Raw genomic sequence first — 57,671 nt, 5'->3', positions numbered from 1 at the left:
GCGCAGGCGGTGCAGGCGCGTTACGAGGAAATCTTCGAGATGGTGCAGGCCGAACTGCGCCGCTCGGGCTTCGAGCAGCACGTCCGCGCCGGCATGGTGCTGACGGGTGGCGCGTCGAAGATGGAAGGCGTCGTCGAGCTTGCGGAAGAGATGCTGCAGATGCCCGTGCGCGTCGGCATTCCGCAGCACGTCACGGGCCTCGGCGAAGTGGTCGGCAATCCGGTGCATGCCACCGGCGTCGGCCTTCTGCTCATGGGCAGCCAGATCGAAAACCCGCGTCGACCGATGCTTCCGGCCGGACGCGCGGGCGGTTTTCTCAGTCGTTTGAAGAACTGGTATCGCGGCGAGTTCTGAGGGCAGAGCGCGTCGTCATTCGAAGCGGGCGAAGACACGAAAAAAAGTTGCAGGAATTTTCGTAGCGACAACACACAGCGTTCAATACATCAGCAACAATACACATCAAATAAAGCGCGCATCGGCACGAACGAATGCACGCACCAACGAGGACAACGGACATGGCGCATTTCGAACTGGTCGAGAAGATGGCTCCCAACGCCGTCATCAAGGTCGTAGGCGTGGGTGGCGGCGGTGGTAACGCCGTGGCTCACATGGTCAACAGCAGCGTGGATGGCGTGGAGTTCATCACCGCCAACACCGATTCGCAGGCGATCAAGAACTGCGGCGCGAAGCTGCAGCTGCAGCTCGGCGGCAACGTCACCAAGGGCCTGGGCGCAGGCGCGAATCCGGAAGTCGGCCGCCAAGCTGCGCTGGAAGATCGCGATCGCATCATGGATGCGCTGCAGGGCGCCGACATGGTGTTCATCACCGCCGGCATGGGCGGCGGTACCGGCACCGGCGCTGCGCCGGTCGTTGCGCAGCTCGCGAAGGAGATGGGCATCCTGACCGTCGCGGTCGTCACCAAGCCGTTCCCGTTCGAAGGCCGTCGCCGCATGCAGGTCGCGCTCAAGGGCATCGACGAGCTGTCGCAGCACTGCGATTCGCTGATCACGATCCCGAACGAGAAGCTAATCACCGTGCTCGGTCGCAACGCGACCATGATCCAAGCGTTCCGCGCTGCCAACGATGTGCTGCTCGGCGCCGTGCAGGGCATCGCCGACCTGATCGTTCGCCCGGGCCTTATCAACGTCGACTTCGCCGACGTGCGCACCGTCATGAGCGAGATGGGTCTCGCGATGATGGGCACCGGCGCCGCACGCGGCGACGATCGCGCGCAGGCCGCTGCCGAAGCCGCGATCCAGAATCCGCTGCTCGACGACGTCAACCTGTCGGGCGCGAACGGCATCCTCGTCAACATCACTGCCGGCCCGGACTTCACGATGGCCGAGTTCGACGAAGTCGGTCGCACCGTCGAAGCGTTCGCATCGGAAGACGCGACCGTCGTCATCGGCACCGTGCTCGATCCGGACATGCAGGACGAAGTGCGCGTCACCGTCGTCGCCACGGGCCTCAACCGCGCCGCCGCGCGGGCGAGCGACCGCGGCTTCGAAAGCCAGCGTCGTCCGCAGATGCAGGTCGTTGCCACCAAGCGTGACGGCACCACGGGCCTGCCGATCGACGAGGTCGCGAATGCGTACTCGCCGAACGTGCCGAACATGCCGAGCTTCAGCAGCAGCCTGCGCACCCGTGCCGATGCCGCACCCTCGGCACCGGCCGCATCGCAGCCGGCCGTCGCGGATTTCGGTGGCGACAGCTACCTCGACATCCCGGCGTTCCTGCGTCGCCAGGCCGACTGACGCATCGCGCGGCGTTGTCAGCCGCGCGTGTGAAACCGTTGCCGGCGCATCGCACCGGTGCGGAGTCGTAATCGTCATCGCCGGTGCTCGCGCATCGGCCGCAGTACGCGTCGCGCCCTCGCGACGTCACATGCTTCGACCGCCGTCCGTCGGTCGTTGATTGAGGTGGGATGCCCGCGAGGGCGTCCCACCGTTTTGCGTCGCGGCACCATACCGGCCGTCGGCACGCGCACTGACTCGCCCTCGGGATGACTTGGTCTTAACGTCCCGTGCCGCTATGTCACCGTCGGTGAAACAGCCCGTACCGGCTTTTCCGTTCAGGTTCAGCGGACCCCGTGTTAACTTTTCCGACCGGCACGTACCAGGCCCGACCGCACCCAATGCTCCGTCAGCGAACCCTCAAGAACACCATCCGCGCGACCGGCGTCGGTCTGCACAGCGGCGAAAAGGTGTTCATGACGCTGCGGCCGGCGCCCGTCGAAACCGGCATCGTGTTCCGTCGTACCGATCTCGATCCCGTGGTCGAGATTCCCGGACGCGCCGATCTCGTCACCGAAACCATTCTCTGCACGGGCCTGAGCTGCGGCGCGGGCAAGATCCAGACGGTCGAGCACCTGCTGTCCGCGCTCGCGGGTCTCGGCATCGACAACTGCTACATCGAGCTGTCCGCGGCCGAAGTGCCGATCATGGACGGCTCGGCCGGCCCGTTCGTATTCCTGCTGCAGTCGGCGGGCATCGCCGAGCAGGAGGCGCCCAAGCGCTTCATCCGCGTCACGCGCGAAGTCGAAGTGCGCGATGGCGACAAGTTCGCGCGGTTCTCGCCGCACGACGGTTTCCGCATCGGCTTCACCGTGCAGTTCGACCATCCGGCGATCCCGGCGTCGAACTCACGCGCGGTGGTCGACTTCTCGACCGACGCCTACATCCGTGAAGTCAGCCGTGCGCGCACGTTCGGCTTCATGCGCGACCTCGAGTACATGCGCGAGCGCAATCTCGGCCTCGGCGGCTCGATGGACAACGCCATCGTTCTCGACGAATTCCGCGTGCTCAACGACGACGGCCTGCGCTACGCCGACGAATTCGTGCGTCACAAGATCCTCGATGCGGTCGGCGACCTGTACCTCGCCGGCCACGCGATCATCGGCGCGTACGAGGGCTACAAGTCCGGCCATGCGCTCAACAACAAGCTGGTACGCGCGCTGCTTGCCGAGCAGGGCGCATGGGAAGAAGTGACCTTCACCGGCTCGGCGCCGACGCCTGTGGTGTTCGGCGCGCCCGGCATTCCGGCGCTCGGCCTCGCCTGAGCGAGCGGCCCCGGCCGTTCAAAATCAATCACTTGCATCGTGCGCTGCGGCATTTCCGCCACGCGACGGCCGGTTCGCGCCTGTCGCTGACGACCGTTCGTCGTCACACCGGTGAACTCGCGGTGACGAATAACCCGTCCTTAACGAATCCATCGCCTCGCTTACCGGGTCGTTAACACCCGAGCGAAAAGGCGCGGGTAGCATGCCGCCACCTCGTCGTCGGCATACCGCGCCGTACGGGAGGGGCATCACGCGTACGGGACTACTCGACGTCCCTCAGCGATGCCAGCGCCGCCTGCAGCGCCTGCTGCGTCGCGGCCGACATGGGACGAGGTGCCCTGACCGTCTGGCGGTCGGTGGACGTCCCCGGCGATGTCCTGATCACCACGTCGCTCGCAGCAAGCCCGATGGACCGGGCCGCATGAAGGAGTTCCGGGATCGCAAGCCGCAGCTTGGCCTGCCAGACCGGAGCATCGACGACAAACACGAGCCTGCCGCGATCGAAATTCGCGAGCCGCGCATGCGCGGCCAGCCCCTGCGGCAGGCATGGGCGTAATCGACCGTCCAGGTCGTCGAGCCACAGGGCTCGGCGCACGGGGTCGCCGCCCGGACCGTCCAGCACCGCATCGAGCGGTGCGCGGGCGGGGCCGGTGGCGGTCTTGCGCAACCTGGGCTTGGAATCTGACATCGGACCTATGAGCGTTTCCGCCATCCTAAATCCCCGCGATCTCATCAGCGATGCGCTCGCGTTCCTCGGCGAGCACGCGGCGCGACGTCCCGCCCTCGCACTCTCGATGTTCATGGTCGGCGGCCTTGCGCTGCTGGTCGCCGGCGGCGTTGCCGGCTCGGCGATCTCCCGCCACGAAATGCAGGCCTCGCAGGCGCATCTCGCGCCCGGCCAAGCGCAGCACGACCTCAACGCGCTCGCCGCACGCGTCGGCGAGCTGCAGGCACAGGCCAACCGCCTGAACGCGCTGGGCGAACGCCTGACCCGCATGGGCGGCCTGAAGGACGGCGAGTTCGACTTCGACCGCCCGGTCGGCGTCGGCGGCGCGGGCCCGGTTCGCGACATGCCTCGCGCCGAACTCGGCCAGAGCCTCGAACTGCTGTCGCGCCAGCTGCGCAGTTCCGGCGACCAGCTGACCGTGCTCGACAGCCTGCTGACCGACCGCAAGCTCACGCTGGCCGCAGTGCCGTCGCACGCACCGGTGCACGACAGCTACATCACCTCGGGCTTCGGCGAGCGTGCCGATCCCATCGTCGGTGGCGGCGAATTCCACAAGGGCATCGATTTCTCGGCCAATACCGGCGATGCGGTGCTCGCGGTCGCGGACGGCGTGGTCAGCTTCGTCGGCGAACGCTCGGGCTACGGCAACGTCGTCGAGATCGACCACGGCAATGGCTACGTCACGCGCTATGCCCACAACTCGCAGCTCGAGCGCCGCACCGGCGAACTCGTCCGTGCGGGCGACGAGATCGCCAAGGCCGGCTCAACCGGTCGCTCGACCGGCGCGCACGTCCATCTTGAAGTCTGGTGCGACGGTCGCGTGGTCGATCCGCGCCCGTTCCTGCAGCAGGACATGCGCCGCGGCTGACTGGCAGTCGGCCGGCTTGTAAACGCCGCCGACCGCCTCCAGCTACAATCCGCGATGCCGTAAAAGGGCGCCCAGCGCCCTTTTTTATTGGCGACGACCTATCAGCGCGTCGCCCAGCCCCTTTTCCAACCGGTCCGTCATGCTCAACAGCCTGCTCACCCGTGTCTTCGGCAGCCGCAACGAACGCCTCCTTCGCCAGTTGCAGCGCTCCGTCGACAAGATCAACGCCCTCGAACCGCAGATGCAGAAGCTCAGCGACGAGGAGCTGAAGGCGAAGACGCCGGAGTTCCAGGAGCGCATCCGCAACGGCGAATCGATCGAAAAGCTCCTGCCCGAAGCGTTCGCCGTCTGCCGCGAGGCGTCCGTGCGCGTCATGGGCATGCGCCACTTCGACGTACAGCTCATCGGCGGCATGGTGCTGCACCTGGGCAAGATCGCCGAGATGCGCACCGGCGAAGGCAAGACGCTGACCGCGACGCTGCCGGTGTACCTCAATGCACTGGAAGGAAAGGGCGTCCACGTCGTCACCGTGAACGACTACCTGGCCCGCCGCGACGCCGCGACCATGGGCAAGCTCTACGGCTGGCTCGGCCTGACCACGAGCGTCGTGTATCCGGGCATGCCGCATTCGGACAAGCACGCCGCGTACGCCGCCGACATCACCTACGCGACCAACAACGAGATCGGCTTCGACTACCTGCGCGACAACATGGCGCTGTCGAAGGACGATCGCGTGCAGCGCGGCCTCAATTTCGCGATCGTCGACGAGGTCGACTCGATCCTGATCGACGAGGCGCGCACGCCGCTCATCATTTCCGGCCCGGCCGACGAATCGCCGGAGCTGTATATCAAGGTCAACCGCCTCGTTCCGCAGCTCGTGAAGCAGGCGACGGAAGAAGGCGAGGGCGACTTCTGGGTCGACGAGAAGGGCAAGCAGGTGCACCTGTCCGAAGCCGGCCAGGAACACGCCGAGCAGCTGCTTCGCGGCGCCGGCATCCTCGGCGAGGACGAAGAGCTCTACGACCCGCGTCATCTGAGCGTCGTGCATCACCTCAACGCCGCGATGCGCGCGCATGCGATCTACCAGCGCGACGTCGATTACATCGTGCGCGATGGCGAAGTCGTCATCGTCGACGAATTCACCGGCCGCACGCTGCCCGGTCGTCGCTGGTCGGATGGCCTGCACCAGGCGGTGGAAGCGAAGGAAGGCGTGCCGGTGCAGCGCGAGAACCAGACGCTCGCATCGATCACTTTCCAGAACCTGTTCCGCATGTACGGCAAGCTCGCCGGCATGACCGGTACGGCGGACACCGAAGCCTACGAATTCCAGACCATCTACGGCCTTGAAGTCGTGGTGATCCCGACCAACCGCGACATGATCCGCAAGGATTATCCGGATGCGGTGTTCCTCAACCGCGCCGGCAAATACCGCGCGGTGGTCAACGAGATCAAGGCGGCGTACGAGAAGAAGCAGCCGGTGCTGGTCGGCACCACGTCGATCGAAGTGTCGGAGATGCTCAGCGACCAGCTGCGCGAACTCGGCATTCCGCATGAAGTGCTCAACGCCAAGCAGCACGAACGCGAAGCGCAGATCGTCGCGCAGGCGGGCCGTCCCGGCGCGATCACCATCGCCACGAACATGGCCGGCCGCGGTACCGACATCGTGCTCGGTGGTTCGCTTGAATCCGAACTCGCGCAGCTCGAAGCGAACGGCCAGGAGCTCGACGAAGTCACCAAGCAGCGCCTGAAGTCCGAATGGCTTGCGCGCCACGAGGCGGTCAAGGCGGCCGGCGGCCTGCACATCGTCGGCACCGAACGCCACGAGTCGCGCCGCATCGACAACCAGCTGCGCGGCCGTTCGGGTCGTCAGGGTGACCCGGGTTCGTCGCGCTTCTACCTGTCGCTCGAAGACAACCTGATGCGCATCTTCGCGGCCGACTGGGTGCAGCGCGTCATGGCGCGCATGGGCCTGAAGGAAGACGACATCATCGAGTCGCCGCTGGTCACAAAGCAGATCGCCAACGCGCAGCGAAAGGTCGAAGCGCACAACTTCGACATCCGCAAGAACCTGCTCGAGTTCGACGACGTCAACAACGACCAGCGCAAGGTCATCTACGGCCAGCGCGACGAACTGCTCGAAGCCGAGGACGTCGGCGAGAACATCGCGGCGATCCGTGGCGACGTGGTCGCCGAGATCGTCGAGCGTTTCGTGCCGCCGAACTCGATCGACGAGCAGTGGGACCTCAAGGGTCTTGAAGCGACGATCGCCGAAGACTTCGGCGTGCAACTCGATCTCGACGGCCTGGTGAAGTCGGAACCGGAACTCGATGCGCAAGGCGTGCTGCGCCATGTCGACGACGTGGTGACGAAGCACTTCGTCGATCGCGAGCAGTCGCTGGGCGCTGAAACCGCGCGCATGGTCGAGAAGCACATCATGCTCAACGTGCTCGACCAGAACTGGAAGGAGCACCTCGCGCGCATGGATTACCTGCGCCAGGGCATCCATCTGCGCGGCTATGCGCAGAAGCAGCCGAAGCAGGAGTACAAGCGCGAAGCGTTCGAACTGTTCTCCGAGATGCTCGAGAAGGTCAAGACCGAAGTCGTGACGATGCTCGCCCGCGTGCGCATCCGCACCGAGGAAGAGATCGCGCAGGAAGAGGCGGCCGCACGCGCGCAGCTTGAAGCGCAGTCGCGCCAGATGCAGTTCCAGCACGCGGACGTCGGCGGCTACGGCACCGAGAACGAGGCGGCCGACGTGCTCGCCGCGGGCGCCGGTACCGCTGCCGCGGCGATCGGTCGCAACGATGCGTGCCCCTGCGGCAGCGGCAAGAAGTACAAGCATTGCCACGGGCAGCTCGCCTGACCGGACGTCGCTCGCGACCTGTCCAGCACCGGCGCAGCCTGATGGTCGCGCCGGCGTCGCTTCCGCCCCGTGGCTGACGCGAAACGATCGATCCACGTCGTCGCGGGTGTCATCCGCGACGTACGCGGCCGCGTGCTGCTCGCGCGCCGTACCGAGGGCCGTGACCTTGCCGGCCTGTGGGAATTTCCCGGCGGCAAGCGCGAGCCCGGCGAGACGCCCGAGCAGGCACTCGTTCGTGAGTTGCACGAAGAACTCGGCATCGACGTGCGCGTCGGCGCGCCGCTGATCCGCGTACCGCAGCAATACCCGGACAAGGCGCTGGTGCTCGACGTCCGAATCGTCGATGCATGGACGGGCGCCGCGCGCGGGCTCGAAGGTCAGGCCTTGGCGTGGGTGCCACTCGACAAGCTCGCGCGTTACGACATGCCGCCGGCGGATCGGCCGGTGGTCGCTGCGCTGTTGCAGCCGGCGTTGTATGCGGTGACGCCGGCGATCGTCGGCGACGACATCGACGCTTGGCTCTGCGGCGTGCAGCGCGCGCTGGATGGCGGCGTTCGCCGGGTGCAGCTGCGATCGCCGGGCACGTCGTTGGAGACATGGCGCGCCGTGGTAGTCGATGCGATCGCGCGTTGCCGTGCGGTTGGTGCGGAGGTGCTGGTCAACAGCGACGTCGACCTCGCTCGCGAACTCGGCATCGGCGTGCATCTGCGCGCCGTACAACTCGCCGCATTCGACGAACGCCCACTGCCCGCTGACGTGTCTGTCGCTGCCTCGTGCCACACGGCCGAGGAACTCGCAGCCGCACAGCGGCTCGGTTGCGACTTCGCCGTGCTCGGCCATGTCGCGCCAACGCCCTCGCATCCCGACCGTTCGCCGATCGGCTGGGCGGGCTTCGCATCCATGCGCGAGTCCGTCTCGCTGCCGCTGTATGCAATCGGCGGCCTCGGCCCCGCGCATGTCGATCAGGCACGCGAACACGGTGCGCAAGGCGTCGCCGGGATCCGCGGGTTCTTCTTCGACGGTCCGCTCGGCTAGGCTGGCGGCGGAGGTCTCCATGCAGCCCTACGTCATCGGCCTGACCGGCGGCATCGCGTCAGGAAAATCGGAAGCCGCGCGCCACTTCCAAGCGCGTGGCATTACCGTGGTCGACGCGGACGTGATCGCACGGGAAGTGGTCGCGCCGGGCACGCCCGGGCTCGCGGCGGTCGTAGCGCATTTCGGCGCCGATGTGCTGCAACGCGATGGTCAGCTCGATCGTGCGGCACTGCGGCGGCACGTATTCGACACGCCCGCCGAACGCGCGGCGCTGGAAGCCATCGTCCACCCGCTGGTGCGGCAGACGATCGAGTCCCGGTGCCGCCAAGCGACGTCGCCCTACGTCATCGCTGCCATTCCGTTACTTGCCGAAGGCGGCGGCCGCGATGCCTATCCGTATCTGGCGCGAATACTTGTCGTCGACGTGCCGGTCGACGTGCAGCGCCAGCGCCTGGTCGCACGCGATGGAATCGATCGCGATCTGGCGGACCGGATGATTAGCGCACAGGCAACTCGCGAACGGCGTCTGGCCACCGCAGATGACCTGATCGTCAATACGGGCACTCGCGATGCGCTGCATCCGTTGGTGGATGCCTTGGACGTGCGCTATAGGCAGTTGTCGGCAACACGCTAGCCGCGGCCGCAGTTATTGCAGGTGCGCGTACCGCATGTAGTTGTCGACGAGCGTGCCGCCCCAGAAGAACACGATCCAGCCTGCGATCGCGAGGTAGGGGCCGAATGGGATCGGCGTCGCGCGGTCGCGGCCTTTGGCGGCCAGCCAGATCGAACCGATGATCGCGCCGACCAGCGATGAGATCAGGATGGTCGGCAGGATTCCTCGCAGGCCGGTCCATGCGCCGATCGCGGCGAGCAGCTTGAAGTCGCCATGGCCCATGCCTTCCTTGCCGGTGAGCTGCTTGAACAGCCACCACACCGACCACAGGCTCGCGTATCCGACCGCAGCACCGACGAGTGCGGGCTTCGCGGGCATGTAGAGATTGTCGGACGCCGCGATCAAGCCCAGCCACATCAACGGCAGCGTCAGCGAATCTGGCAGGAGCTGCGTGCGCAGGTCGATGCCCGACATCGAGATCAGAAAGCCGGTGAACAGCATCGCGCCGAAGCCCTGCCAGCCGAAGCCGAAACGCGCGACGCAGGCCAGGAACAGCAGCATCGTCAGCAGTTCGACTGCCGGATACTGCACCGAGATCGGTGCCTTGCAGTGACGGCAGCGGCCGCGCAGCGCGAGCCAGCTGAAGAGCGGGATGTTCTCGTACCAGCTCAGCGCGTGCTTGCAATGCGGGCAGTGCGATCGCTCGACCACGATGCCGGGCGGCGGCGGGTCATAGACCTCGTCGAGCCCGAGCACCTCACGCGAATCGCGCTTCCACGACCACTCCAGCCGCGTCGGCAGCCGGAGGATCACCACGTTGAGGAAGCTGCCCACCAGCAGGCCGAAGCCTGCGGCGAGCGGATAACCGATCTGGGGGTTCTGGTCGAGGAACGCCACCGTTCAGCCGACGACCGAGGCCAGCTTGAAGATTGGCAGGTACATGGCAATTACCATGCCGCCAACGATCACGCCGAGGAACACCATGATCAGGGGTTCCAGGAGGCTGGAAAGCGCATCGACCGCGTTGTTGACTTCCTGTTCGTAGAATTCCGCAACCTTGAACAACATAGTGTCCAGTGCACCAGCTTCCTCACCGATGGCGGTCATCTGGATCACCATGTGGGGAAAAAGGTTGACCTGCTTCATCGCGACGTTAACGGGGTAACCGACCGCAACATCGTCACGGATGCGCAGCACAGCATCGGTGTATACGGCATTGCCGGTGGCGCCCGAGACGGTGTCCAGCGCTTCGACCAGCGGAACGCCGGCCTTGAACGTCACGGCGAGCGTGCGCGCGAACCGAGCGATCGCCGAGTTGTGCATGATCTGACCGATGACGGGCAACTTGAGGATCACTCGATCGAGTAGGTGCTGGAACGCCACGGAGCGCTTCAACGCTGCAATAAAGGCGACCGCGGCACCAACGATAACGAGCAGTACCAGCCACCACCAAGCGACCATGAAGCGGCTGAGGTTCACCACCATTTGCGTGAACGCCGGCAGGTCGGCGCCGAAACCCTTGAACACATCCTCGAATTGGGGGACTACGAACACGAGCAGAATCGAGCTGACCAGCAGCGCAACGGCCACAACCATGGCCGGGTAGAACATCGCCTTCTTGATCTTGCCTTTGAGCGTCTCAAGGTTTTCCTTGTACGTAGCGATCGTGTCGAGCACCGTCTCGAGCACGCCCGCTGCCTCCCCTGCACGGACTAGGTTGCGATATAGCTCGTCGAACTGCACCGGATGGCGGGCGAGCGCTTCTGTAAATGACAAGCCACCTTGAATATCCGCGCGCACCGTGTCGACCAGCTGCCGCATCCGGGGATTCTTGTTTCCGTTGGAAATAATCTCTAAAGCGCCGACGATTGGGACGCCCGACTTCATCATCGTGGCGATCTGTCGGCTGAAAATCGCGATGTCACGCGGCTTGATCGCGCTACCGGCAGCACCGAACAGCGGCTTGCCCTTCGGCTTGACCGTCTGCGGCGTAATCCCCTGACGGCGCAATTCGGCCTTCACCAGATTGATGTTCTTGGCCGACTGCTCGCCCTTCATGACGACGCCGCGCTTGTCCTTGCCGACCCAGGTGAAGGTCTGCAGGCTGTCGCCGGGGCGGGCGGTGGTTTTGACTGTCGATCGGCTCGCGGCCATGGCTTAGTCCTTGGTGACGCGGTTGATTTCGGCGAGGCTCGTGACGCCCTTGCGCAGTTTCATCAGGGCGGACTGGCGCAGGTCCCGGATTCCCGAGCGTTGCGCCGCCTCAGCGATCTGCATGGCGTTGCCGCCTTCGAGGATGATCGCCTGGATCTCCTCGGTCATCGGCATGACCTGGTAGATACCCGTGCGCCCCTTGTACCCCTCGGTGCAATCAGGGCAACCGACAGCTTCGTACACCGTGAACCCCGTCGCGATTTCCTCGGCGGTGAAGCCCTCGGCGATCAGCGCGTGCTCCGGCAGCTGCACCGGTCGCTTGCAGTCGTGCAGGCGTCGGGCGAGGCGCTGGGCGATGACTAGCGAGACCGATGAGATGATGTTGTAGGGCGCGATGCCCATGTTCATCAGTCGCGACACCGTCTGCGGCGCGTCGTTGGTGTGCAGCGTCGACAGCACCATGTGACCGGTCTGCGCCGCCTTGACCGCGATCTCCGCCGTCTCGAGGTCGCGGATTTCGCCGACCATGATCACGTCCGGGTCCTGTCGCAGGAAGCTGCGCAGGGCTGCAGCGAACGTCATGCCGCGCTTCTGGTTCTGCTGGACCTGGTTGATGCCGGCGACGCGAATTTCGACGGGATCCTCGACCGTCGAAATGTTGCGGGTGTCGTCGTTGAGAATGTTGAGCGCCGTGTAGAGCGAGACCGTCTTACCCGAGCCCGTCGGGCCGGTGACCAGCACCATGCCGTAGGGCTTGGCGATGGCGCTGAGGAACAGCTCCTTCTGGTCGTCCTCGTAGCCAAGCTTGTCGATGCCGAGCTTGGCTGCGCTGCCGTCGAGGATACGCAGCACCACTTTCTCGCCGAACAGCGTCGGAAGGGTGCTGGCGCGGAAGTCGATCTGCTTGGTCTTGGACAGGTTGAGCTTGATGCGGCCGTCTTGGGGGACGCGTTTTTCGGCAATGTCCAGCTGCGCCATGACCTTCAGGCGCGCCGCGATGCGGGTGCTGAGCTTCTGCGGCGCCTTCGCGACCTGCTTGAGGATGCCGTCGATGCGCAGGCGTACGCGGAAGTCCGTCTCGTAGGGCTCGAAATGGATGTCCGAAGCACCGCGGCGGATTGCGTCGACCAGCACCTTGTTCACGAACCGAACGACCGGCGTGTCATCGCCCTTGGCGTCGACACCTGAATCGCCAGCGGTCAGGTCGTCGTCCTTGCCGACCTCTAAGTTCTCGAGACCTTCGTCATCGCCGCCGCCATCGCCCAGCGTGTCGCTGTTCTCGGACCAGCGGTCCAGGCAACGTGCGATGGTGTCGGCGTCGACGAGGATCGCCTCAACGGCGAGGTTGGTCTGGAACTTGATCTCGTCCAGCGCGTGCGAGTTGGTCGGGTCCGTGATCCCCACGAACAGCCGGTTGCCGCGCTTGAACAGCGGCAGCACCCCGTGCTTGCGAAGGAGCTCATCGTTGACCAGCTTGATCGCCGATTGCCCGGGATCGAACGCGTTGGCATCCAGCAGGGGGACGCCGAACTCGACCGAATTGGCAGCGGCCATGCTAGCGGCCGACACCAATCGGCGGTCCGACAGGTAGACGGCGAGCGGCTTCTTTTCGGTCGTGGCGGCGGCCATTGCCTCGCGCGCCACGCTCTCATCCAGCGCTCCGTCGAGCACCAGGCGACGGGCAATGCCCGTGATCCCCACCAGGTTGGCGGTAGCGACGGTATTCATGTTGACCCTTTTTGCAGCCCCTGCAGGGACTCTAACGCAAAATCCGGGCCACGCAGTGCGGACGTCTCCCCGTTTTTGAGGCCCGGTTACCTGAAGGGTTAGGGTGTCTGTGCCACATGGCGCAAACGAGCGGCAGGTGTGTGCGTCGCCCGCGATTGCCAGCAGCCTCGCGACCAGCGACGCTAGGGTCTCCACTGCCGCCGAACCACTTATGCGCCTCAGCGTCGTCTTGCCTGCTAAGAACGAGGAACATGGCCTACTCCGTACGCTCCCCGCGCTTTGGGCTGTGTTTCCCAATGCGGAGGTGATCGTGTCCGACGACGGCTCTACAGATGGCACAGCCGCGGTTGCCGTAGCACATGGAGCGAAGGTCATCTCGGCCCCTTACTCCATGGGCAATGGAGCGGCCATCAAACGCGGGGCACGTGCCGCCAGCGGCGACGTCATTGTCTTCATGGATGCCGATGGCCAGCACCATCCTGAACAGATCGAAATGCTGCTGGCGCGACTTGCAGACGGCTACGACATGGTCGTCGGCGCGCGCGACGGCAGCGGGCAAGCCAACCGCAGCCGCAGCGCAGCGAACGGTTTCTACAACCGGCTGGCTAGTTGGATGACCGGCCATCGAATCGCTGACCTGACATCAGGGTTTCGGGTTGTTCGTGCGGACCGCTTTCGCGAGTTCCTGCACCTGCTGCCGAATGGGTTTTCCTATCCCACTACCTCGACGATGGCCTTTTTCCGTAGCGGCTATCCGGTGGCCTACGTGCCGATCCCGGTAGCAAAGCGAATTGGGCATAGTCATATCCGGCCGGTGCGTGACGGACTAAGGTTTCTACTGATTATTTTCAAGATCGCCACGCTGTATTCGCCCCTTAAGTTGTTTGCCCCCGCCGCACTGATACCGTTTGTGCTCGGCTTTGCCTGCTACGGGTACAGCTTCGCAGTGGCGCACCGCTTCACGAACATGAGTACGCTGCTCTTCAGCGCATCGGTGATTATTTTTTTGATTGGGTTGGTGTCTGAGCAGATCACATCGCTCATGTATGCAAGCGCGCGGCAATGATCATGTCACGCGTTGCAATCACGTTTTTCAGGCTCGTTCGCTCAACCCCCTTGCACCCGCAGTGGCTCATCCGCTCACGCGTGAGCACAGCTCGCCTGCTCGCCGCCTTGCCGCCGGGCAAGGTGCTGGATGTCGGCTGCGCGGGACGCTGGGCAGCACACAAATTGCCGCCGAGCTGTATGTATGTGGGCCTTGACTATCCAGCTTCGGGAGGAATCGATTACGGATCGACGCCCGACGTTTTTGGTGATGTGATGAGGTTGCCGTTTGCGGATGGATCTTTCGATACGGTGCTGCTCCTTGAGGTGCTGGAGCACGTTTCCAAGCCCGACGTGGCATTGGAGGACATTCGTCGAGTATTACGGCCAGGCGGCAGGCTCGTCTTCAGTATGCCCTTCATCTATCCCGTTCACGATGCACCTTTTGACTACCAGCGCTACACAGAGCACGGTCTAGCGCGTTCGCTAGCTAGAGCAGGGTTCGAAAAGCCAGACATCAGACCAGTACTGGGCGCTATTGAATCGGCAGGGCTCATGATCGCTCTCGCTCTAGCGGGGAGCGCTATAACTGCATTGCAGACTATGGGGACTGGCCTTCTCGCCTTACCGTTAATCGCTTTCCTGGTGCCCGTCACAAACGTCGTGGCGTGGTCACTCGCACGCATTCTCCCGAACTGGAGTGCGCTGACTGTTGGCTATGAAGGCATGGCGGTTCGCGAATGAAGGCATTGGTGCTTGTGACGACGTCATTCCCGGTTCGCGGCGATGGCAGCGAGGCCGCCGGCGCGTTTGTCGCCGACATTGCTATTGCGTTGAGCAGTCGGCTACCAATTCGCGTTGTGGCGCCTGGACCAAGCAACACTCGCGAATCTTTGACGGATAACGTCGAGGTCTTTCGATTCGCCGCCCCGGAAAAGGCATTGTCCACGTTGTCGCCGATGAATCCTCGCGACTTAGTCAGCCTTCATCGCGTGTTGTCCAGCGGCGCTGCCGCTGCGCTAGATGCGGTTCGCGCTGGGCCGACCTCCCATCAACTCGCCCTGTGGGCGTTACCTTCTGGCCACTGGGCAAGGCGGGTGACAAAGATCACTGGCGTGCCGTACTCGGTTTGGACCCTCGGGAGCGACATCTGGTCACTCGGGCGAATCCCAATCGTTCGAGGGTGCCTAAGGTCGGTTCTCGTCGACGCAGATTGCTGTTTTTCCGACGGGGTGACGCTCGCGCGGCAGACGGAGCGAGTGGCAGGTCGCTCCGTCGAGTTCCTTCCTAGTGCAAGGAGTCTCGTGTCGAAGCCGCGTACATTGCGCGGCCAGCTGCCCTATAGGTTGTTGTATGTCGGGCGCTGGCATCGAAATAAAGGTGTGGACCTATTACTCGAGGCGCTCGACCTTCTCTCAGACGCAGATTGGGGCCGCATCGAGTCTATTAAGATCTGCGGCGGTGGGCCACTTGAGAGTGCCGTTCGCGCAGGAGTCGAGCGCCTCGTTCGCAACGGCCGACCGGTGGCCTGCAAGGGCTATCTCGACCGTGTAGAAGTTGGTGCTGCATTCGCATCGAGTGACATCCTGCTACTGCCCTCCCGAGTCGAGAGCATTCCAGTCGTCTTTTCCGACGCTATGCAGCAGGGTTGCCCTGTCGTCGCCTCACCCGTGGGGGATCTTCCTGACCTCGTCACAAAGGGCGGAGTGGGCTGGGTCGCATCGGCCGTGACGCCTCTGGCGTTCGCGGGGGCGTTGCGCACGGCGCTCGGAACGGACGTTTCGACCATGGAAAGAGCCCTTCGAGAAATGGCGCGTCGTTTCTCAATTTCTGACCACATCGCGCCACGACTCCTTGAGCTCGCGCGCGCGCCAAGGGCCCAGTGATAAAGGCGGACCCCAGCCCGTGGCAGGTTACAGAGTGTCCTTGCGCCGATCATGAGGCGTGGTGCGCAGCGGCGCAGGCGTTCTGGGCGTCCGAAAGTTGGGGAAACGTCTTAGAGGGCCTCAGATGCTCTGTGCGGTACGCGTGGAATGTGACGCATGGATTTGGCATGGTCGTACCGGTATTCGTGCGCGGCCCGCTGCGAATCGGTTTCCTCGGGTTTCCGCACCTCGCGCCTAGCCGCCTAGCGCTGCTCGGTAGCGTGGAACGGGCTGCGCTCGCTCGCGCTATGAATCTCGATGTGCTTCGTGCAGTCAATTCGCGGGCCACCAAGCCCGGCGGGGCAAGTGCGCAGACGCTTCCCGAAGTGTGGATACCTGATCTAGCGGGCTGGCCGGGGTCGAGGCATTCGCGCATCCGCCGCGATGTCGCTTATGCGCGTCGCGCCGCCTCAGAATTCCAGTTCGCCAATCAGCTCGACCCGAAGGCAGCTTGGGAGCTATATCGCGGCACTGTGCAGCGACGCGGCGCACGCGCAAGATACACGGTCGCGTATTTCGAGCGCTTGGCGCGGCTGTCGAGCGTGGATCCTCGTGTCCTGTGTTGCTCATATATGGCGACCGACGGCACGACGCAGGCGTTTGCTATCGGCGTCCGACATGAAGACTGCACCTATTACCTGCACGCCGCCGTCGCACCGTCAGCGCGGCGCGTCGGGCTCAACGATCTCATGCTTGACTGGCTAATCAATTCCGCACGCGCGCAGGGCTCACCGCAGTTCAATCTGATGGCTTCGCCGCCGAGCCATATCGGGTTGATGCGCTACAAGCAGAAATGGGGAACCGCTCAGGGCTATAGCGTCACGACGGACGAAGGTTTCGGGCGGGTAGGAAGGCTCGCTACCTGGGCAATGGACCTGGCTCGACGGAGTGCCCGGTGATATACCGAGCACGACTATGACCAGGGAAGCGGCGCGAGGGCCGGCGGTGAGGGAACGCGGCAAGGAGCTGTCGAGCTTCGGTGCCGGCCGGCTGGCCCTTCAGGTCGTGATGGCCGGCATACTGGGCGTGGCGAGTTATCGGCTTCTTGTTGATCAGTCGATTGCTTCCTATTGGGCCGCGACGTTTGCTAGGCGCGGCGCTTGGGAAGCCCTTACGCTGGCGACATTACTGGGCGGCCTGACCCTCGCCGCAGCGGCTGCAACGTTTGCATTCGTCGCACATCCCATTGGGCGATCTTTGTCACGTGCCGATATCGCGGCGGCCTACCTTGTCGCCCAAGGGCTGAAATATGTGCCGGGCCGGATCTGGGGGACTGCGTTCCAGATCAGGCGAACCGCCACTACCGTAGGCCTGCATGCTGCTCTGCAGGCCACTGCTTTGCACGCTGCAATCTCGGGCGTGGGCAGCGTGCTCGTTTTCGCTCTGATCTCTCCGCAAGCGCCGCTGGCGTGCGTCGGGATGTTACTTCTGACGAGTTGGATTACATGCCGTCTGAGGGTTGTATGCGGTACGCGGCGGCGTGCGTGGCGTGCGGCGGCCCTCGTTGTCACGGCGATGGCCGTTGAGTGGCTCTTCTTCTGGGGCCTCTGCGCGCTACTGTTTCCGGCCGCGTCACCGGCGTTAAGTTTGAAAATTGGAGCGATCTATTCGATCGCTTGGTTGTTCGCGGGGCTAGTATCAATCACGCCAGGGGGCATTGTCGTGCGCGAAGGTGCTTTCGTAGCATTGGTTGCCGTTGCGTTGCCCCACACGAGCGACGCTGTTGGCTTTTCCGTGGCGGCACGTGTCGTGTTAACGGGCGGGGAAATTCTCGCCGCCGTGGGCGGCTGGATTTGGTGTTGCAAGAGGGCCGGCGCATGAAGCCTGCAGTGCCCGGGCACGACATGCGTCGGTATTGGGAACAGCTTGGTTGCCGCTTCGGCGCTTGCGCGGCGACCGATCCTAACGACCGTGCCGGAATCAAGACAGCCTACATTGCTGCGTGCCGAGACCACGCGATCGGCCCCTTTTTACCACCGTTCGGACCGCTGCTGGACGTAGGTTGCGGCACGGGAACTTTCCTCTCAGCCGTGGATGCCATGCGCGCTGGGCAGCTGCAATTAGGCGCCGATGTGTCGTCGACCATGCTTCAGTTGGCGACGGAGCGCGATGTCACTCTCGCCGGGCGGTTGGTCCAGTTTGATGGGGTGAATCTGCCGTTTGCCGATGGGCAGTTCGCTGCTGTCACGACTGCGGCCGTTCTGCAGTACGCGATCGACGACCACGAGCTGCTCGCCATTTTGCAGGAGTTGCATCGGATCCTTCGATCGGGTGGAAGGGTTGTATCGGTCGAGCAAATCCGCAGTGAAGATTTCCTTGACCTTCGCAACAACAAGCGGCAGCGCGCGCCGGGCGACTTCTTGCGTATAGCACGCAGCGCAGGATTCGATATCGAACACTGGCGCCTAATTAGGCGCGCACGCATGCCGTGGACCTATGCCATCCGATACGGGCTCGTCGCGCGTCGATGGCTACCCGCGCTCGTCCGATTCGAGTCCAGATTCTGGGGCCAGTCGGTGCCGCCACGCTGGGACTATGCGGATGCGCTGTTCGTGCTTCGCAAGCCTTAGACCCGCCGTGTGTACAGCGAGAACAGAACGCCAACCAGCACAGCCTTTCGGGCGAGCGCTGCGGAAACACCGTCGATCACGCACTCGACGTCACGCGGCGACAGGACTCAACGGTAGGCTCATGGTGCTTGTAACGTAGAAGCGGACGCTCGCTCTCGGAACTACCCGCGGGGCGACCCCGAAAGGTCGCTTCGATCGCGTGAGTCCATTCCGCAATTATTACGAGGTCGTGTCGCCCTTCGATAGTCATGATTCGGCCCGTGTCACATGGCCGCCGGCAAACAAATGCATAGGAATGATTTGCCCATGTCGCAAGGGACCCGCTGATGCAATGACGCCTGGATCGATACGTGCGCATGCGGGCCGCGTCCGCCAAAGCGGCCTTCAGACCAGCGCGGATGACCGAATTGTGCGTGGCGCAGAACGTCAGCGGCGTTGTGATGACCTCCACGCCACGAGGCAGACCCGCGCCCGCCATGGTTGCGTGAAGCGCGGCGATGCACCAGCGACGGCCGTTACTCGTTGCGGCCGCAGTTGTCGATAAGCGGCGAACTAAGGTCGTGAAGCGCGCAATCCATGGTCCCGTTTTCAGCCAGTCGGGCAAGCAAACCGCATGGACGCATGCGAAAACTTCTCCGACCTTTTTTTCTTGACGATCGGATGCTGCAAAAACCGAGGAAAGGGCCTGTGCCGATGATGCGCCCATGGCCTCGAACTTCATTACACGTTACCGGCCACCACGCGCGTAGTTGGACTGGTGCCGGACCCGGCCCACGGCGAAGTTTCGCCTCAGCGTTGCAGAGAAAGAAGCAAGTCAGACGCCGCTTTGTGATAGCCGTCGGCAATCAGCTGAGCGCTGAGCCGCGCGGCGAACTCACGGTCTTCAGGTGCTGCGTGTACCGCAAGGATGAAGTAGCGCGCCGCAGCTTTCTCATCGTGAAGGCGCATTAGCGAGTGCGTCGCCAACTGCACGTACATCGAGGAGGGCAGTGATGCCCGGGCAGAAAGAATGGCGTAGGTGCGCGCAAGTTCGCTATCGTCCAGCGGTACGTCCTTGGCGCGGTTCTCCAGAAGTCCGCTGACTGTCGCCATTTCCTCCGGGCCAACCACCGTGCGACTCAGCTTGTCGTCCAGGCGGTTCCACAAGCTCTTGGGGACAGGGAGCCCCGCGCTAGCCTTCATCAAAATCAATCCCTGCTCGGGCAGGGACGATGCCGATGGCAGCTTCGAGGCGCGTTCGAATTCCGCACTCGCCATCGAGAAGAATGGCGAATCTGGATTTCCATCCGCCATGGAGAAGTAGAGCGTCGCGAGATCGCTGCTGGCTCGCGCAGATTGGGGATCCCTGTACGACAATTCTGTCGCGAGTTGAAGAGGTTTGCCCCACGAGGCGGCACGCAGAACGCCCAGAAAAGCCAGAAAGACAATACAAGCGGCGACCGCAACGCGCTTGAGCGCGGGGCCGTGCGCCATGGGTACTCGTGCAATGAGATCCGAGGCCGCCACGACGACGCCTAGCAGTGCGAAATAGTTCCGATGTTCGAAGACGAGTTCAAGAGGAAAAATGTTGCTCGTTATCGCGTGGGCGACAAAGAACCACAAGATTCCAAGCGCATAGAGAGGCTGGCGACGCCTCGCTGCGAAGGCACTAAGTAGCAGCGCTAGCAGCGCTATCGCGCTTACGAGGGTCGTCCAAGGATGCAGCCATCCTGTCGAGGGTCGGTAGCTGTCATAGTAGAAGTGAAGGTTCTGTGGCAACGGCAGAGCAATCTGCCAAAGATACAGCGCAAGAACTCGAAACTGCGTTAGTAGCCTTTCGTAGGCGTTGAAGTCCCGGAACCTGTAGGCCGAGGTGGATGCAAAGTGTGGAATGACCCAAGTCAGCATGATCACGGCCGCCACGCCTCCGCCCAGGGAGTAGGCGACACGGAGCGCGCGTGAAGTGAGCTGCTGCTGCGCGCGAAATTGGAAGAGCGTCAATTCGAGACACAGTGCCAGGAGCGGGAACAGCGCCGCGCTTTCCTTACTGAGTAGTCCGATTGCGGCGACAGCGAACGATGCAAGAACGGTGGCCCACCCCCCACGGCCTTCGATCTGTCGATGACGACCTTCGACGTAAAGAATGAGTCCCGCAAATACAAACGTGAACGACAGCGTTTCCATGCGTTGCACGACGTACAGGGTGGACGAAACCTGCAACGGGTGGACCGCCCATGCAAGCGCGATGGCCATCGGTGCAATCCACGATCGCTGAGCATTTTCGCTGCGCGGCCAAAGTCGCGAAACTAGGACGTACACCAGGAGGGCATTGGCCAGATGGATCGCGAGTCCGACGGCCTTGTAGCCGTATGGGTCAAGGCCGCCCCAGTAGTAGTTGAGCCCGAAAGTAATGGTCGCGAGTGGCCGGCTGAAACCCCCGAGCTGATAGGCCAAGGCGGCTCGTTGTAAGGAGCCCAGATCGACACGGCCCATGTGGACTCGCGCGTTGGTAACGATGTTCGGAAAGTCGTCGAACAGAAATCCGCCGGAGAGCCCCGGGTAGTAGACAACAAAGACGATGAGCAACAGCGCCAAGGGCGCGAGCAGGGCGAACTGAATTCGAGGCGTCATCCGCGCACGATAGCGCAGTCCATCAGCTGCATCCTTCGGGTCGGTATTTCGCCGCCAGTCCGGCACTCGTACTGCAGGACCAGACGCCCGTGCCGTTCCGCGTGATCTCGACGGTTTGACCGGCGACCTTCGGGTTTCCCTTTAGCAAGCAGCGAACATAACCTCCTGCTGCTGCGGGATCCATCGTGATCTCGCAATGCGGCGTGGAGGTTTGCAGGCCAATGTCGGCAACGTCGAACGTCGTGGCATTGTTCGCGACGACCTGGGCCTCGAATAGAGAGCGACCTCCGGCGATGTCCGCGAGTCCCGACGAAACCTGTGCCCGAGCGACGTAGTCCTGATATGCGGGCAGCGCTATCGCGGCGAGGACGGCGATAATCGCGACTACGATCATCAACTCGATCAGTGTGAATCCGTCTTGCGTGTGGCTTTTCATCGAATTGCTCCGTCGCGGTTGCGGAAGAGCCTTGCAGGTTTCATGCCGAACATCCGGGCAAAAAAAAGGGAGCGGCCAGGGCCGCTCCCTTTTTGTTTGACGCTAGCGCTATTAGGTGCCCGTGCAGCCGTTCGGCAGATACTTGTTGCCCGCGCCGAGGTTGATCGAGCAGTTCCAAGCGCCGGTCGCCGAGCGGGTCAGCGTCACGATCTTGCCCGACACCTTCGGGTTCCCCGAGAGCGTGCAGGTGATCGTCTGGCCGCCGTCAGCGGTCGAGGTGCCGGTCACGCCGACTGCCGAGCAACGCGTGGTGGCGTCCTGCAGGCCGATAGCCGAAGCGCTGGGCGTGCCGGTACCGCGATTGATCATTTCTTCGTACGCGGTCACGCCGCCACGGATGTCGGCGAGGCCAGCGGTGACCTGGGCGCGAGCCACGTAGTCCTGGTAAGCCGGCAGTGCGATGGCGGCGAGGATCGCGATGATCGCGACGACGATCATCAGTTCGATGAGGGTGAAGCCTTGCTGGTTCTTCATGGTGTATCCCCTAGGAGTGGTGTTGGAACTTCACGGAGTACGACGGACGACTCGCCGGGTCCTTGGTTTGCCGTGCGTGGTGTCCGTGCATCCGGACATACGCATAACCCGTGCCAAGGGGGCGTGCCAACCGGGACGGGATGCTTCCGGGGCGCCCGTCACGTTTGGAATGGTTCAGCTGACGAACGTGGTGCCCCTATTTGTCAGCTTCGGTTGGCGCGTGACGCTGAGCGTCAGGCCTATTCGATCCCCAACTTCTTCAGCTTGTAGCGCAGCGCGCGGAACGTAATCCCCAGTGCAGCTGCGGTGCGGGTCTTGTTGTAGCGGTTTTCCTGCAGCGCGTGCTGGATGGCGGCGCGCTCGATTTCTTCGATGTACGACGGCAGCGCACTGGTGGCGGTGTCGCGCGGATCGATCGCGCGCGGGTCGGCACCGGCTGCTGCTGCAGGCGTCGGCTGCGGCGCGGCAGATGCGGGGGCCGGCGGGCCGATTTTCGAGACAACCTTCGGCAGGCTCAGGTCGTCGGCGCGGATGACTTCGCCGTCGGCCAGCGCGAGCGAGCGTTCGAGGATGTTCTCGAGTTCGCGCACGTTACCGGGGAATGGATACGCGGCCAGCGCTTCGAGCGCGTCGGGCGACAGGTGTGGGGTGGGGCGGTCCTGCGCGGCGGAGAGGCGGCGCAGGATGACGTCGGCCAGACCCGCCAGATCGTCGGGACGCTCGCGCAGCGGCGGCACGCGCAGCTCGATGACGTTGATGCGGTAGTAGAGGTCGTGCCGGAAGCGGCCTTCCTCGACCAGTGCGGCCAGATCCTTGTGCGTCGCCGACAGGATTCGGACGTCGACCTTGGCTTCGGCATTCGAGCCCACCGGCCGCACCGACTTTTCCTGGATCGCGCGCAGCAGCTTGACCTGCATCGGCAGCGGGAGTTCTGCAACCTCGTCGAGGAACAGGGTGCCGCCGTCGGCCGCTTGGAACAGGCCGGGCTTGTCGGCATGCGCGCCGGTAAACGAGCCCTTCTTGTGGCCGAAGAACTCGCTTTCCATGAGCTCGGCCGGGATCGCACCGCAGTTCACGGGCACGAACGGCCCGGAGGCGCGACCGCCTTCCGCATGGATGGTGCGGGCGACCAGCTCCTTGCCGACGCCGGATTCGCCGGAGATGTAGACCGGCGCCTGACTGCGGGCGACCTTGGTCAGCGTGGCACGCAGCGAGGCCATGGCGGGCGATTCGCCGAACAGGCGCGAGGAAATGCCGGCCTCGCTGGCCGCGCGGCGGCGCTCGTGCAGCTCCAGCGCCTGGCGGACCAGGTCGCGCAGCACACCGAGGTCGACGGGCTTGCTGACGAAGTCGAACGCACCCGCCTTCAGTGCTTCGACCGCGGCTTCGACGTTGCCGAAGGCCGTGATCATCGCGACCGGCGTGGTCGGATGCTTCTGGTTGATCTCGGACACGATCTCCAGCCCCGTGCCGTCCGGCAGGCGCATGTCGGTCAGGCAGAGGTCGTATTTGTTCCGGGAGAGCAGGGCGCGGGCGTCGGTGACGTTCGCCGCGGTATCGCAGCGCAGGCCCATACGGCCGAGGGTCATGACCAGCAATTCGCGGATGTCGCGTTCATCGTCGACGACAAGTGCGGTGCGGGCGGGGGCACTACGGGGTTCGGCCATCGGATCCTCCGCCGCGCACCTTAGCTGAAGTGACCGTCTACGGCCACTTCCGTCGGTTTTCGTCAGGCGAAGGTCAGGTCAGCGACCCAAGGCGCTCATGCGGATCCGGAAGCAGCCGCCGACGCCGGGGGTCGGCACGTAGTCCAAGGTGGCCTGATTGGCGCGGCAGAGCTCGCGGGCGATGTAAAGGCCGAGGCCCGTGCCATGGCTCGACGTGGTGAAGAACGGTTTGAACAGCCGCGCGCGAATGGGCTCGGGGATGCCGGGGCCGCGATCGATGACGTCCAGCACCGGCTGCCCGCTCTCGATCGCCGTGCGCAGCGTGACGCGCGCCGGCTCGCCCGGCATGCGTCCGTAGTTGAGTGCGTTGGCGACGAGCACCGTCACCGCCTGATGCAGTTGTCGCGGATCGAACAGCGCGTTGAGTTCCGGCTGCGTGGACGCGCTGATCAGCGTGTCGCTTTCGATCGGGTGACTCACGCTGTAGTCGTCGACGAACTGCTTCGCGAAGTGCACGAGTTCGACCACGACCGGTTTCGCCGGTTCGCGTCGCGCGAGCCCGAGCACGTTCTCGACGATGCCGTTCATGCGCACGACGTGCTGATGGATGATCTCAAGCAGGCGACGGTCGGCCGGACGGATGTCGTCGGATTCCTCGAGCAGCTGCACCGCGTAACTCATCGCCGCGAGCGGGTTGCGGATCTCGTGCGCGAGGCTTGCGGAGAACCGCCCGAGTGTCGCAAGCGTGATCGACTCGGCGCGTTGCGACAGCAGCGATGTGTCGTCGAGGAACACCAGCGCCTGGTCGCTGTTCGCCTGCAACCGGGTGAAGCGCGGAATGACGTCGTTCTGGTCCGCAGAGATGCGCAGCGGCTCGTCGTCGACCGCACCTGTTTCGCGCCACTTCTGCAGGCGCCGGCCGAGTTCCGGTACCGCGACTGCAAGTTCGCGGAAGCCGTGAACTTCGTCGCCGACATCGCCGATCAGCGATGTCGCGGCTTCGTTCGCAAGGCGCATGCGACCGGCGCTGTCGACCAGCAACACGCCGGTGCGCAGTCGACGGATGATCAGCTCATTGACCTGCGCTAGGTGCTCGTTCTCGGTGGTGCGCAGCGCGGCGATCTCATAGCTGTCACGCATCTGCCGACCGAGCACGTTCATCAGCGTGGCGAGCGCGAAGTAGCCGATCGCGAACATCACCGGCTCGGACATGCCGCGACGCGGCGCGCCGTCGAACATGCTCCAGACGTATTCGCCGACCAGCAGCGCGACGGCGGTCGTCGCGAACGCGAACGCGACGCGCGACGGCAACAGCAGCGATGCCGCGCCGACGTTGAACATCAGCATCAAGGCGATGCCGGTGCCCGCGGATGGCAGCGCATGCATCGCGAGGATGCCGAAGAAGAGATCGGCCGCGATGCCGACGCCCGCCGAGACGCGCACGTCCATGCGTCGCCCGAGGCCGAGCATCACCAGCGACACGAACAGGTAGGCGATGACCACCGAGCGCGACAGCAGCTCATAGCGCGGCGGCTCGAGCGTGGACGCGAACGGCCCGAAGATCACGAACACCAGCAGCGCTGCCTCGAGCGCCCGGTAGAGGTTGAAAAGCCGCAGTTCGCGGTAGAGGACGTGGTCGGCGTCGAGCGGGGTGACGACGGTTCTGAAGGGCACGGCGCACGTCCGACGGCAGGTCGGCCGAGTATAGGTGGCCGATTCCGCGCGGCTCGCCGGCCGCGCCGGTTTTGCCCGGCCCCGCCCGATCGGCGACAATACTGCCCCCTCGCGCCGGCCTCCGGGTGCGCTCTCGCGCGCGGGCCCCACGTCCATCCTTCGGTGACGCATGAATTTCCACGAATACCAGGCAAAGCAGCTCTTTGCCGAATACGGCATCGCCGTTCCCATGGGCATCGTCGCCCGCTCGCCGGATGCGGCGGTGGCGGCGGCCAAGCAGATCCCCGGCGATCTGTGGGTCGTCAAGGCGCAGATCCATGCAGGCGGCCGCGGCAAGGCCGGCGGCGTGAAGCTCGCGAAGAACTTCGACGAGGTCGCGCAGTACGCCAAGGCGATGCTCGGCACGAAGATGGCCACGTACCAGACCGCCGGCGTCGAGCTGCCGATCGATTCGGTGCTGATCTCCGAAGGCACGGACATCGCGAAGGAGCTGTACCTGTCGGTGCTCGTCGATCGTTCGACCAAGACCGTCACCTTCATCGCTTCGGCGGAAGGCGGCATGGACATCGAGCAGGTCGCGCATGAGAAGCCCGAGGCGATCCAGACGCTGCACGTGAACTACGTCGAAGGCCTGCAGCCGTACCAGTGCCGCGACCTCGGCTTCGCGATGGGTCTCAACGCCAAGCAGGTCGGCCAGCTCACCAAGATCATGACCGGCCTGTTCAAGCTGTTCATGGAGAAGGACCTCGCGCTGGTCGAACTCAACCCGCTCGCGATCCTCACCAACGGCGATCTCGCCGTGCTCGACGGCAAGGTCGATTCCGACGACAACGCGTCGTTCCGCCATCCCGAGCTGGTCGCCATGCGCGACACGCGCCAGGAAGACGACACCGAAGTGCTCGCGTCGAAGTACGACCTCAACTACGTCACGATGGATGGCGACATCGGTTGCATGGTCAACGGTGCAGGCCTGGCCATGGCGACGATGGACGTCATCTCGCTCAACGGCGGTTCGCCGGCGAACTTCCTCGACGTCGGCGGCGGTGCGACCAAGGAGCGCGTCACCGAAGCGTTCAAGCTGATCCTGTCGAGCGACAAGGTGAAGGCGATCTTCGTCAACATCTTCGGCGGCATCGTCCGCTGCGACATGATCGCCGAGGGCATCATCGCGGCGGTCAAGGAAGTCGACGTCAAGGTGCCGGTGATCGTGCGCCTCGAAGGCACGAACGTCGAAGCCGGCAAGGAGCTTCTGAAGAACTCCGGCCTCGCGATCACGGCCGCCGACGACATCAACGACGGTGCGAAGAAGGCTGTCGCCGCGGTCCAGAAGGCCGCCTGACGTCGCTGTAGCCCGGGCAAGGCCGCAGGCCGCGCCCCGGGTTCGACCACCGCAAGATTTCCCGGGCGCGCATCGCTCGTCCGGGCTACACAAGGGACTCGCAATGTCCGTTCTGATCAACAAGAACACCAAGGTGATCGTGCAGGGCTTCACCGGCTCGCAGGGCACCTTCCACGCACAGCAGATGCTCGACTACGGCACCCAGGTCGTGGGCGGCGTCACCCCCGGTAAGGGCGGCACCGAGCACCTCGGCCTGCCCGTGTTCAACACCGTTGCCGAAGCCGTGTCGAAGACCGGCGCCGACGCGTCCGTGATCTACGTGCCGCCGCCGTTCGCGGCCGACGCGATCATGGAAGCCGCGGCCGCCGGCATCCGCGTCATCGTCTGCATCACCGAAGGCATTCCGGTGCTCGACATGCTGCGCGCGAAGAACGTGCTGAAGGAGCATCCGGAGACGGTGCTCGTCGGCCCGAACTGCCCGGGCGTGATCACGCCGGGCGAGTGCAAGATCGGCATCATGCCGGGCCACATCCACATGCCGGGCAAGATCGGCATCGTGTCGCGCTCGGGCACGCTGACGTACGAAGCGGTCAAGCAGACCACCGACGTCGGCCTCGGCCAGTCGACCTGCATCGGCATCGGCGGCGATCCCATCAACGGCACCAACTTCATCGACGCGCTGCGTTGGTTCCAGGACGATGCGCAGACCGAAGGCATCATCATGGTCGGCGAGATCGGCGGCTCGGCCGAAGAAGAAGCGGCCGAGTTCATCGCGAAGCACGTGACGAAGCCGGTCGTCGGTTTCATCGCCGGTGCGTCGGCGCCGAAGGGCAAGCGCATGGGCCATGCCGGTGCGATCGCGTCGGGCGGCTCGGGCACGGCGGAAGGCAAGTTCGCAGCGCTGGAGAAGGCGGGCGTCACCACGGTGAAATCGCCGGGTGATCTGGGTGCTGCGATAGCGAGGAAGCTTGCGGGCTGATCCGGCAGCGTCTTGATGGACGAAAGGCCGCCTTCGGGCGGCCTTTTGCCTTCTGGCCGTCTCTGATCAGTTACGGGTTTCCGCCCGGTGGCGCGGACCAGTGATCTCCGGCCTCCTCAGGAAACAGGTCGCGCAGCCGAGCTGCGTGCCGCGCGGCGTCGCGACTACATCGAATCAACCGCAACATCTAGCGTTGACGAATGAACGTGTGCCGCATATGTTGTGCCCATCGAAGGCGCCGCCTCCTGCCAGGAGCGGCTTAATAGGGAACCCGGTGGGAATCCGGGACTGCCCCGCAGCGGTAAGTGGAAACGACCCGCGTCATTGGCACTGGCCCTCGGGCTGGGAAGCGACGCGCAGTAGGTGGCGACCCAGGTTGCCGTAGTCCACGAGTCCGAAGACCTGCCTCGATCGGTGGCCGCGTGCCGCCGCTTGGCCAGGCGTCCTCGTGGGAGGGACGGGCCGGTCTTCGGGCCCGCGCCCGTCGCCGTCCGTCTCGTCCATGTCGATGCCGGCTCGCCCGAGGGGGCGGGGGCCGGCGCAGGACGTCGCGTGCGCCGCTTTCGCTTCCTCTCCATCGCCATCGGAGAGGAAACATGACCACCGAAACACTCGTCACCACCGCCGCGCCCGACGTCGACGACGCACAGTCCGACTTCGCACTGACCCCGCCGCATGCACCGGCGACCATGACCGTGACCAAGCGCGACGGCCGGCGCGAGCCGGTCGACGTCGCCAAGATCGTTCGCGCCGTGCAGCGTTGCTCGATGGGGCTCGACGACATCGACCCGATGCGCGTCGCGCTCAAGACCATCGGCGGCATCTACGACGGCGCCACTACGCGTGAGCTCGACGAGCTCTCGATCCACACCGCGGCCGCGTTCACCACCGAAGAGCCGCAGTACTCGCGCCTCGCCGCGCGGCTTCTCAGTGCGTACATCGACAAGGAAGTCGCGGGGCTCGGCGTCTATTCGTTCTCGCAGTCGATCGTGCTCGGCCACGATCTCGGCCTGATCAACGACCGCGTGCGCGAGGTCGTCGAGGCGAACGCGCGCAAGTTCAACGACGCGATCGACACCGCGCAGACGCAGCGCTTCGAATACTTCGGCCTGCGCACGCTGTACGACCGCTACCTGCTGAAGCATCCGCACCGTCGCCACGTCATCGAAACGCCGCAGCACTTCTTCATGCGCATCGCCGTCGCGCTGACCGACACGCCGTCGGGCGCGTTGCAGCTGTATCGGCTGATGGCGTCGCTCGACTACATCCCGAGTTCGCCGACGCTGTTCAATTCCGGCACGCGGCACGAGCAGCTGTCGTCCTGCTTCCTGCTGGATTCCCCACAGGATTCGCTGACCGACATCTACACGCGCTACGGCGACGTCGCGCAGCTGTCGAAGTTCTCCGGCGGCATCGGACAGGCCTACCACCGCGTCCGTTCGCGCGGTTCTCTGATCCGTTCCACCAACGGGCGCAGCAATGGCGTCGTGCCGTGGTTGAAGACGCTCGATGCGTCGGTCGCCGCGGTGAACCAGGGCGGCAAGCGCAAGGGTGCGGCCTGCATCTATCTCGAGACGTGGCACGCGGATATCGAAGAGTTCCTCGAGCTGCGCGACAACACCGGCGACGAGGCGCGCCGGACGCACAACCTCAACCTCGCCAACTGGATCCCCGACCTGTTCATGCGCCGCGTCGATACCGACGGCGACTGGTCGTTGTTCGATCCGAAGGCCGTGCCGGAGCTGCCGGATCTCTGGGGCGACGCGTTCGAGCGCGCCTACGTGCAGGCCGAGCAACAAGGGCTCGCGACGCGCACGGTGAAGGCGCGCGATCTGTACGCGCGCATGATGAAAGTGCTCGGCGAAACCGGTAACGGCTGGATGACCTTCAAGGACGCCGCCAATCGCACCTGCAACCAGGTCGGACCGGGTCGCACCGTGCATCTGTCGAACCTGTGCACCGAGATCCTCGAAGTCACCAGCGCAGACGAGACCGCCGTATGCAACCTCGGTTCGATCAACCTTGCGCAGCATGTCGGCGAGCACGGCTTCGACTTCGACAAGCTCGCTGAAACCGTGCACGTCGCGGTGCGCCAGCTCGACCGCGTGATCGATCTCAACTTCTATCCGATCGAATCGGCGCGACGCTCCAACCTGCGCTGGCGTCCGGTCGGGCTCGGCGTGATGGGCCTGCAAGATGTGTTGTTCAAGCTGCGGATGCCATTCGATTCGAGTGAAGCGTTGACGCTGTCGACGCGAATCGCTGAAACCATCTACCTGCACGCGCTGGACGCATCCTGCGAGCTCGCCGAACAGCATGGCGCGCACCCTTCGTTCCCGGAGACGCGCGCAGCGAACGGCGAGCTGCAGTTCGATCTGTGGGGCGTGACGCCGGCGCAGAACGCAGCATGGGACGCGCTCAAGTCGCGCATCGCGCAGCATGGCCTGCGGAACTCCCTGCTGATCGCCATCGCGCCGACCGCCACCATCGCGTCGATCGCCGGCTGCTACGAGTGCATCGAGCCGCAGGTGTCGAACCTGTTCAAGCGCGAGACGCTGTCCGGCGACTTCGTGCAGGTCAACCGCTATCTCGTCGACGAGCTGAAGAAGCTCGGTCTGTGGACGCAGGAGGTGCGTGACGCCATCAAGCTGGGTGAAGGTTCGATCCAGGCCATCGACGCGATTCCCGCGCCGCTGCGCGAGGTGTACCGCACCGCATGGGAACTGCCGCAGAAGGCGTTGATCGACCTCGCCGCCGCGCGCGGCGCGTACATCGATCAGTCGCAGTCGCTCAATCTCTTCATGGAGAGCCCGAACATCGGGCGGCTGTCGTCGATGTACATGTATGCGTGGAAGTCGGGCCTGAAGACGACGTATTACCTGCGCTCGCGCCCGGCCACGCGTATCGCGAAAGCCACGGTGAGCGTCGCGACGCCACAGGCGGCCGTTGCGTGTTCGCTCGAAAACCCGGAGGCCTGCGAGGCCTGCCAGTAACCGTCCAGTCCGTCACTTCGCGGAGGCGTCGATATCCGGCGCCTCCGCGGGGCTGACGTCAGCTCAATGCAGGGGCACGGGCGACGACAGGAGTCGCCGAGGGAACGCCGGGCGCGAAGGATCGTGCGCATGGATGCGGCGCATGGAAGCCGCCCGTTGCCCCTGCACCTTTTTCCCGCGATGCGACGCATCGCACCTCCGGAATCGAAATGACCGCCACCCGCCTGCTCGACCCCGGCTTCGCCCTGACCCTGCGCCCGATGCGCTATCCCGCGTTCTACGACATGTATCGCGACGCAGTGCGCAACACGTGGACGGTGGAAGAGATCGACTTCGGTATCGACGTCAACGACCTGCGCGACAAACTCACGCCCCCCGATCGCCATCTCGTCGAGCGCCTCGTCGCCTTCTTCGCCACCGGCGATTCCATCGTGTCGAACAACCTGGTGCTGAACCTCTACCAGCACATCAACGCGCCGGAAGCGCGCATGTACCTGTCGCGGCAGCTCTATGAGGAAGCGCTGCACGTGCAGTTCTACCTGACGCTGCTCGACGCCTATGTGCCCGATGTCGAGCGACGCGCCGCCGCGTTCGACGCGATCGAGAACATTCCCTCGATTCGCGCCAAGGCCGAGTTCTGCTTCCGCTGGATCGACTCCATCCAGCAGATGCATCGGCTCGAGACGCGCGGCGACCGCCGCATGTTCCTGCTCAACCTCATCTGCTTCGCGTGCTGCATCGAAGGCCTGTTCTTCTTCGCCGCATTCGCCTACGTCTGGTTCCTGCGTTCGCGCGGGCTGCTGCCGGGCCTTGCCGCCGGCACCAACTGGGTGTTCCGTGACGAGTCGGGCCACATGGCGTTCGCGCTCGAGGTCATCCGCACCGTGCGCGACGAGGAACCCGATCTGTTCGACGCCGACATGGAACGCGATGTGCGCGCCATGCTTCGCGAAGCGGTCGATGTCGAAGCCGCGTTCGCGCACGACGTGCTGTCCGGCGGCGTCAACGGGCTGTCGCCGCGCGAGATGCGCGACTACCTGCAGTACGTCGCCGACCTGCGCCTGCAGTCGCTCGGGCTCGCGCCGGAGTTCGGCAGCCGCAATCCGTTCGCCTTCATGGACCTGCAGGACGTCCAGGAACTCACCAACTTCTTCGAGCGCCGCGTCTCGGCCTACCAGGTCGGCGTGAGCGGGCAGGTGGCCTTCGATGCCGCATTCTGACGCGCCGCGCGAGGCGCGGCTCTGGGAGATCGTCTTTCCCGACCACGCCAACCACCTCGGCACGCTGTTCGGCGGGCAGGCGCTGGCGTGGATGGACAAGGCCGCGTTCGTTGCGGCGACGCGTTACGCACGGCGCACGGTGGTGACCGCACGTTCGGACCAGGTCGACTTCCGGGTTCCGGTGCGGCAGGGGCAACTGGTCGAACTCGTCGCACGCGTCGCCGAGGTCGGCCGGAGTTCGATGCAGGTCGATGTCGAACTTCACACCGAGGATCCACACGCCGGAACGCGGCATCTGTGCACGCGCGGCCGCTTCAGCATGATCGCGCTGGATGCGAACGGTCGGCCCGCACCCGTCGAGCCGCTCGACGACGGAGCTAGCGCGGCCGGCGCGTAGAATCGGCCGCTCTCACAGGAGCGGCCATGGCTCTGCGGATCGCACTCGCCCAGTTCGATTTCCCGGTCGGCGACATCGCCGGCAACACGGCGCGCATCGAAGCGATGATCGCGCAGGCGCGCGACGAGCACGGTGCCGCGCTCGTCGTGTTTCCGGAGCTCGCGGTCAGCGGTTACTCGCCGGAAGACCTGCTACTGCGACCGGGTTTTCTTGCCGGCTGCGACGCCGCGATCCGTCGCATCGCCGCATCCACGCACGGCATCACCGCCGTCGTCGGCTGGCCGGAAACTGCCGGCGCGATCGTCTACAACTCGGCAAGCGTGCTGCGCGACGGCGAAATCGAGCGCACCTACCGCAAGCGGGAACTGCCGAACTACCAGGTGTTCGACGAGCGCCGCTATTTCTCGGTCGACCCCGATGGCGAAACCTGCGTGGTCGCGGTCGATGGCGTGCAGGTCGGCGTCGTGATCTGCGAGGACCTGTGGTTTCCCGAGCCGCTGGCCGCAACGGTGAAGGACGGCGCACAGGTCGTCGTCGTGCCGAACGCGTCGCCCTATGAACACGGCAAGCACATGACGCGCGACGCACTGCTCGCCGAGCGCGCGACGGAGTCGGGTACCGCGATCGCCTATCTCAATGTCGTCGGCGGGCAGGACCACGTCGTATTCGATGGCGCGTCGGTGGTGGCGGACGCGAACGGACAGGTGCATCCGGCCGCAGCCACGTTCCGCGAGGAATGGCTGGTGGTCGACTTCGATCCGACTGCAGGCACGTTCGTGCCGGTGCGCTGGACGCCGGAGAACGACGAGAGTCGCGAAGGCCTCGCGTGGCGCGGCATCGTGCGCGGTACGCGCGACTACTGCCGCAAGAACGGTTTCGAGAAGGTGTGGCTGGGGCTTTCGGGCGGTATCGATTCGGCGCTGGTGCTGGCGGTTGCGGTCGATGCGCTGGGCGCCGAGAACGTCACTGCGGTGCGGCTGCCGTCGCGCTACACGGCGGGCATGTCGAACGATCTCGCGGCCGAGCAATGCGAGCGCCAGGGCGTGCGCCTGCTCACCGTTCCGATCGAAAAACCTTTCGAGGCCTACCTCGAAACGCTTGCACCGATATTTGAACGACGCGCGGCGGATACGACCGAAGAGAACCTGCAGTCGCGCATCCGCGGCGCCACGCTGATGGCGATGTCGAACAAGTTCGGCGGTCTGCTGCTCACCACGGGTAACAAGAGCGAGTACGCGGTCGGCTACGCGACGATCTACGGCGACATGTGCGGTGGCTACGCGCCGATCAAGGACGTCTACAAGACCGACGTGTTCGCGCTCGCGCGTTGGCGCAACACAGTCGACGCCGTGATTCCGCAGGAAGTGATCGACCGCCCGCCGTCGGCCGAGTTGCGCGAGAACCAGAAGGATCAGGACTCCCTGCCGCCGTACGACGTACTCGACGCGATCCTCGAGCGCTATGTCGATGGCGAGCAGTCGCGCGATGAGATCGTCGCTGCAGGGTTCGATGACGCGACGGTCGACCGCGTGCTCCGGCTCGTGCGCATCTCCGAGTGGAAGCGCCACCAGGCCGCGCCCGGCCCGAAGATGACGCCGCGCGCGTTCGGCCGCGAGCGTCGCTACCCGATCAGCAACGGCTACCGCTGACGCATCGAGCCTACAAACGAAAACGCCGCCCGGAGGCGGCGTTCGTCGAAGCGGTGCTGCGATCGATCAGTGACCGACCTTGGACGTGTCGCCACCGAACGGGTTCAGGCGACGCAGGTGGCTCGGGTAATCCGGCCACTCGCCCTTGAGGTAGGCGTGGTTCGGATCGGCCTTCTGCAGCTCGGCGCGCGCGTCGTTGGCGAGCGTGGTGTTGCCCAGCGACGTATACGCCGAAGCCATCGTCGCGATCGCGTCGTTCTGGTAGCTCGACTGCGGATAGTTCTCGAGCACGTACTTCGCGCGGTCGATCGCGGCGACGTCCGCGTGTCGCTCGAGGTAGTACAGCGCGGTTTCCATCTCGTAGCGGGCGAACATGTCGCGCAGCTTCGCCATGCGGTCGCGTGCGTCGGCGGCGTAACGGCTGTTGCCGTAGCGCTCGACCACGATGCCGAAGTCGTTGTACGCCTGCTGCGGCGTCGCGAGGTCGCGGCGCGCCGGGTCGAGGTGCCACACGCGCTGCAGGAACACCGCGTCGCGCGAGGAATTCACAAGGCCGCGCAGGTAGTACAGGTACGCGATGTTGCGGTTGGTCGGGTAGGTGCGGATGAAGCGGTCGATCGTGCTGATCGCGTCATCGTGCTGGCCGGCCTTGTACTGCGCGTAGGCGGTCTCGATCTGCGCCTGCTCGGTGTACGGGCCGTACGGGTACTGGGCGATGAGGCGCTTGTACGTCTCCTCCGCCGAGGACCAGTTGCCGTTGACCATGGACTTGTGGCCCTTCTGGTACAGGGTCTCGACCGGAACACCTTCGTTCGAGTCGCCCTTGTGGCGGAAGCGCGCGCAACCCGCGCCGGCGAGAAGGGAGACCGCGAGGACTGCGACCGCCAGGCCACGGACGAGGGACACGGGCGACGGGCGGAAGGCGGAGCGATAGCTCATGGGATCGACGGATGCCGGATCGGGAGACAGGAAGGCCGGATAATAGCAGGACCGTCTTAACCGACCCGCGCTGGCGGGCCGCAAGGAACAAGGCCACCGATGTCCGACACGATCACCCTCGAAGCCCGCGTCCCCGATACCAGCGCCGGGCGCCGCTTCGATGCCGTCCTGGCCGAGCTGTTCCCCGAGCATTCGCGCTCGCGGCTGGCCGGCTGGATCAAGACCGGGCAGGCCCGGCTCGACGGCCGGGAAGTGCGCCCGCGCGATCCCGTGCGCGGCGGCGAGCACGTCACCGTCCAGGCGGAGATCGGCGTGCAGACCGACGCCCCGGCCGAGGACATCGCCCTCGACGTTCTTTATGAGGACGCCGAGGTCATCGTGATCGACAAGCCCGCCGGCCTCGTCGTGCACCCGGGCGCGGGCAACCCGGCCGGCACGCTGGTCAACGCGCTGCTGCATCGCGACGCCTCGCTGTCGGCGCTGCCGCGCGCGGGCATCGTGCATCGGCTCGACAAGGACACCTCGGGCGTCATGGTCATCGCCCGCACGTTGCAGGCCCATACGTCGCTGGTCGACCAGCTTTCGGCGCGACAGGTGCATCGCCAGTATCTAGCCGTCGTGGTCGGCGCGCTCGTATCGGGCGGCACCGCGAATGCGCCGATCGACCGCCATCCGCGCGACCGCCTGCGCATGGCGGTGCGCGACGACGGCAAGGACGCGGTGACGCACTTCCGCCTGCGCGAACGCTTCCGTGCGCACACGCTGCTGGAGTGCCGGCTCGAGACCGGGCGCACGCACCAGATCCGCGTGCACATGGCGCACCTCAAGCATCCGATCGTGGGCGATCCGCTCTACGGCGGCCCCTTGAAGCTGCCGCGCGGCGCATCACCGGAAACGATCGAAACGCTGCGCGCGTTCAAGCGCCAGGCGCTGCATGCGGAGACGCTGGAATTCGTGCATCCCACAACCGGCGAGCCGGTGCGATGCACCGCCCCGGTACCGGCCGACCTGCGCGCCCTCGTCGACGCACTGCGCACCGACCAGCGCGAGCACGAGGAACGCACGCGGTGACCGCGTTCCTGCACGCCGACTGGTCCGCGCCATCCGGCGTGCATGGCGGGACGACGCTTCGCTTTGGTGCCGGTCGTTCCGTCGCACCGTTCGACACGTTCAACCTCGGCAATCGCTACGCGGCCGATGGCGATGACGCGGCGACCGTCGACGCCAACCGCGATGAGCTCGTCGACCTGCTCGCCTTGCCGTCGCGGCCTCGCTGGCTGCGGCAGGTGCACGGCGTCGACGTTTTGCGGTTCAGCGCTGATGACACATCGACCGATGAGCCGCAGGCCGACGCCGCGGTGACCTCGGATGCCGGCGTCGTCATCGCCATCCTTACCGCGGACTGCCTGCCCGTGCTGTTCGCCGCGCGCGACGGATCGCAGGTCGGTGGCGCGCATGCGGGCTGGCGCGGACTGGCCGACGGCGTGCTCGAGGCGACGGTCGCCGCGATGCGCACGTCGCCGGATCGGCTAATCGCGTGGCTCGGCCCCGCGGCAGGGCCAGCGGATTACGAGATCGGTGCCGACGTCTACGAGGCATTCGTCGCAAAAGACGCCGGCGCTGCATCCGCCTTCGTCGCCACGCGCCCCGGTCACTGGCGCGTCGACCTCTATGCGCTGGCGCGCATGCGCCTGATCGCTGCGGGCCTCGCTGAGAACGCCATCCATGGCGGCGGCCTCAGCACGATCGCCGAGCCCGCGCGCTTCTTCTCGCATCGTCGAGACCGCCGCACCGGGCGCATGGCCTCGTTGGTCTGGCGCGACCCGTCGGCCTGAGCATCAAGCGGCTGCATGCGGCCTTGACGCCCCACGGCGCATAAGGGCGCGGCCGGATTCCCGGCGAAGGGGATCGTGTGGCCGAGCAATCCAACCTCAACCGTGCGTTGCCGGTACTCGTCGGCGCCGCGCTGGTGCTCGGCTTCCTGTACTGGGCGAAGGTGATCGTGATTCCGGTGGCGCTGGCCATCCTTTTCACGTTCCTGCTGGCCCCGCCGGCGCATTACCTCGAAAGACGCGGCGTATCGCGCGTTGTGTCGAGTGCATTGATGACGGTGCTCGCACTCGCGCTGGCGATCGGCGCGGGCTTCGCGGTGACGCGGCAGGTCGGCAGCCTGCTCGACGCGTACCCGCGCTACGAACCGAATGTCACCGCGAAGATCGAACAGCTGCGCTCGCGCGGGCGCACCGGGCTGCTCGACAAGCTGCAGGTCGTGACCGAGCGCATCTCCACTCAGCTCGACCGCCGCGGCCCCGCACCGATGACGCAGGCCGAACGCGAGGCCGCACGCGCGCAGCCGGTGCGCATCGTGCAGCAGGAACCGGTGCGCATGTCGCAGCTGTGGGCGATCGCGGGGCCGCTGCTCGAACCACTCGCGGGGCTCGGCCTCGTGCTGGTGCTCGTGATTTTCATGCTCATCCATCGCGAGGACCTGCGCGATCGCCTGATCTCGCTGGTCGGCGTCGATCAGTTGGCGGATACGACGCGAGCACTGGAAGACGCCGGTCAACGCGTCAGCCGTTACCTGCTGATGCAGCTGATGGTGAACAGCGGCTACGGGCTATGCGTGGCGATCGGCCTGTCGGTGATCGGCGTTCCGTACGCGCTGTTGTGGGGATTCTTCGCCGCGGTGCTGCGTTACATCCCGTATCTCGGTTCGTGGCTCGCAGCCTTTATGCCCGTCGCGCTCAGCCTGCTGATCGCACGCGAATGGACGACCGCGCTTCTCGTCGTCGCGTTGTTCGGCACGCTCGAACTCATCACGAACATGCTGGTGGAACCGTGGGTATACGGTCGCGGCATGGGCGTGTCGCAGGCGGCGCTGCTCATCGCGGTCGCGTTCTGGACGTGGCTATGGGGGCCGATCGGACTGGTGCTCGCATCACCGCTCACCGTCTGCCTGGTCGTGCTCGGGCGCTACGTGCCGTTTCTGAAATTTCTCGACACGCTGCTCGGCGACACGCCACCGCTCGCGCCCGCGCACCGCTTCTACCAGCGCCTGCTCGCGCAGGACGACACCGAAGCCGCCGACCTGCTCGACGACTACGCCGCGCTCGACGGCCTCGATCGCGCGTACGACGAGATTGTCGTGCCGACGCTCGCGCATGCGCGCGAGGATCTGCGTCAGGGCCGACTGCAGGCGTCCGACCATGCACGCGTGATCGACGAAGCGCATGCACTGGTCGATGCGCACCGTCGACTCATTCGCCCGGACGACATGGTGGGCGCCGACCGCATGCGCGTGCTGGCGATTCCGGTGCGTGATAACGTCGACGAAGTGGCGGTGTCGATGCTCGGCAAGCTCATCGACATGGGGCGCATCGAATGGAATGCCGCGTCGTCCGCGGTGCTCGCATCCGACGTCGTCGAACACATCCGCGGCGCGGAGATCGACGCGCTGGTGCTGGTGTCCGTGCCGCCCGGCGGCCTCGCGCACGTGCGTTACCTGGTGAAGCGACTCGGCACGGAATTCGAAGGCCTGCCACTGCTCGTGGTGCGCCCGGGCCTGCTTGACGAAGCGCAGGTGCGGCAGCGTCGTGAACTCTCGGAACTCGGTGTGTTCCGCTTGGCGTCGACATTGACGACCGCCGCGTCGGAATTGCGCAAGATCACGACGATGCGCTGATCGATCCGTCAGTGCGGCCGCACGCCCTGCGTGGCGTCGGTCCGGCGTCGTCGCGCTGTCCGGCGCTCGCCGGCGTCGGCCGATTCCTTGAAATCGCCGGCTTCGCGCAGCGCCTTCAAATAACTGCGACGCCAGAACGTGATGTCGTGACGTTTGAGATGGCGGAACATGCCTTGCCAGCGCTCGCGGCGTTCCTCCAGCGGCATTGTCATCGCCTGTGCGATCGCATCGCCGGCACCGTCGAGGTCATACGGGTTCACGACTAACGCGCCATCGAGTTCGCGCGATGCACCTGCGAACGGCGACAACAAAAGAACGCCGGGATCGTCCGGATCCTGCGCGGCGACGAACTCCTTCGCAACGAGGTTCATGCCATCTCGCAGGGGCGTCACCAGTCCGACTTTCGCGAGCCGATAGAAACCCGTCAGCGTCGAATGCGGAAAGTTGCGGTTGACGTAGCGCACCGGAGTCCAGTCCGGCTCTGCGAATCGCCCGTTGATGTTGCCGGAGATCTGTTCGAGTTCGCTGCGCAGGTCGCGGTACTCGGCAACGCCTCCGCGCGACACCGGCGCGATCTGCAGGAACGTCAGCTGCCCGCGCTGCTGCGGATAGCGCTTGAGGTAATTCGCGAAGCCGCGGAAGCGTTCCGGCAGCCCTTTCGAATAGTCGAGGCGGTCGACACCGATCGCGAGGTCGCGGCCCGACATGCTGCTGACCAGTCGTTTCACTGCGGATTTCGCGACCGCTTCGCGTGCCAGTGCCGCGATGCGCGTCGTATCGATGCTGATCGGGAATGCGCCCGCGCGGAAACGTCGGCCATTTGGTGCTTCGAGAACACCACGTTCGATCACGCGGCCACCGCCGAACAGGCGCACATAGTCCTGGAAGCGCTCGAGATCGCGCTCGGTCTGGAAGCCGACCAGGTCGCAGGACGACAGGCCTTCGAACAGGCGCTGATGACTGGGCAGCGCGGCGAGCAGGTCGGACGACGGCATCGGCACGTGCAGGAAGAAGCCGATACGACATTTGACGCCGCGCTCGCGCAGCAATCGCGCAAGCGGAATCAGGTGGTAGTCGTGGATCCAGACGAGGTCGTCTTCTTTCAGCAGCGGTGCGAGCTTGCCGGCGAACAGCGCATTGACGACCTGGTAGCCCGCATACGTGTCGCGGTCGTAGTCGACCAGATCCATGCGGAAGTGCAGCAGCGGCCACAGCGTGCGATTCGCGAAGCCGTTGTAGTAGTCCTCGTGGTCCTGCGCGGACAGGTCCATCGTGATGAAGCGGATGTTGCCGTCCTGCTGCTCGTGCATGCGGCCCGAGGCGTGTGGATCGATCTTTCCGCTCCAGCCGAACCACATGCCGCCGTCCTCGCGCAGCGCGTCGAGCAACGCGATCGCGAGGCCGCCGGCCCGCGATTCCTCGGGCAACGCGACGCGATTACTGACGACGACGAGACGACCCATGCGATGCCTGCGCTTGCGCTCCTGCCGACGGACGCCGGTACGAGCGAGCATGCCCGCGCGCGGTTCGTCGGTGCGTGACGGCAAAAAACGCGGAACCGAACGCTAGGTTGCGTCCTCCCACGGGCGACTCAGGCGCATCGCGGCATTGATCAGGCCCACATGCGAATACGTCTGCGGGAAATTGCCCCAGAGTTCGTTGCCTTCCAGCGACAGGTCTTCCGACAGCAGCCCCAGCGGATTCCGGCGCGCGAGCACGCGTTCGAACAGCTCACGTGCTTCATCGGCGCGACCGACCGACGCGAGCGCATCGATGTACCAGAACGTGCAGATGGTGAAGCTGGTTTCCGGCACGCCGAAGTCGTCGGGCGCGACATAGCGCAGCATGCCGTCCTCACGACGCAGCTCGCGGCCGACCGCATCGACCGTCGCCGCGAAGCGCGGGTCATCCGCACGCACGAAGCCGAGATCGGCGAGCAGCAGCAGTACCGCGTCCATGCGGCCGCTGTGCGTGCCTTCGACGAAGTGGCCACGGCTCTTGTCGAATGCGAGTTCATCGATGCGCGCATGCATGCGATCCGCGCGCTCGCGCCAGAACGCCTCGCGGTCACCGATCTGCAGCGCGCGTGCGATGCGCGCAAGTCGATCGCAGGCCGCCCAGCACATCACTGCCGAATAGGTATGGACCTCGACGCGGCCGCGAAACTCCCACAGGCCGGCGTCGGGTTGGTCGAACAGCGCGTATGCACGCTCACCCAAGCGTTCGAGCCGACGGAAGTGCGTGCTGCCGCTCGGCAGGTTGAGTCGGCGGTCGAGGTACATCTGCGTCGACGCCAGCACGACGCTGCCATAGACATCGTGCTGCGGCTGCACCCACGCGAGGTTGCCGCGGCGCACCGGGCCCATGCCGCGATAACCGGTGAGGCCGTCCATCTCTTCTTCGTGCAACTCGCGCTCTAGGCCGATGCCATACAGCGGCTGCAAATGGCCGTCCTCCGGGATGAGGTTGGACACGTAGCGCAGGTATTCCTCCATCGTGCGGGTCGCGCCGAGGCGGTTGAGAGCGCGCACCACGAACGCGGCGTCGCGGAGCCAACAGTAGCGGTAGTCCCAGTTGCGCTGCGTATGCGCGGCCTCAGGGATCGATGTCGTCATCGCAGCGATGATCGCGCCGGTTTCGTCGTACTGGCAGAGCTTGAGCGTGATCGCGCTGCGGATAACGGCGTCCTGCCATTCCAGCGGAATCGACAGCGCGCGTACCCATTCGCGCCAGTAATCGATCGTCTTTTCCAGTGCTTCGTGTGCGTAGTCGGAAATCGCGCGGGTAAAGGTCTCGTCTGGCCCGAGGATGAAGTGCAGCTCGCGGTCGAGCAGGAACGGGATTTCCTCGCGCACCATGCGCACCGGCGCATCGGTGTTGAGGCGCAGCGTGAAGCCGTTGAGCACGAAACGGATGTGGTTGCTGCCCCACGTGCGCTCAGGAACCCGCGCGCCATACTCGACCAGCGGGCGCAGGCGCACGCGGATGCGCGGCTCGCCCGACAGCGGGCGCACCGTGCGGATCAGCATCACCGGTCGATAGAAGCGGTCGTACTGCTTCCAGCGCGGTGCGAAATCGAGGATCTCGATCGCGCCGCCGCGGTCGTCGCGCAGCACCGTACGCAATACCGCAGTGTTCTCGATGTAGTGCTGCTCGCTCGACACGCCACCATCGAGTTCGATCGCGAAATCACCGCCGTCGATGCGCGGTGAGAGCAGCGAGCAGAACGTCGGGTCGCCGTCGAACGCGGGCACGCAGCCCCAGACGATGCGCGCCTGCGGGTCCACCAGCGCACCGACACCGCAATTGCCGATCAGGCCCAGCGAGAGGGAACTCATGCCGACGCTCCGAGGCGGTCGGCGGCTTCCACGATCCAGCCGCGCAATGCGGCGGTATCGGCGAGCGTGTGCGTTGCATGGGTCGGCTGGCGGTCACCAACGCGCACGGAAAGCCCGCGCATGTAATTCGCCGCAGCGAAGCCGTCTTCGTCGGTGAGGTCGTCGCCGGCAAACACCGGCGTGCGTCCGGCGAACGGCGTGATCGCCATCAGGCGCCGCACCGCATCGCCTTTGTCGGCCTGTGCGGGCCGCAGTTCGACGACGCAGTTGCCGTGCTGCAGGCGATAACCCGTGAGGTTGGACAACGCGGACGCGGCGATCGCTTCGAGTGCCGATCGCGCATTCGGCGCCGCGCGCCAATGCAATGCGAGCGCGACGCCCTTGTCCTCGACACGTGCACCCGGATGCGCATCGGCGATCTGTTCCGCGGCTTCACGCACGCGCGCAAGTTCGGGCGGGATGTCGAGCGGCGTTGCGACGTGGATGTCCTCGCGCAGTTCGAGCCCGTGAAGCCCCGCCGCCGGAACGCGCAGGTCGGGGAACAACGTGTCGAGCTGCGCGATGCGTCGGCCGCTCACCAGGGCGAGCGCACCCTGCAGCGATCGCGACAAGCGCCGCAGCGCATCGCCGAGGCCGTCGGGCACATGGACGTCATCGGGATCGTCGGCGAAGTCGAGCAGGCAGCCGTCGACGTCGAGGAATAGCGCCCAGTCGGACTGGACGGGCGGCGGGGCGGGCAGGGCCAGCGGGGCGGTCGCACTCATCGGCCGGAGTCTGGTGGTCGCGACGTAAGCGCGGGGTGGACAGCCGCCGGAGCGCTTGACGTGCTGCTGAACGGTCGCGGCCCACGCTTGAATCACTGGGCATAGACCGCATCTATCGGCCATCGCGGTTCACCACCGCCCCGATTCCAGAGGATTTCCCATGCGGATGGACAAGCTCACGTCCCGCTTCCAGCAGGCTCTCGGCGACGCGCAGTCGCTCGCCGTTGCGCGCGACCACAGCCTGCTGGAGCCCGCGCACCTGATGACCGCGCTGCTCGACCAGCAGGGCGGCAGCACGCGACCGTTGTTGTCCCAGGCCGGCGTCAACGTGGCCGCGCTGCGCGAACGGCTCGGCGAAGCGCTCGACAAGCTGCCGAAGGTGTCCGGCCAGGCCGGCAACATCTCCATCGGCAACGATCTCGCGCGTCTGCTCAACGTCACCGACAAGCTGGCCTCGCAACGCGGCGACAGCTTCATCGCGAGCGAGCTGTTCGTGCTCGCCGCGCTGGAGGACGGCGGCGATCTCGGTCGTGCACTGAAGGCGACCGGTGCGACCAAGGACAAGCTCGAAGCGGCCGTCGACAAACTGCGCGGCGGCGAGAAGGTGCAGGACGAGAACGCCGAAGAAGCACGTCAGGCGCTGGAGAAGTACACCGTCGACCTCACCGCGCGTGCCGAGAGCGGCAAGCTCGATCCGGTGGTCGGCCGCGACGAGGAAATCCGTCGCACGATCCAGGTGCTGCAGCGTCGCACCAAGAACAATCCGGTGCTGATCGGCGAGCCGGGCGTCGGCAAGACGGCGATCGTCGAAGGTCTCGCGCAGCGCATCGTCAACAACGAAGTGCCCGAAGGCCTGCGCGGCAAGCGCGTGCTCTCGCTCGACATGGGCGCACTGATCGCCGGCGCGAAGTACCGCGGCGAGTTCGAGGAGCGGTTGAAGGCCGTGCTCAACGACCTGTCGAAGAACGAGGGGCAGATCATCCTCTTCATCGACGAGTTGCACACGATGGTCGGCGCGGGCAAGGCCGATGGCGCGATGGACGCGGGCAACATGCTCAAGCCGGCGCTCGCGCGCGGCGAGTTGCACTGCATCGGCGCGACGACGCTCGACGAATATCGCAAGTACGTCGAGAAGGACGCCGCGCTGGAGCGTCGCTTCCAGAAGGTGTTCGTCGGCGAGCCGTCGGTCGAGGACACCATCGCCATCCTGCGCGGCCTGAAGGAGCGCTACGCCGTGCATCACGGCGTGGAGATCACCGACCCGGCGATCGTCGCCGCAGCCACGCTGAGCCACCGCTACATCGCCGACCGGCAGCTGCCCGACAAGGCCATCGACCTGATGGACGAGGCCGCGTCGCGCATTCGCATGGAAATCGATTCCAAGCCGGAGGAGCTCGATCGCAAGGAGCGTCGACTCATCCAGCTCAAGATCCAGCGCGAGGCGCTGAAGAAGGAGAAGGACGAGGCGTCGAGGCAGCGGCTGGCCGACCTCGAAGCCGACATCGCGACGCTCGAGCGCGAGTTCAACGATCTCGAGGAAGTCTGGCGCGCCGAGAAGGCGAGCGTGCAGGGCGCGACGAAGATCAAGGAGCAGATCGAGGCCGCGCGCCTCGAGCTGGAAGCCGCGCAGCGCAAGCAGGACTACGCGAAGATGAGCGAGATCCAGTACGGGCGCATTCCCGAACTGGAAAAGCAGCTCACCACCGCGCAGGAAGCCGAAACCAAGGGCTTCACGCTGCTGCAGGACAAGGTGACGGCGGAGGAAATCGCGGAAGTCGTGTCGCGCTGGACCGGCATTCCGGTCAACCGCATGCTCGAAGGCGAGCGCGAGAAGCTGCTGAAGATGGAAGCGCAGCTGCACACGCGCGTGGTCGGGCAGGAGGAAGCGATCAAGGTCGTGTCGGATGCGGTGCGTCGTTCGCGCGCCGGTCTGTCCGATCCGAATCGTCCGAGCGGCTCGTTCCTGTTCCTCGGCCCGACGGGCGTGGGCAAGACCGAGCTGTGCAAGGCGCTCGCCGAATTCCTGTTCGACTCGGCCGATGCGATGGTGCGCATCGACATGAGCGAGTTCATGGAGAAGCACGCGGTGAGCCGGCTGGTCGGCGCGCCTCCGGGCTACGTCGGCTACGAGGAAGGTGGTTACCTGACCGAAGCGGTGCGTCGTCGCCCGTACAGCGTGATCCTGCTCGACGAGGTCGAGAAGGCGCATCCGGACGTGTTCAACATCCTGCTCCAGGTGCTCGACGACGGACGTCTTACTGACGGACAGGGCCGCACGGTCGATTTCCGCAACACCGTCATCGTGATGACGTCGAACCTCGGCTCGCATCAGATCCAGGAGATGCAGGGCGACGATTCGCCGCAGGCCTACATGCAGATGAAGGCGGCGGTGATGGGCGTGGTGCAGGCGCACTTCCGGCCGGAGTTCATCAATCGCCTCGACGACATCGTCGTCTTCCATCCGCTCGACAAGGCCCAGATTCGCGAGATCGCGAAGATCCAGCTGCGTGGACTGGAGAAGCGCATGGGCGAGCGTGGGCTGAAGCTGGAGTTGACCGACGAAGCGCTGACGCTGCTCGGCAACGTCGGCTTCGACCCGGTGTACGGCGCGCGTCCGCTGAAGCGTGCGATCCAGCAGCAGCTGGAGAATCCGCTGGCGCAGCGCATCCTCGGCGGCGAGTTCAACAGCGGCGACACGGTGCGCGTGCGTACTGAAGGCGGGCACCTGGTGTTCGATCGGGGCTGAACCGGCCTTCCCCGCGGTACGCCGGCGGGGCGGTCGCGCCGCGCTGGATTGATCTAAAACGAAAGAGGCCGCGATGTCCGCGGCCTCCGGGTCTTACTTCGCGGCCTTGAACTTCAGCGCGCCATCGTAGGCGGGCCACGCAATCGATGTATCCCCGCGGACGTTGATCGCGACCGGCGGCGTCGCAGCCGTGTCGGTGGTCACCGAGGTCATCAGCGCCGGCATGTACCACTCGATGAGGAAGGTCATGTCGCGGCCGATGATGGGAAGCATGGTGAGCGTTGTCGTTTTGCCGGGCTCGATCGTGAACTTGACCACGTCCGCATTCACGAATGCGCCCTTGGCCAGCACCTTCTCCGGGCTGAAGGCCGTGTGCATTTCGAGTCCGATGCCGGTGAGCGAGTACTCGCCGGGCGGCAGCGCCAGCGTCTCGCTGCGGCCGTAGCGCGTCATGTGTGCGATGTCGAAGTCGACGAAGCGCTTGTTGACCATCGTCACCACCATCTGGTGATCCTTCAGGCCCCACTCGACACCGCCGGATTCCAGCTGCGACTGGATCTTCGGCTTGAGCGTAACTTCCGACTGGAACGGCTTGACGTCGAGCACGAGCGTGCCGGTTGCGTCCTGCGCGAACACGGGCATTGCGACGAGAAGCAAGGCCGCAAGCGCGGCTGTCTTGAAAAGACGAAACATTCGATCCCCTGGTGATGCGCCTCCCCGGCGCCGGGCGGATTCTAGACTCCAGCGCCGACGACGCGACACGTCGGGTCAGGCCCGCGATCGCTTCATGACCGGCATGGGGCAGTGCACGCAGCGCGGGATCGCGACGGAAGGCTCCGTGCGTTGTCAGGCGTCGCTCGTCGGACGCGCCCACAGGCCGGTCGGTGCATCACCGAACGTGGCGCGCCACTCTCGACCGACATTCCGGCGCCGGTGAGAGCGATCAGCGTCACGTCACGTCACGTCACGTCACGTTGCGGGCGGTAGCGACCGTTCACCCCGGAACGCAGGCAGCGCACTCACCATCTCGGCAAGGCTGTGCGCGAGTTCGCGCTCGGCCATCACTGCACCGTCGGCGCCACGGTCCAGCAGGTAGCGCACGCCGGCATCCGAATGCGCACGCGCGATCACGCTGATCGTCGGATTGAGTTCACGCAGTCGCTCGACGATCTCGCCGGCTTCGAACGCATTCGGAATCGCGACCAGCGCCATCTGCGCGCGCTGCGGCCGCGCTTCCGACAACACTGCAGGATTCGCTGCATGTCCGCGAATTGCCGGAATGCCAGCCGCCCGCGCGCGTTCCACCAGCGGTTCGTCGTCGTCGATCACCACCAGCGGAATGTCATGCGACTGCAGCAGCGGGCCGAGCTCGCTGCCGACGCGTCCGTAACCGATCAGGATCACGTGCGGCCGCTCGCCAGCCGGCAGCGGCGGCGACATTACGTCGAGCGGCGCAGGCGGTTCACGTTCGCGTTGCGCTTCGATGCGGTCATGCACCGCGAACAGCAGTGGATTGATGATGATCGACATGATCGCCGCGGCGAGGATCAGGCTCTGCCCATCCTTCGACAGCATGCCCAGCGACATGCCGAGCGTGGCGAGGATGAAAGAGAACTCGCCGATCTGCGAAAGGCTGACCCCCAGCAGTCGGGCGCTGGCGGGCGACTTGCCGAGCAGCCGCGCGACGCCCCATGCCGCCACGCCGTTGCCGACCACCACGACCAGGAACGTCGCGAGCACGTTGATCGGTTCGTTGATCAGGATCATCGGGTCGAACAGCATGCCGACCGACACGAAGAACAGCACCGCGAACGCATCGCGCAGCGGCAGCGTCTCGTTCGCGGCCTGATGGCTGAATTCGGATTCGCTGAGGATCAGCCCGGCAAAGAACGCACCGAGCGCGAACGACACGCCGAACAGCTGTGCCGATCCGAACGCCACGCCCAGCGCGATCGTTAGCACGCATAGCGTGAACAGCTCGCGCGAACCGGTGCCGGCAACGCGTTCGAGCACCCACGGGATCACGCGTCGACCGACCACCAGCATGAACACCACGAAGCCGCCGACCTTTGCGACCGTCAGCAGCAGCGCCATGCCGATGTTGCCGCCTTCCTTTCCACCGATTGCCGGCAGCAGAACGAGCGCGAGCACCATCGCGAGGTCTTCGACGATCAACCAGCCGACCGCAACGCGACCGCGCGACGTGTCGAGCAGGCGTCGTTCTTCCAGTCCGCGCAGCACGACGACCGTACTCGCCACCGACAGCGCGAGCCCGAACACCACGCCGGTGATTTTCGGCCAACCGATCATCCGCGCGAGGCCCCAGCCCAGAGCCGTCACCAGCACGATCTGCGCGAGCGCACCGGGAATCGCCACGCCCTTGACCTCGAGCAGGTCGCGCAGCGAGAAGTGCAGGCCCACGCCGAACATCAGCAGGATCACGCCGATTTCCGCGAGCTGCGGCGCGAGCGACACATCGGCGATGAAGCCAGGCGTGAACGGGCCGATCAGCACGCCGGCCAGCAGGTAACCCACCAGCGGCGACAGGCGCAGCCGGTGCGCGAGCCCGCCAAAAAGGAAGGCGAGCGCGAAGCCGGCGACGAGCATGGCGATGAGCGGCGTGTGGTGCATCGGATCCATCGGTAGCGAAAACAGCGGCGCAAAGGCCGTTCATCACCTTAACCGTGACGCGTCTCCGCAACGTCGGCGCCGGGCCCGGTACGGCCGGCCGGTACAATGCCCGGATGATTGGTTTTCGTGATTTCGCGCTGCGCCGTGGCGAACGGCTGCTGCTCTCGGGTGTCGACCTCTCGCTGCACGCCGGCTGGCGCGTGGGCGTGGTCGGCCGCAATGGCACGGGCAAGTCGTCGCTGTTCGCGGCGCTGCAGGGCGAGGTCGAGCCCGACAAGGGCGACATCGACATTCCCGGCCGCGCGCGCATCGCCAGCGTCGCGCAGGAAACGCCGGCGCTGGACGACAGTGCGCTCGACTTCGTGCTTTCCGGCGATGCGAAGGTGCACGCCGCGTTGCTCACCGAGCGCGAAGCGGCCGCACGCGAGGACTGGGAAGCCGTTGCCGAAGCGCATCACGTGCTGGAGGAAATCGGCGGCTACGACGGCGAGGCCCGCGCGGCCAAGCTGCTGCACGGCCTCGGTTTCTCGCCGGAAACGCACGATCGCCCGGTGAAGTCGTTCTCCGGCGGCTGGCGTGTTCGATTGAATCTCGCGCGTGCGCTGATGACGCCGAGCGACCTGCTGCTGCTCGACGAGCCCACCAACCATCTCGACCTCGACGCCGTGCTCTGGCTCGAGCAGTGGCTGCTGAAATATCCCGGCACGCTATTCGTGATCTCGCATGACCGCGAATTCCTCGACGGCCTGTGCAGCCACGTGCTGCACCTGCATTCGGGCACGGCGAAGCTGTACTCGGGCAACTACACCGACTTCGAGCGCCAGCGCGCTGAACAGCTTCGCCAGCAGCAGATCGCGCACGACAAGGAACAGATCGAGCGTGCCCACCTGCAGAAGTTCATCGACCGCTTCAAGGCTAAGGCGAGCAAGGCCAAGCAGGCGCAGAGCCGCATGAAGCGCCTCGCCAAGCTCGCCGGCACCGAAGCCGTGCGCGCGGAACGTTCGCTGCACATCGATTTCCCGGTGCCCGACAAGCTGCCGCATTCGCTGCTCGGCCTGACCCATGCGGACTGTGGCTACGGCAACATCACCATCCTGCGCGACATCATCTTCCGGCTCGAAGCCGGCGATCGCATCGCACTGCTCGGGCCGAACGGCGCCGGCAAGTCGACGCTGGTGAAGACGCTGGTCGGCGAGATCAAGCTGCTCGCCGGTGAACGCGGCACGCACCCCGACCTGCGCATCGGTTACTTCGCGCAGCACACGGTGGAATCGCTGCGCAAAGGCGAAACGCCGATCGAGCACCTGCAGAAGATCGCGCCCGGCGTCGCCACGCAGCAGCTGCGTGATTTTCTCGGCAAGTGGCAGTTCCCCGGCGACCGCGCGTTCGAATCGGTCGACGGTTTCTCCGGCGGCGAACGCGCGCGTCTTGCACTCGCGATGATCGCGTGGCGCAAGCCGAATGTGCTGCTGCTCGACGAGCCGACGAACCACCTCGACCTCGACATGCGCGAGGCACTCGCCGAGGCGCTGAGCGATTTTGACGGCGCGATCGTGCTGGTCTCGCACGACCGCCATCTCATCGGCCTGGTCTGCGAAAGGTTCTGGCGTGTCGCTAGCGGTGTCGCCCAACCGTTCGATGGCGACCTCGACGAATACGCCGTGTGGCTGCGTACGCGCGACAACGATCCGAAGCCGGCCGCGCCGGTCGCGGTCGTCGCACCCCCGCCGCCCGCACCGAAGTCGGGTAAGAAGGCGAATCCGATCAAGTTGTCGCAGGCGGAAGCACGCGTCGCGGAACTCGAAGGCAAGCTCGCCGCGGTCGATGCCGATCTCGCGAACCCCGCGCGTCATGCGGACTTCGCGCACCTCGGGCAGGAACGCACGCGTCTTGCCGACGCACTCGCGAAAGCCGAAGCCGAGTACCTCGAACTCTACGAAGCCGGCTGACCTCAGCCCTTCGGGATCAGTACTTCGACGCGACGGTTCGCCTGGCGTGCATCGGGATCGTCGCTGCCGTCCGGATGTGTGTTCGGACGCTTGGGGCGACTCGCGCCGTAACCCGTCGCCGTCAGTCGCGATGCATCGATGCCTGCGTTGACAAGCGCGCTGCGCACGGCTTCCGCACGTTCGCGCGACAGCTTCATGTTGTAGGCATCGTCGCCCTTGGCATCGGTGTGGCCGGAGATCGTTGCCGGTCGATCGATGCGACGCAGCAGGTCGGCGAGCGTATCGACCGTGTGCTGCGCATCCGGTCGTAGCGTCGCCTTGTCGAAATCGAACAGCACGTCACTCGGCAGGTCGACGGTGGTGCCGGCGTCGCTGTCCTGCGCGCCGAGTTCCTGCTTCAACTTCGTGATCGGGTCCATCGTGCTCGTCGCGAGCGGCGTCGACGGCAGCGGCGGCTGCGCGAGGTTGAGCGTGACGTCCTGCTTCGTCGCAGCGGGTGCATGCGAACGCGCCGCGTCGGGAATCGTGCCGAGATCCACCGCGACGCGCGCGGCGAACATGTTGTCGTCCTTGGCGTCGATCGCTGCCCATGGATCGTTGCCGGCCGGCCCCGCGTTCGCGAGTAGGCGAAGGCGCGTCGCGTCCGGCGCGATCTGCGGTGCGAACAGCAGTCGTCCCGCGATGCGCTGGCCGTTCTCGATCGGCACCGCGCGCGCGGCGGAATCCTCGTTCTGCACGATGCGGTAGATGTGGCCGCGGTCGTCGACGAGTCGCAATTGCCAGTTCGCGCTGTTGAGGCTGGTGCGCGTGTCGCGCGCGCCGTTGAGCGCTTCGAACGTGACTGCGATGCCATCCTTCAACCAGTCGATCGAGAACACGCGGATCGACGCATTGCCTTGCGGGCTGTTGCCGGTCGGCGGGATGGCGTACGTCCAGCCGGCACCGGGACGCACGACATCCGCAGTTGCAACACGACGCTTCGATGCGACCGTCGGCGGCACGTCCCACGACGTTTCGACCAGCGCGGCACTGGTGCCGAGACTATTGATGTTGAGCCCGAGCGTGAGGTGCTTCGCATCACGTGGAAGGAAACCGAGCGCAACGAGATGCAGCGTCCAGCGGTCGTCCGCGCCTGCGAAGTGCGTCTTCAGACGATCCTCGGGGTCACGCAGGCGGTACGTGTTGCCGCGATCGTCGCGCAGCACGCCTTCGTCGCCGTAGTTCAGGTAGACCTCGCCGCCGAGCGCGCGACCGGACTGGCGGGCTACCGCGTCGATCTCGATGCCGTACGGCGTGTACGTCACCCGTGTCACATCGACTGCGATCAGGTCGGTGCCGAGGCGTGCGGCGCCGGGGGCCAGATCCTGCACGACGGACGATGACGTCGATGGCGGGATGTCGGGCTGCGGCTGATGCGCGACCTGTTCGAGTGTGGAAAGCACAGATGCGACGGGCGCGGACGCCTCGGCCGATGAACCTTCCGGATGCCGACTGCAGCCGGCGAGAACGATCAGTACAACAAGGAAGGCGGCGAGGGCGGGGCGCGTCCGTGGGGTCGGCATGCATCACATCCTGTGCGGGTCCGCGGCCACTCTAGACAGCCGCCGTGGCCGCGCCGTGAGGCGGGCGCTTGAAAACGGCCACGCGCGGCCCCATCCGCGGAGTCCGCGTTCCCAGATGTTGCGACCCATGCCGATCTACTCCTTCGAGTGCGCCGCCTGCGGCCACGACTTCGACCGCCTGCAGAAGCTGAGCGACGCCGACCCTACCGATTGCCCGAAATGCGGCGCACTACAGCAGATCCGTCGTCGACTGACCGCCCCGCAGTTCCGCCTCGCCGGCGGCGGCTGGTACGAGACCGACTTCAAGAAGGACGGCGACAAGAAGCGCAACCTGGCCGGCGACGGCACGGCACCCAACTCCGACGCGTCGTCGGGTGGTGGCGACAGCAAGCCGGCATCGTCAACGCCTGCGCCTTCCGCGCCGGCATCGAGCCCGGCGCCATCGTCCGGCTCGAGTTCGGGAACCTCGGGCAGCTCCGGCGGTTCGTCCAGCTCGAGCTGAATACGTCGACATCGGCCCGCCGCGCACCCCGGGCGGGTCCACGGGCGTCGTGGACGCTAAACTAGCCGGCTTATCCGCGCCCGCTTCCGGGGCGCCGCCGGAGTCCCAATGCGTACCCAGTTCTGCGGCCTCGTCGACGAGCGCCTGATCGGCCAGACCGTCACCCTTTGCGGCTGGGTCAACAGCGCGCGCGTCCAGAGCCACCAGACCTTCATCGACCTTCGCGACCACGAAGGCGTGGTGCAGGTGCTGGTCGAGAGCGACCAGCCCGAGCTGTTCAAGGCCGCCGCCGACCTCGGCAACGAGGACGCGGTGCGCGTGACCGGCACCGTGCGCGCGCGTTATGCCGCGAACGACAAGATCCCGACCGGCCGCGTCGAAATCGTGCCGACGTCGATTGAAGTGCTGAACAAGGCCGACCCGCTGCCGTTCCACGCGCACGAGAACGCGGGCGAGGACATTCGCCTCAAGTACCGCTACCTCGACATGCGTCGTCCCGAGATGCAGAAGATGATGCGCACGCGCACGAAGCTCGTCGCAGCGCTGCGTCGTTATCTGGATGAGCGCGGTTTCCAGGACATAGAAACGCCGATCCTGACCAAGGCGACGCCCGAAGGCGCGCGCGACTTCCTCGTGCCTGCGCGCATGCATCCCGGCGAGTTCTACGCGCTGCCGCAGTCGCCGCAGTTGTTCAAGCAGATCCTGATGATGGCGGGCTTCGACCGCTACTACCAGATCGCGCGCTGCTTCCGGGACGAAGCGCTGCGCGCCGATCGCCAGCTCGAATTCACCCAGCTCGACATGGAGTTCGCGTGGGTGTCCGAGCGCGACGTGCAGGACACCGTCGAGGAGATGATCCGCACCGTGTTCCGTGACGTCATCGGCGTCGAACTCGCGAATCCTTTCCCGCGCATGACCTTCGCCGAAGCCATGCGCCGCTTCGGTTCCGACAAGCCCGATCTGCGCATCCCGCTGGAATTCACCGACATTGCAGAGCTCGTCAAGAACTGCGAGTTCAAGGTGTTCACCGACTGGGCGAACCACGCAGACGGCCGCGTCATTGCGCTGCGTGCGCCGGGCGGCGCGCAGTTCTCGCGCAAGCAGATCGACGACCTTGGTGCGCATGCCGCGAAGTACGGCGCCAAGGGCGTCGCATGGATGAAGATCGACGACGCGACCAAGGGCCGCGAAGGCATCAACTCGCCGATCGCGAAATTCCTCGACGACGCAACGCTGGCCGCCATCGTCGAAGCGACCGGCGCGACCACCGGCGACGCGATCTTCTTCGGCGCGGCGACGTACAAGTCCGCATCCGACTTCATGGGCGCGCTGCGCATCAAGCTCGGCAAGGACCTCGGCCTCGTCGCCGACGGCTGGACGCCGCTGTGGGTCACCGATTTCCCGATGTTCGAATGGGACGACGAAGCGCAGCGCTACGTCGCGCTGCATCACCCGTTCACCGCGCCGAGCGTCGACGACGAAGCCGACCTGCGCGCAAACGCCGCGACTGCGGTGTCGCGCGGCTACGACATGGTGCTCAACGGCAACGAGATCGGCGGCGGTTCGATCCGCATCCATCGCTCGGCCATGCAGTCGGCCGTGTTCGACCTGCTCGGCATCGGTCGTGAAGAGGCCGAGCTCAAGTTCGGCTTCCTGCTCGAAGCGCTGCGCTACGGCGCGCCGCCGCACGGTGGCATCGCGTTCGGCATCGACCGCATCGCCGCGCTGATGGCCGGCACCGAGTCCATCCGCGACGTGATTCCGTTCCCGAAGACGACCAGCGCGCAGTGCCTCATGACCGGCGCGCCGTCTCCGATCCCGGATGCGCAGCTGGCCGAAGTGCATGTGGCCGTGCGTCCGCGCGAGGCGAAGGCGGAGTGAGTCTGACGATCCGTCGCGCAACGGTGGAGGACGCGGCGACGTTGTCGTCGCTGGCGACGGCGACGTTTGTCGAAGCGTTCGGGCATCTGTATCAGCCCGAGGATCTGCAGGCGTTTCTCGACGATGCGTACGACGTGCGCAAGCAGGCGACGATCCTCGCGCATCCCGATTACGCGGTGTGGTTCCTGGAATCGGACGGTCGCGCGGTCGGTCATTGCGCCGCGGGTCCGTGTGGGTTGCCGCACGCGGACGTCGTGCCCGGCGATGGCGAGGTCAAGCGCCTCTACGTGCTCCGCGAATTCCAGAACGGTGGAAGCGGTGCGCGTTTGATGGACACCGCGATGCAGTGGCTGGAGCGCGGGGGGCCGCGCACGCTTTGGGTCGGCGTGTGGAGCGAGAACGAGGGCGCGCAGCGTTTCTACGGGCGCTACGGCTTCGCAAAGGTCGGCACGTACGAATTCCCGGTGGGGCGCGTGCGCGATCTCGAATTCATCATGCGGCGGGCGGCGCAACGCTGACGCGGTTCCCGACGTTGCACCTCGCGAACCCGTAACCGCTCGCTATATCCGGGCGATTCGCGTGCGGCACGGCGTCGCACGACCTTCGTCACCCTTGCACGACGCCGCGACCGGCCCGATGTCGCAGTCATGGCGACTTCCCGCGTACTCCTCGTCCATGGTTTGTGGATGCGTCCGGCATCGATGGCGCTGCTTGCGCGTCGTCTCGGCCGCGAAGATTTCGAGACCGAACTGATCGGCTACGAAAGCTCGCGCCAGCGCCCGACGCATGCGCTGCGTGCGATTTCCGACGCCGCGCGTCGCGGCCCCTGCCACATCGTCGGCCACAGCCTCGGCGGGTTGATGACGCTGACCGCGCTCGATGCCGAGCCCGATCTGCCGGTGGAGCGCGTGGTCTGCCTAGGCTCGCCGCTGTGCGGGAGCGCGGCCGCGGACGGATTGGCGCGGGTGCCGAAGCTGGGTCGCTGGCTCGGCCATAGCCGTCGGCTTCTCCGTGACGGTTGCCATGCATGGTCCGGACACGCCGAGGTCGGCTCGATCGCCGGCACGCTGCCGCTGGGGCTCGGCCGCGTCATCGGCCGGATCCACGGTCCGAACGACGGCACGGTCGCGGTGGCGGAAACCCGGCTTGACGGCCTGACCGACCACGTCATCGTCCACGCCACCCACAGCGGGCTCGTCCTTTCGCCCACCGCGGCTAGGCACGTCGCCACCTTCCTCCGTGAAGGCCGGTTCCAGCACTGAACGAGCCAGCCGGTGCCGCCGGTTCCGAGCGGCCGATCCGGTAAAATCTGCGTCCCGTTACCTGTTTGTCCGGAAGTGCCCGATGGGTCGTGGTCCCTCGATCGAAGCCCGCAAGAACGCCGTCGACGCCCAGCGCGGCAAGATCTTCACCAAGGTCATTCGCGAGATCGGCGTCGCCGCGCGCATGGGCGGCGGCGATCCGTCCGGCAATCCGCGGCTGCGCGCCGCGATCGACCGCGGCCTCGACGTCAACATGTCGAAGGACGTCATCGAGCGCGCGATCAAGAAGGCGACCGGCGAACTCGAAGGTGTGACCTACGAGGAACTCCGCTACGAAGGCTATGCGCCCGGCGGCGTTGCGGTGATCGTCGACTGCCTCACCGACAACAAGGTGCGCACCGTCGCCGACGTCCGCCATGCGTTCTCGAAGTTCGGCGGCAACCTCGGCACCGACGGCTCGGTGTCCTTCATGTTCCACAAGCGCGGCGTGATCTGGTTCGGCGAAGGCGCGGACGAAGACCGCATCACCGAGGCGGCGATCGACGCCGGCGCGGATGATGTCGTCGTGTATCCGGAAGACGGCTCGATCGACGTGCTGACCGCGCCGGAATCGTTCGACGCGGTGAAGTCGGCGCTCGAAGCGGCCGGCCTCAAGCCGGGCGAATCGCAGGTGACGATGCGCGCGGAAAACAACGTCAAGGTCGAAGGCGACACCGCCAGGCAGGTCGCCAAGCTGCTCGCGTGGCTCGAGGACATGGACGACGTGCAGCACGTGTATTCCAACGCTGAACTCGGCGAGGACGCGTACGCCTGACGGCGGCGCAGACGTGATCCGAATCCTCGGCATCGATCCGGGCTCGCAGCGCACCGGCGTCGGCTTCGTCGACGTCGACGCGACGGGCAAGTGCGCCTACGTGTCGGCGCACACGTTGAAACTGCTCGACGCGGAGGATTTCCCGAAGCGCCTCGGTCTTCTGTGTGAAGGCCTCGATGCGCTGATCGACGAATGGAAGCCGACGCAGGTCGCGATCGAAACCGTGTTCATGGATAAGTCGGCGACGTCCGCGCTCAAACTCGGGCATGCACGCGGCGCTGCGATTGCGACGGTGGTGCGTCGCGGCCTGCCGGTGAGCGAATACGCGCCGCGGCTGATCAAGCAGTCGCTGGTCGGGCGCGGCGCGGCCGACAAGCAGCAGGTGCAGCACATGGTGCGGCTGCTTCTGAACCTGCCGGAGCAAAAGATCCAGGCCGACGCCGCCGACGCGCTGGCCGTCGCGCTGACCCACGCCCATATGAGCGCGACCGCCGGCCGTACGGGCATCGCGGTTGCCCACCTGCGCCGACGCGGCAGCTGAGACGGGCGGAGCGCACCGTGATCGCAATGAGCGCACAATGCGCGCCGCCGGGTGGGCGGCACGGGATACGACGCATGATCGGACGGGTTCAGGGCTTCGCTGGCGGCATGCGCGTTCGCGTGGCCGCGGGCGCGCGCGGAGCCGCCGCATGATCGGGCGTCTTCGCGGCATCCTCGTCCAGAAGCAGCCGCCGTGGCTGATGGTCGAAGTGGCGGGCGGCATCGGCTACGAGCTCGAAGCGCCGATGAGCACGTTCTACGACCTGCCCGAAGCCGGGCGCGAAGTCGTGCTGTTCACGCATTACGCGCAGAAGGAAGACAGCGTCTCGCTCTACGCCTTCCTGCGCGAAGGCGAGCGGCGGCTGTTCCGCGACGTGCAGAAGGTCACCGGCATCGGCGCGAAGATCGCGCTGGCCATTCTTTCCGCAGTGAGCGTCGACGAATTCGCGCGGCTCGTTCAGGCCGGCGACGTCACCGCGCTCACGCGCATTCCGGGCATCGGCAAGAAGACCGCCGAACGCATCGTCGTCGAACTGCGCGACCGCGCGGCCGACCTGATGGGTGCCGGTTCGTCGCTGGGCGTGAACACCGGCGTGCCGGCCGATCCGCAGACCGAAGCGGTGATTGCCCTGCAACAGCTCGGTTACAAGCCGGCCGAAGCCGTGCGCATGGCGAAGGACGCCGTGCAGCCCGGCGACGACACCGCGACCATCATCCGCAAGGCGCTACAGTCCGCGCTCCGCTGAGCGAAGGACCGCGTTCCAGGACGTTCATGACCGCTTCCGTTTCCACGGCCACCTCTTCGCATGGTGGCGATACGGGCCATGCCCACGGTCACGGACACGCCGGTCTCGCGACCATGGTGGTCGGCGCCGTGGGCGTCGTGTTCGGCGACATCGGTACCAGCCCGCTCTACACGATCCAGGAAATGTTCCTGCCGCATTACGGGCTGCAGCCCGATGCGTCGACGGTGAAGGG

48 protein-coding genes, 1 pseudogene and 1 riboswitch (2 of these 50 running past the window's edge) are annotated in these 57,671 nt (G+C 65.6%); of the genes and pseudogenes, 32 read left to right on the top strand and 17 right to left on the bottom strand.

Annotated elements, in window-relative coordinates; all coding sequences use genetic code 11:
- The 3 genes from ftsA to lpxC form a co-directional block, all read left to right on the top strand.
- Positions 1-354: the 3' portion of a cell division protein FtsA gene (gene ftsA / locus ACVWWW_RS13870; RefSeq protein WP_027081880.1), read on the top strand. The gene continues 882 nt to the left of window position 1, outside the view; the window shows 354 of its 1,236 coding nt (coding positions 883-1,236); the start codon falls outside the window, past its left edge; the stop codon is at positions 352-354.
- 161 nt (positions 355-515) lie between these two features.
- Positions 516-1,754, top strand: coding sequence for a cell division protein FtsZ (gene ftsZ, locus ACVWWW_RS13865; protein WP_027081881.1), 1,239 nt, complete (start codon positions 516-518; stop codon positions 1,752-1,754).
- Positions 1,755-2,134: 380 nt separating this feature from the next.
- The gene (gene lpxC, locus ACVWWW_RS13860) at positions 2,135-3,058 is read left to right on the top strand and encodes a UDP-3-O-acyl-N-acetylglucosamine deacetylase (protein ID WP_027081882.1); all 924 of its coding nucleotides are present in this window, start codon (positions 2,135-2,137) and stop codon (positions 3,056-3,058) included.
- 262 nt (positions 3,059-3,320) lie between these two features.
- Here lpxC and ACVWWW_RS13855 read toward each other — a convergent pair whose 3' ends face one another.
- A complete protein-coding gene (locus ACVWWW_RS13855; RefSeq protein WP_456998718.1) occupies positions 3,321-3,725 on the bottom strand; it encodes a DUF721 domain-containing protein in 405 nt (134 codons plus the stop codon).
- A 127-nt stretch (positions 3,726-3,852) separates the two neighbouring features.
- On the opposite strand from ACVWWW_RS13855, the gene ACVWWW_RS13850 reads away from it, so the two are divergent.
- The 4 genes from ACVWWW_RS13850 to coaE all read left to right on the top strand — a co-directional run bounded on the left by ACVWWW_RS13850 (position 3,853) and on the right by coaE (position 9,185).
- Positions 3,853-4,653, top strand: coding sequence for a M23 family metallopeptidase (locus ACVWWW_RS13850; protein ID WP_456998759.1), 801 nt, complete (start codon positions 3,853-3,855; stop codon positions 4,651-4,653).
- A 139-nt stretch (positions 4,654-4,792) separates the two neighbouring features.
- The gene (secA, locus tag ACVWWW_RS13845) at positions 4,793-7,516 is read left to right on the top strand and encodes a preprotein translocase subunit SecA (protein ID WP_027081885.1); all 2,724 of its coding nucleotides are present in this window, start codon (positions 4,793-4,795) and stop codon (positions 7,514-7,516) included.
- A gap of 69 nt (positions 7,517-7,585) precedes the next feature.
- Positions 7,586-8,551: a Nudix family hydrolase gene (locus tag ACVWWW_RS13840; RefSeq protein ID WP_027081886.1), complete on the top strand. Its 966-nt coding sequence runs from the start codon at positions 7,586-7,588 to the stop codon at positions 8,549-8,551.
- A gap of 19 nt (positions 8,552-8,570) precedes the next feature.
- Positions 8,571-9,185, top strand: a complete 615-nt coding sequence (gene coaE / locus ACVWWW_RS13835; protein WP_027081887.1) for a dephospho-CoA kinase — start codon at positions 8,571-8,573, stop codon at positions 9,183-9,185.
- A 12-nt stretch (positions 9,186-9,197) separates the two neighbouring features.
- Here coaE and ACVWWW_RS13830 read toward each other — a convergent pair whose 3' ends face one another.
- From ACVWWW_RS13830 to pilB, 3 genes are read right to left on the bottom strand one after another with little or no spacing between them, the layout of a single operon-like run.
- Positions 9,198-10,061, bottom strand: a complete 864-nt coding sequence (locus tag ACVWWW_RS13830; RefSeq protein ID WP_027081888.1) for a prepilin peptidase — start codon at positions 10,059-10,061, stop codon at positions 9,198-9,200.
- A gap of 3 nt (positions 10,062-10,064) precedes the next feature.
- Positions 10,065-11,318, bottom strand: a complete 1,254-nt coding sequence (locus tag ACVWWW_RS13825) for a type II secretion system F family protein (protein ID WP_027081889.1) — start codon at positions 11,316-11,318, stop codon at positions 10,065-10,067.
- A 3-nt stretch (positions 11,319-11,321) separates the two neighbouring features.
- Positions 11,322-13,046, bottom strand: a complete 1,725-nt coding sequence (gene pilB / locus ACVWWW_RS13820; protein ID WP_027081890.1) for a type IV-A pilus assembly ATPase PilB — start codon at positions 13,044-13,046, stop codon at positions 11,322-11,324.
- Between the two features lie 211 nt (positions 13,047-13,257).
- Between pilB and ACVWWW_RS13815 the strand changes: the two genes are divergently transcribed.
- The 6 genes from ACVWWW_RS13815 (at position 13,258) to ACVWWW_RS13790 (ending at position 18,585) form a co-directional block, all read left to right on the top strand.
- Positions 13,258-14,112 carry a glycosyltransferase family 2 protein gene (locus tag ACVWWW_RS13815; protein WP_027081891.1) on the top strand — a complete coding sequence of 285 codons (855 nt, stop codon included), beginning with the start codon at positions 13,258-13,260 and terminating at the stop codon, positions 14,110-14,112.
- An 80-nt stretch (positions 14,113-14,192) separates the two neighbouring features.
- Positions 14,193-14,834: a class I SAM-dependent methyltransferase gene (locus ACVWWW_RS13810; RefSeq protein ID WP_456998717.1), complete on the top strand. Its 642-nt coding sequence runs from the start codon at positions 14,193-14,195 to the stop codon at positions 14,832-14,834.
- Positions 14,831-15,976, top strand: a complete 1,146-nt coding sequence (locus ACVWWW_RS13805; protein WP_081671925.1) for a glycosyltransferase — start codon at positions 14,831-14,833, stop codon at positions 15,974-15,976. The genes ACVWWW_RS13810 and ACVWWW_RS13805 overlap by 4 nt, the downstream gene beginning before the upstream one ends.
- Positions 15,977-16,143: 167 nt before the next feature.
- Entirely contained in the window at positions 16,144-16,914 is a 771-nt protein-coding gene (locus tag ACVWWW_RS13800; protein ID WP_081671926.1) for a GNAT family N-acetyltransferase, read from the top strand.
- A 16-nt stretch (positions 16,915-16,930) separates the two neighbouring features.
- A complete protein-coding gene (locus ACVWWW_RS13795) occupies positions 16,931-17,836 on the top strand; it encodes a hypothetical protein (protein ID WP_027081894.1) in 906 nt (301 codons plus the stop codon).
- The gene (locus ACVWWW_RS13790) at positions 17,833-18,585 is read left to right on the top strand and encodes a class I SAM-dependent methyltransferase (RefSeq protein WP_081671927.1); all 753 of its coding nucleotides are present in this window, start codon (positions 17,833-17,835) and stop codon (positions 18,583-18,585) included. Before ACVWWW_RS13795 ends, ACVWWW_RS13790 begins: the two co-directional genes overlap by 4 nt.
- Before the next feature lie 76 nt (positions 18,586-18,661).
- Here ACVWWW_RS13790 and ACVWWW_RS13785 read toward each other — a convergent pair whose 3' ends face one another.
- From ACVWWW_RS13785 to ACVWWW_RS13760, 6 genes are all read right to left on the bottom strand, one after another.
- Complete coding sequence (locus ACVWWW_RS13785; RefSeq protein ID WP_456998758.1) at positions 18,662-19,291, bottom strand: DegT/DnrJ/EryC1/StrS family aminotransferase; 630 nt, start codon at positions 19,289-19,291, stop codon at positions 18,662-18,664.
- Positions 19,292-19,374: 83 nt separating this feature from the next.
- A complete protein-coding gene (locus ACVWWW_RS13780) occupies positions 19,375-21,261 on the bottom strand; it encodes a hypothetical protein (protein WP_456998716.1) in 1,887 nt (628 codons plus the stop codon).
- Positions 21,218-21,631 (bottom strand): pilin, encoded by a 414-nt coding sequence (locus ACVWWW_RS13775; protein WP_027081896.1) that lies wholly within the window; start codon positions 21,629-21,631, stop codon positions 21,218-21,220. The genes ACVWWW_RS13780 and ACVWWW_RS13775 overlap by 44 nt, the downstream gene beginning before the upstream one ends.
- Before the next feature lie 111 nt (positions 21,632-21,742).
- Positions 21,743-22,165 carry a pilin gene (locus ACVWWW_RS13770; RefSeq protein ID WP_027081897.1) on the bottom strand — a complete coding sequence of 141 codons (423 nt, stop codon included), beginning with the start codon at positions 22,163-22,165 and terminating at the stop codon, positions 21,743-21,745.
- Positions 22,166-22,404: 239 nt separating this feature from the next.
- Positions 22,405-23,832, bottom strand: coding sequence for a sigma-54-dependent transcriptional regulator (locus tag ACVWWW_RS13765; protein WP_027081898.1), 1,428 nt, complete (start codon positions 23,830-23,832; stop codon positions 22,405-22,407).
- A 78-nt stretch (positions 23,833-23,910) separates the two neighbouring features.
- Positions 23,911-25,506: an ATP-binding protein gene (locus tag ACVWWW_RS13760; RefSeq protein ID WP_027081899.1), complete on the bottom strand. Its 1,596-nt coding sequence runs from the start codon at positions 25,504-25,506 to the stop codon at positions 23,911-23,913.
- A 169-nt stretch (positions 25,507-25,675) separates the two neighbouring features.
- Between ACVWWW_RS13760 and sucC the strand changes: the two genes are divergently transcribed.
- The 6 genes from sucC (at position 25,676) to ACVWWW_RS13730 (ending at position 34,083) form a co-directional block, all read left to right on the top strand.
- Entirely contained in the window at positions 25,676-26,845 is a 1,170-nt protein-coding gene (sucC, locus tag ACVWWW_RS13755; protein ID WP_027081900.1) for an ADP-forming succinate--CoA ligase subunit beta, read from the top strand.
- A 103-nt stretch (positions 26,846-26,948) separates the two neighbouring features.
- Positions 26,949-27,824 carry a succinate--CoA ligase subunit alpha gene (gene sucD, locus ACVWWW_RS13750; protein ID WP_027081901.1) on the top strand — a complete coding sequence of 292 codons (876 nt, stop codon included), beginning with the start codon at positions 26,949-26,951 and terminating at the stop codon, positions 27,822-27,824.
- Positions 27,825-28,039: 215 nt separating this feature from the next.
- A riboswitch (cobalamin riboswitch) is annotated at positions 28,040-28,248 on the top strand.
- Positions 28,249-28,420: 172 nt separating this feature from the next.
- A complete protein-coding gene (locus tag ACVWWW_RS13745) occupies positions 28,421-30,817 on the top strand; it encodes a ribonucleoside-diphosphate reductase subunit alpha (RefSeq protein WP_027081903.1) in 2,397 nt (798 codons plus the stop codon).
- Between the two features lie 209 nt (positions 30,818-31,026).
- Positions 31,027-32,037 (top strand): ribonucleotide-diphosphate reductase subunit beta, encoded by a 1,011-nt coding sequence (locus ACVWWW_RS13740; protein WP_027081904.1) that lies wholly within the window; start codon positions 31,027-31,029, stop codon positions 32,035-32,037.
- Positions 32,024-32,434 (top strand): acyl-CoA thioesterase, encoded by a 411-nt coding sequence (locus tag ACVWWW_RS13735; protein ID WP_027081905.1) that lies wholly within the window; start codon positions 32,024-32,026, stop codon positions 32,432-32,434. Before ACVWWW_RS13740 ends, ACVWWW_RS13735 begins: the two co-directional genes overlap by 14 nt.
- A 26-nt stretch (positions 32,435-32,460) precedes the next feature.
- Positions 32,461-34,083, top strand: a complete 1,623-nt coding sequence (locus ACVWWW_RS13730) for an NAD+ synthase (protein ID WP_027081906.1) — start codon at positions 32,461-32,463, stop codon at positions 34,081-34,083.
- A 66-nt stretch (positions 34,084-34,149) separates the two neighbouring features.
- Here ACVWWW_RS13730 and ACVWWW_RS13725 read toward each other — a convergent pair whose 3' ends face one another.
- Entirely contained in the window at positions 34,150-35,022 is an 873-nt protein-coding gene (locus ACVWWW_RS13725; RefSeq protein WP_027081907.1) for an outer membrane protein assembly factor BamD, read from the bottom strand.
- 99 nt (positions 35,023-35,121) lie between these two features.
- On the opposite strand from ACVWWW_RS13725, the gene rluD reads away from it, so the two are divergent.
- The 3 genes from rluD to ACVWWW_RS13710 all read left to right on the top strand — a co-directional run bounded on the left by rluD (position 35,122) and on the right by ACVWWW_RS13710 (position 38,704).
- Positions 35,122-36,093 (top strand): 23S rRNA pseudouridine(1911/1915/1917) synthase RluD, encoded by a 972-nt coding sequence (rluD, locus tag ACVWWW_RS13720; protein ID WP_027081908.1) that lies wholly within the window; start codon positions 35,122-35,124, stop codon positions 36,091-36,093.
- Complete coding sequence (pgeF, locus tag ACVWWW_RS13715) at positions 36,090-36,857, top strand: peptidoglycan editing factor PgeF (RefSeq protein WP_027081909.1); 768 nt, start codon at positions 36,090-36,092, stop codon at positions 36,855-36,857. The genes rluD and pgeF overlap by 4 nt, the downstream gene beginning before the upstream one ends.
- A gap of 77 nt (positions 36,858-36,934) precedes the next feature.
- Positions 36,935-38,704 (top strand): AI-2E family transporter, encoded by a 1,770-nt coding sequence (locus ACVWWW_RS13710; protein WP_051234695.1) that lies wholly within the window; start codon positions 36,935-36,937, stop codon positions 38,702-38,704.
- 101 nt (positions 38,705-38,805) lie between these two features.
- Here ACVWWW_RS13710 and otsA read toward each other — a convergent pair.
- The 3 genes and pseudogenes from otsA to otsB all read right to left on the bottom strand — a co-directional run.
- A pseudogene (gene otsA / locus ACVWWW_RS13705) lies at positions 38,806-40,167 on the bottom strand (alpha,alpha-trehalose-phosphate synthase (UDP-forming)); the annotation flags it as partial.
- 102 nt (positions 40,168-40,269) lie between these two features.
- Positions 40,270-42,042 (bottom strand): glycoside hydrolase family 15 protein, encoded by a 1,773-nt coding sequence (locus ACVWWW_RS13700; RefSeq protein WP_027081910.1) that lies wholly within the window; start codon positions 42,040-42,042, stop codon positions 40,270-40,272.
- Positions 42,039-42,806 (bottom strand): trehalose-phosphatase, encoded by a 768-nt coding sequence (otsB, locus tag ACVWWW_RS13695; protein ID WP_027081911.1) that lies wholly within the window; start codon positions 42,804-42,806, stop codon positions 42,039-42,041. Before otsB ends, ACVWWW_RS13700 begins: the two co-directional genes overlap by 4 nt.
- 160 nt (positions 42,807-42,966) lie before the next feature.
- On the opposite strand from otsB, the gene clpB reads away from it, so the two are divergent.
- Complete coding sequence (gene clpB, locus ACVWWW_RS13690; protein WP_027081912.1) at positions 42,967-45,552, top strand: ATP-dependent chaperone ClpB; 2,586 nt, start codon at positions 42,967-42,969, stop codon at positions 45,550-45,552.
- 93 nt (positions 45,553-45,645) lie between these two features.
- Here clpB and ACVWWW_RS13685 read toward each other — a convergent pair whose 3' ends face one another.
- Complete coding sequence (locus tag ACVWWW_RS13685; protein ID WP_027081913.1) at positions 45,646-46,245, bottom strand: hypothetical protein; 600 nt, start codon at positions 46,243-46,245, stop codon at positions 45,646-45,648.
- Between the two features lie 276 nt (positions 46,246-46,521).
- The gene (gene ybaL / locus ACVWWW_RS13680) at positions 46,522-48,183 is read right to left on the bottom strand and encodes a YbaL family putative K(+) efflux transporter (protein ID WP_027081914.1); all 1,662 of its coding nucleotides are present in this window, start codon (positions 48,181-48,183) and stop codon (positions 46,522-46,524) included.
- A 113-nt stretch (positions 48,184-48,296) separates the two neighbouring features.
- On the opposite strand from ybaL, the gene ACVWWW_RS13675 reads away from it, so the two are divergent.
- The gene (locus tag ACVWWW_RS13675) at positions 48,297-50,132 is read left to right on the top strand and encodes an ABC-F family ATP-binding cassette domain-containing protein (protein WP_027081915.1); all 1,836 of its coding nucleotides are present in this window, start codon (positions 48,297-48,299) and stop codon (positions 50,130-50,132) included.
- A gap of 2 nt (positions 50,133-50,134) precedes the next feature.
- On the opposite strand, the gene ACVWWW_RS13670 is transcribed toward ACVWWW_RS13675, so the two are convergent.
- Complete coding sequence (locus tag ACVWWW_RS13670; RefSeq protein ID WP_081671930.1) at positions 50,135-51,694, bottom strand: OmpA family protein; 1,560 nt, start codon at positions 51,692-51,694, stop codon at positions 50,135-50,137.
- Between the two features lie 127 nt (positions 51,695-51,821).
- Between ACVWWW_RS13670 and ACVWWW_RS13665 the strand changes: the two genes are divergently transcribed.
- From ACVWWW_RS13665 to ACVWWW_RS13630, 8 genes are all read left to right on the top strand, one after another.
- Positions 51,822-52,196 (top strand): FmdB family zinc ribbon protein, encoded by a 375-nt coding sequence (locus ACVWWW_RS13665; protein WP_027081917.1) that lies wholly within the window; start codon positions 51,822-51,824, stop codon positions 52,194-52,196.
- A 108-nt stretch (positions 52,197-52,304) separates the two neighbouring features.
- A complete protein-coding gene (aspS, locus tag ACVWWW_RS13660; RefSeq protein WP_027081918.1) occupies positions 52,305-54,077 on the top strand; it encodes an aspartate--tRNA ligase in 1,773 nt (590 codons plus the stop codon).
- Positions 54,074-54,595 (top strand): GNAT family N-acetyltransferase, encoded by a 522-nt coding sequence (locus tag ACVWWW_RS13655; RefSeq protein ID WP_027081919.1) that lies wholly within the window; start codon positions 54,074-54,076, stop codon positions 54,593-54,595. The genes aspS and ACVWWW_RS13655 overlap by 4 nt, the downstream gene beginning before the upstream one ends.
- Positions 54,596-54,724: 129 nt before the next feature.
- Entirely contained in the window at positions 54,725-55,339 is a 615-nt protein-coding gene (locus tag ACVWWW_RS13650) for an alpha/beta fold hydrolase (RefSeq protein WP_027081920.1), read from the top strand.
- An 82-nt stretch (positions 55,340-55,421) separates the two neighbouring features.
- Positions 55,422-56,153 carry a YebC/PmpR family DNA-binding transcriptional regulator gene (locus ACVWWW_RS13645; RefSeq protein ID WP_027081921.1) on the top strand — a complete coding sequence of 244 codons (732 nt, stop codon included), beginning with the start codon at positions 55,422-55,424 and terminating at the stop codon, positions 56,151-56,153.
- Positions 56,154-56,166: 13 nt separating this feature from the next.
- Entirely contained in the window at positions 56,167-56,694 is a 528-nt protein-coding gene (gene ruvC / locus ACVWWW_RS13640) for a crossover junction endodeoxyribonuclease RuvC (protein WP_027081922.1), read from the top strand.
- Between the two features lie 148 nt (positions 56,695-56,842).
- Positions 56,843-57,439 carry a Holliday junction branch migration protein RuvA gene (gene ruvA, locus ACVWWW_RS13635; RefSeq protein WP_027081923.1) on the top strand — a complete coding sequence of 199 codons (597 nt, stop codon included), beginning with the start codon at positions 56,843-56,845 and terminating at the stop codon, positions 57,437-57,439.
- 26 nt (positions 57,440-57,465) lie between these two features.
- A protein-coding gene (locus ACVWWW_RS13630) for a potassium transporter Kup (RefSeq protein ID WP_027081924.1) crosses the window boundary here: on the top strand, positions 57,466-57,671 show its 5' portion. Its footprint extends 1,732 nt past the window's final position; only the first 206 of its 1,938 coding nucleotides appear in the window; its start codon is at positions 57,466-57,468; its stop codon lies beyond the right edge, outside the window.

It is taken from the genome of Lysobacter sp. HA18 (assembly GCF_054057595.1).
The sequence above is the reverse complement of the archived record's forward strand: the minus strand, read 5'-3'. Positions and strand labels throughout refer to the sequence as shown.

Excerpts from the sequence above, each read along its gene's own strand:
- ftsZ (WP_027081881.1), top strand. The coding sequence starts at position 516 with ATGGCGCATTTCGAACTGGTCGAGAAGATGGCTCCCAACGCCGTCATC.
- lpxC (WP_027081882.1), top strand. The coding sequence starts at position 2,135 with ATGCTCCGTCAGCGAACCCTCAAGAACACCATCCGCGCGACCGGCGTC.
- ACVWWW_RS13850 (WP_456998759.1), top strand. The coding sequence starts at position 3,853 with ATGTTCATGGTCGGCGGCCTTGCGCTGCTGGTCGCCGGCGGCGTTGCC.
- secA (WP_027081885.1), top strand. The coding sequence starts at position 4,793 with ATGCTCAACAGCCTGCTCACCCGTGTCTTCGGCAGCCGCAACGAACGC.
- coaE (WP_027081887.1), top strand. The coding sequence starts at position 8,571 with ATGCAGCCCTACGTCATCGGCCTGACCGGCGGCATCGCGTCAGGAAAA.
- ACVWWW_RS13825 (WP_027081889.1), bottom strand. The coding sequence starts at position 11,318 with ATGGCCGCGAGCCGATCGACAGTCAAAACCACCGCCCGCCCCGGCGAC.
- pilB (WP_027081890.1), bottom strand. The coding sequence starts at position 13,046 with ATGAATACCGTCGCTACCGCCAACCTGGTGGGGATCACGGGCATTGCC.
- ACVWWW_RS13815 (WP_027081891.1), top strand. The coding sequence starts at position 13,258 with ATGCGCCTCAGCGTCGTCTTGCCTGCTAAGAACGAGGAACATGGCCTA.
- ACVWWW_RS13805 (WP_081671925.1), top strand. The coding sequence starts at position 14,831 with ATGAAGGCATTGGTGCTTGTGACGACGTCATTCCCGGTTCGCGGCGAT.
- ACVWWW_RS13800 (WP_081671926.1), top strand. The coding sequence starts at position 16,144 with ATGGTCGTACCGGTATTCGTGCGCGGCCCGCTGCGAATCGGTTTCCTC.
- ACVWWW_RS13795 (WP_027081894.1), top strand. The coding sequence starts at position 16,931 with ATGACCAGGGAAGCGGCGCGAGGGCCGGCGGTGAGGGAACGCGGCAAG.
- ACVWWW_RS13790 (WP_081671927.1), top strand. The coding sequence starts at position 17,833 with ATGAAGCCTGCAGTGCCCGGGCACGACATGCGTCGGTATTGGGAACAG.
- ACVWWW_RS13785 (WP_456998758.1), bottom strand. The coding sequence starts at position 19,291 with ATGGGCGCATCATCGGCACAGGCCCTTTCCTCGGTTTTTGCAGCATCC.
- ACVWWW_RS13775 (WP_027081896.1), bottom strand. The coding sequence starts at position 21,631 with ATGAAAAGCCACACGCAAGACGGATTCACACTGATCGAGTTGATGATC.
- ACVWWW_RS13770 (WP_027081897.1), bottom strand. The coding sequence starts at position 22,165 with ATGAAGAACCAGCAAGGCTTCACCCTCATCGAACTGATGATCGTCGTC.
- ACVWWW_RS13765 (WP_027081898.1), bottom strand. The coding sequence starts at position 23,832 with ATGGCCGAACCCCGTAGTGCCCCCGCCCGCACCGCACTTGTCGTCGAC.
- sucC (WP_027081900.1), top strand. The coding sequence starts at position 25,676 with ATGAATTTCCACGAATACCAGGCAAAGCAGCTCTTTGCCGAATACGGC.
- sucD (WP_027081901.1), top strand. The coding sequence starts at position 26,949 with ATGTCCGTTCTGATCAACAAGAACACCAAGGTGATCGTGCAGGGCTTC.
- ACVWWW_RS13745 (WP_027081903.1), top strand. The coding sequence starts at position 28,421 with ATGACCACCGAAACACTCGTCACCACCGCCGCGCCCGACGTCGACGAC.
- ACVWWW_RS13740 (WP_027081904.1), top strand. The coding sequence starts at position 31,027 with ATGACCGCCACCCGCCTGCTCGACCCCGGCTTCGCCCTGACCCTGCGC.
- ACVWWW_RS13735 (WP_027081905.1), top strand. The coding sequence starts at position 32,024 with ATGCCGCATTCTGACGCGCCGCGCGAGGCGCGGCTCTGGGAGATCGTC.
- ACVWWW_RS13730 (WP_027081906.1), top strand. The coding sequence starts at position 32,461 with ATGGCTCTGCGGATCGCACTCGCCCAGTTCGATTTCCCGGTCGGCGAC.
- ACVWWW_RS13725 (WP_027081907.1), bottom strand. The coding sequence starts at position 35,022 with ATGAGCTATCGCTCCGCCTTCCGCCCGTCGCCCGTGTCCCTCGTCCGT.
- rluD (WP_027081908.1), top strand. The coding sequence starts at position 35,122 with ATGTCCGACACGATCACCCTCGAAGCCCGCGTCCCCGATACCAGCGCC.
- ACVWWW_RS13700 (WP_027081910.1), bottom strand. The coding sequence starts at position 42,042 with ATGAGTTCCCTCTCGCTGGGCCTGATCGGCAATTGCGGTGTCGGTGCG.
- otsB (WP_027081911.1), bottom strand. The coding sequence starts at position 42,806 with ATGAGTGCGACCGCCCCGCTGGCCCTGCCCGCCCCGCCGCCCGTCCAG.
- clpB (WP_027081912.1), top strand. The coding sequence starts at position 42,967 with ATGCGGATGGACAAGCTCACGTCCCGCTTCCAGCAGGCTCTCGGCGAC.
- ACVWWW_RS13685 (WP_027081913.1), bottom strand. The coding sequence starts at position 46,245 with ATGTTTCGTCTTTTCAAGACAGCCGCGCTTGCGGCCTTGCTTCTCGTC.
- ybaL (WP_027081914.1), bottom strand. The coding sequence starts at position 48,183 with ATGCACCACACGCCGCTCATCGCCATGCTCGTCGCCGGCTTCGCGCTC.
- ACVWWW_RS13675 (WP_027081915.1), top strand. The coding sequence starts at position 48,297 with ATGATTGGTTTTCGTGATTTCGCGCTGCGCCGTGGCGAACGGCTGCTG.
- ACVWWW_RS13670 (WP_081671930.1), bottom strand. The coding sequence starts at position 51,694 with ATGCCGACCCCACGGACGCGCCCCGCCCTCGCCGCCTTCCTTGTTGTA.
- ACVWWW_RS13665 (WP_027081917.1), top strand. The coding sequence starts at position 51,822 with ATGCCGATCTACTCCTTCGAGTGCGCCGCCTGCGGCCACGACTTCGAC.
- aspS (WP_027081918.1), top strand. The coding sequence starts at position 52,305 with ATGCGTACCCAGTTCTGCGGCCTCGTCGACGAGCGCCTGATCGGCCAG.
- ACVWWW_RS13650 (WP_027081920.1), top strand. The coding sequence starts at position 54,725 with ATGGCGACTTCCCGCGTACTCCTCGTCCATGGTTTGTGGATGCGTCCG.
- ACVWWW_RS13645 (WP_027081921.1), top strand. The coding sequence starts at position 55,422 with ATGGGTCGTGGTCCCTCGATCGAAGCCCGCAAGAACGCCGTCGACGCC.
- ruvA (WP_027081923.1), top strand. The coding sequence starts at position 56,843 with ATGATCGGGCGTCTTCGCGGCATCCTCGTCCAGAAGCAGCCGCCGTGG.